Genomic DNA, 57,671 nt, shown 5'->3' with positions numbered 1-57,671 from the left:
GTCGGTCAAGCCCTTGAAAGTCAGCGGGCGTTCCGGGCAATCCGTCACTGTCGAACTGAACGACGGCACGCAGGTGACGGGCACGCATGTGCTGGTCGCGACGGGCAGGGTGCCGCGTACGGCAGGTATAGGACTGGACGTGGCCGAAGTAGCGCTCGATGAACGTGGATTTATCAAAGTCGATGAACGTCTCGCGACGTCCGCAACGAACACATGGGCAATGGGTGAAGTAGCGGGCACGCCGATGTTCACGCATGCATCGTTCGATGACTATCGCGTGCTCAGGTCGCAACTCGCCGGCGGTAATCTGACCACGCGTGATCGCGTCATTCCGTACGCGATGTTCATCGAACCGGAGCTTGCACGTGTTGGTATCAACGAAAGCGATGCGCAACGGCAGGGCATCGCGGTGCGCGTGGCGAAACTGCCGATGGCGTCTATCCCGCGCGCTCGTACGACCGGTGACACGCACGGCTTTATGAAAGCGATTGTGGATACGCAATCGGACCGCATCCTTGGTTTCACGATGCTTGGTTCGAACGCCGGCGAAGTGGTTGCGGTGGTGCAGATGGCGATGCTCGGTAATCTCCCGTACACCGCTGTCCGGGACGCGATCCTCTCGCATCCGACTATCGCGGAAGGGCTGAACATGCTGTTCGCGAAGATCCCTGAGAGAGCGTAATTAGGTTTTCTCAGGGCGTAAATAATGCTTCAACTACGCACCCGTCCCGTCGATGCTCGTTGAACCAGTACGGGCTGGGGTGCGACACGCATGGGTGTTTCGCAGTGGCCGCCGCTTTCGATCAACGCCTCCAGCAGTTCTACAGCCATGGCAGCGGCGGCATCGGTAGGCACCGCAACGGTCGATAACCCCGGCCGTGATTCGCGTGCCAGTTGAATGTCGGTAATCCCGATGACCGACAGGTCGTCGGGAATACGCATGCCGCGGTCCGCTGCTGCGTGCATCGCGCCTAACGCCGGCAAGTCGTTGGTCGCGAAGATCGCGGTCAGGTGCTCGTGTTCCGTCAGCAACTCACACGCGGCTTCGTAGCCGCCTTGGACAGCGTCGCGCGTGAACCGCGCTTCCTGCTCCGGATGCGCGACTCCCGCAGCCTTCATCGTGTGACAAAAGCCGGCGTATCGCGCTGCCTGTACACCATCCGGCTGGCTCCCGATGATCGCGCCAATCCGTGTATGCCCGAGGTCCAGCAGATGCTGTGCGGCCAGGGCGCCGGCAGCAAAAAAGTCGACCGCGATGCAAGGCAATCCCGGCGATACCTCGGGACGTTCCCACATGCACAGCACGACCGGCGTGCCGCGTGCGCGCGTGGTGTGAAGATCATCGAAGTCGATTCGGGAGTTCATCACCAACACACCTTCCGACAACGTCCCCGCAATCTGGTCGAGGTACGCGCGGCTGATCACCGGATCTTCGTTCGTATTACATACGATCAGAAAACGTCCGTTCTTGCGCGCAGCCCGTTCTGCCGCCAGCGCAAACTCCGGATAAAACGGGTTCGCGATACTGGTCACCATCAGGGCGAGAGTAGGCGCGCTCCCTTCGGCCAGCGCCCGCGCTGTCAGGTGCGGCCGATAGCCCAATGCTTCCACTGCATCGAGCACCCGCTGACGCGTTGCGGCGCCCACCTTGCCGCGCTTGCGCAGCACATTGGAGACGGTTGCCGGCGTGACGCCGGCGCGTACAGCGACTTCGGCCAAAGTAGTCATCGAATCTCAAGACAAGGGTTAACGCGAGCACAACATCGGCTAAGTGCGGTGAACTGTCGCCGGTTTGGGCGCTTCGTCCAAATAGCTCTCTCGTCGTCCACATTTTGGGATGGCTTCCCGGCATTTGTATAAATCGGCCGACGCCGCTAAATTCGACACCCAAGGCAGCTAAAAAACATAGACGGAGACAGCCGGTCAAAGCGATCCCAAACACGGATCGTTTTTTCACAGGCAGAAGGTTAAGCGCTTAACCTTTCGTTGTCTCCCCGGTAAAACACGGAGACGTCGGCATGGCGAGCATCTCGTTACGATCGGTTCAAAAAGCGTATGGCGATCACGCACTCGTGATTCGCGATGTCGATCTGGAGATCGGCGAACACGAATTCTGCGTGTTCCTCGGTCCTTCCGGATGCGGCAAATCCACCTTGCTGCGCATGATCGCGGGTCTGGAAGACATCACGGACGGCGACCTGTATATCGACGGAAAACTCGTCAACGAAGTGCCGGCTGCACAGCGTGGCGTCGCGATGGTGTTCCAGAGTTACGCGCTCTTTCCGCACATGACCGTCTACCAGAACATGGCGTTCGGCCTGACGCTCGCGAAGACGCCGAAGGACGTAATCGATCAGAAAGTGAAGGAAGCGGCGCGCGTGCTCCAGCTTGAGGCCTTGCTGGAACGCAGGCCGAAAGAGTTGTCCGGCGGACAACGTCAACGCGTGGCGATCGGCCGGGCAATCGTTCGGAGTCCGAGCGTGTTTCTCTTCGATGAACCGCTCTCCAATCTCGATGCAACATTGCGTGGTCAAACGCGGGTCGAGATCGCGCGCCTGCACAAGCAGTTCAATACGGCGAGCGTTGTCTACGTCACTCATGACCAGATAGAAGCCATGACGCTCGCCGACAAGATCGTCCTGCTGCATGCAGGCGCGGATACGGCGAAGTACGGCAGCATCGCGCAAGTGGGGGCGCCGCTCGAGTTGTATCACCGGCCGAAAAGCCGCTTTGTGGCGGGGTTTATCGGCTCGCCGCGAATGAACTTCCTGCCTGCGCGGGTTGTATTGGGCAGCGCGGAAAGCGTGTCGATTGTCCTTGACGGAACGAACGAACGGCTTGAAGTCCACGCTAATGGCGAGGCCTTGCGGCCCGATCAGGCCGTCACGCTTGGCATTCGTCCTGAGCATCTTGAGCCGGCCGCAAGCGGCGGATCTACTCAACAAATCAGCCGCACAGTGTCGCTGGTCGAACAACTCGGCGAGCACAGCTATCTGCACCTCGATCAACCCGGCGGCGCAGTGCTAATCGCCAAGGCGCCCGGCGACAAGACGCCACGGCAAGGCGAGAGTGTTGTCTTTAATGTGCCGCCAGCTTCCTGTCATCTCTTCACCGAGGACGGCTTCGCCGTCACGTCGGCTGCTGTCCAACAATTTGCGTAGGAGCGCACCGTATGCGTCTTGGAGTCTGTTACTACCCGGAACACTGGCCCGAATCGATGTGGAAAGACGATGCGGCGCGCATGAAAGCGCTGGGCATCGATCGCGTCCGGATTGCAGAATTCGCGTGGAGCCGTATCGAGCCGTCGCCAGGTGAATACAACTGGGCTTGGCTGGACCGCGCTATCGATGTGCTTGGCGATGCGGGCCTAAAGGTCGTCATGTGCACGCCGACCGCGACGCCGCCGAAGTGGCTGATCGATCGTCATCCAGACATCCTGCCCATTGGTGCGGATGGCCGTCCGCGTGCGTTCGGCTCGCGTCGCCACTACGATTTTTCGTCGCCTTCGTACTTCGAGGCGTCGCAGAAGATTTGCACGGCGGTGGCCGAGCGTTACGGCAAGCATCCCGCCGTCGCGTTCTGGCAAACAGATAATGAGTTCGGCTGCCACAACACCGTAGTCAGCTATTCACCAGCCGCGTTGCAGCGTTTCAGAGGATGGCTGAAGCAACGCTACGGGACCATCGATGCGCTCAACACTGCATGGGGCACGGTTTTCTGGAGCATGGAGTTCCGCAGCTTCGACGAAATCGATCTGCCCGTTGGCACTGTGACGGAAGCCCATCCGACGCATCGCCTGGACTACCGGCGATTCGCTTCGGACGAAGTCGTGCGCTACAACCACATGCAGACCGAGATCATTCGCGCGCATTCGCCGCAGCGGCCGGTCGCGCACAACTTCATGCAGCTATTCACCGAGTTCGATCACTACAAGGTGGCTGCCGACCTCGATATCGCGACCTGGGACAGCTATCCGCTCGGCGCGCTGGAGGAGCAGTGGTTCGATCCGTCGATCAAGTCGAAGTGGCTGCGCACGGGGCATCCCGACTTCGCATCGTTCAATCACGATGTGTATCGCGGCATGTCGAAGCTGCCGTTCTGGGTGATGGAGCAGCAGCCGGGTCCGGTGAACTGGGCGCACTGGAATCCCGCGCCGCTGCCGGGCATGGTGCGTCTATGGAGTTGGGAAGCGTTCGCGCATGGCGCGGGGTGTGTATCGTATTTCCGCTGGCGGCAAGCGCCGTTCGCGCAGGAACAGATGCACGCGGGTCTGAACACACCGGATAACCGGCTCGATATGGGCGGCGCGGAAGCGTCGGTGGTGGCGAAGGAAATCGAGCAGGTGCTGGAGGCGGACGGTGAGTCGGCGGTATCCACCAAAGTTGCACTTGTTTGGGATTACGAAGCAAAGTGGTTATTCGAAATTCATCCGCAAGGTGCTGACTTTCACTATCCCCGTTTCGCGTTCGAGTACTACAGTGCGTTGCGCAGCCTTGGGCTTGATGTCGATGTGATCCCGGTGGATGCGCCACTGGACGGATACAAGATGATCGTTGTGCCGCCGCTGCCGGTGGTGCCTGCGGACTTTTCCGACAGGCTCGCGGCAAGCGGAGCGCAGGTTGTGCTCGGACCGCGCACGGGATCAAAGACGGTCAACCTGACCATCCCGAGCGCGTTGCCGCCGGGTGAAGGTCTTAGCAAATTGATGCCCATCCGCGTATGGCGCGTTGAATCGATGCGGCCGAACGTGACCGAAAAAGTGGACCAACGCGGTGAGGCGCGTCACTGGCGCGACTTCATCGAGACGAGCGACGGCGCGCAGATTGAAGCGACGTTCGCCGATGGGCACCCCGCCATTGTACGGTGCGGCTCGGTGCTCTACCTCGCCAGCCTCTTCGATGAAACCCTCACGCAGGACCTCTTTCTGAATGTGGCAAAAGCGGCCGGACTGGATGCCGCACCGCTGCCCGAGGGCATCCGGATCAGCCGGCGTGGTGGCTTGACCTATGTCTTCAATTACAACGCGACGCCGTACAGGATTCCGGCGGCCGCCAGTTTCATAGTGGGGCAGGAAGAGGTAGAACCGCAGGGCGTCGCGATTTATAGAGCATAGCTAGGCACACAACACTCATCGATGAGGAGACACGCATGAAAACCTTGATTCGCCACGGACTGACCGGCGTTGCGCTGGCCGTTGCAATATCCACAGCGAGCATTGCACAGGCAGGGACCTTGACCGCGAACATCGCGTTCAAAGGCGCAAGCCAGCGCGCGGTCTGGCAACAGACATTCGACGCCTTCAAGAAGGCGCATCCGGATATTGACGTAAAGGTGACCTTCGTCGATGAAGAAGCCTACAAGGTGCAATTGCCCGGCTGGCTCACAACGGTCTCGCCTGACATTGTCAACTGGCACAACGGCGAGCGCATGGCGTATTACGCGAAGCGCGGCTTGTTCGAGGATCTGACGCCTGACTGGAACAAGAACGGCTGGAACGGGATGTACGCGTCGACGAAGGAATCGTCCACGTACAACGGCAAGCAATATTCGGCGCCGACCGTGTATTACGCCTGGGGCATGTTCTACCGGAAGGACTTGTTCCAGAAGGTTGGAATCACGGCAGAACCTAAGACGTGGCCCGAATTCCTCGATGCCTGCAAGAAGCTGAAGGCAGCGGGCATTGCACCGGTCGCGGTGGCAGGGCGCGATGCATGGACACTCGCCGGCTGGTTCGATTATCTCGACCTGCGCATCAACGGCAACGCGTTTCATCAGAAGTTGATGGCAGGCGATATTGCCTACACGGACCCGCGCGTGAAGAAGGTCTACACGGCGTGGAAGGACTTGATTGATAACAAGGTGTTCATCGACAACTCGCTGTCCTACGACCTCGATGCGGTGCAGCCGTTCCTGTTCCAGGGCAAGGCCGCCATGATGCTGATGGGCACGTTCATTACCGGCGGATTCCCGGAGAACATCAAGCCGCAGATGGGCTTCTTCCAGTTCCCGATTATCGACAGCAACGTGCCGACCGCTGAAGATGGCCCGGTGGAATCGTTGCATATTCCGTCGAAGGCGAAGAACAAGGCGGACGCACACACGTTCCTGGCATTCGCGGAAACGCCGGACATCAGCGCGCAACTGGCGAAGGGATTGGGGTCGTTGCCGGCAAACAGCAAGGCGCCGGAACCGGACGATCCCATCTCGAAGATCGGCTTCCAGATCCTCTCGCAGACGAAGGGTGGCATCGCGCAATTCTACGACCGCGACATGACCAAGGAGATGGCCGACGAAGGCATGAAGGGCATGCAGCAGTTCGTGTCAGACCCGACGCAGCTTGACGCGATCCTGGCGCAGCTCGAAGCCACGCGCAAGCGTATCTACAAGAAGTAGTGTAAGACGGCGGCCCGCAAATACCGCGAGCCGCCTCGGCGATCAGGAGAGCACGTCATGTCCGAAACCCTCAGCGTTCCGGCGATAAAAACAAAGCGCCGCAGAAAGATGTCGGCCACTGCGCGTCAGCAGCGGCTGGCCGCATTCCTGTTCCTCGCGCCGGCTTGCATCATGGTGGCGATCTACGTGATCTGGCCGATTTTCTCCAGCCTCAGGCTCAGCTTTTATAACTGGGATGGGATGACGGAGAAGACATTTATCGGTTTCGATAACTACGTCGAACTCTTCCATGCGCCTACGTTCTATACCGCGCTCAAGAACAATGTCTTGTGGCTGATCCTGTTCCTGATGGCGCCGCCGATGGGTCTCGCCGTTGCGTTGTACCTGAACCAGGCTGTGCGTGGCATTCGCATGGTGAAGTCGCTGTTCTTCGCGCCGTTCGTGTTGTCCGGCGTGGTGGTCGGCCTGATGTTCAGCTGGTTCTACGATCCGACCTTCGGCTTGCTGAAGCTGATCCTCGGTCATGGCGTGCCGGTACTTGGCGATCCGCATTACGTGACCTTTGGCATCATCTTTGCCGCACTTTGGCCGCAGACTGCTTACTGCATGATCCTGTACCTGACCGGATTGACATCGCTTAATTCCGAGCAGATAGAAGCCGCTCGCATGGAAGGCGCGAAGGGCTGGACCATGTTGTGGCACGTCGTCCTGCCGCAGCTCCGTCCAACGACCTTCATGGCGATCGTGGTCACGATCATTGGCGCCCTGCGCAGCTTCGACCTGATCTCCGTCATGAGCGGCGGCGGCCCGTTCGAAAGCTCGACCGTGCTGGCGTATTACATGTACGACCAGGCGATCAAGTATTACCGCATCGGTTACTCCGCCGCGATCGCCGTGGTGCTCTTCGCGATCATGATGGTGTACATCGTTTATCACTTGCGCAGAATGTTGCGCACCGAGCAATAAGCAGGAGTACGTCATGTTTCCGATGCCCGTCGCCAAGTGGAAGCCCGTGAACCGGGCGCTTTACAAATTCTCGTTACCGGTCGCGCTGGTGATCTGGTTACTGCCGCTCATAGCGGTCATGGTGACGTCCATTCGTTCCTCCGATGAACTCGTCGAAGGCAATTACTGGGGCTGGCCACGGCACTTCTCGCTGATCGCCAACTATAGCGACGCGCTGACGACGTCACCAATGCTCCACTACATGTGGAACAGCGTGCTGATTACGGTACCGGCTGTGGTTGGCTCGATTGTGCTGGCTTCCATGGCGGGTTTTGCATTGGCGATCTATTCGTTCCGGGGTAACACCACGTTGTTCGCGGCCTTTGTCGCGGGGAATTTCGTGCCTATCCAGATACTGATGATCCCTGTGCGGGACCTGTCCTTGCAGTTGGGAATCTTCAATACCGTCGGCGCGCTGATCCTGTTTCACGTCGCGTTTCAGACCGGCTTTTGCGCGCTGTTCCTGCGCAATTTCATCAAGCAATTGCCGTTCGAGTTGGTGGAAGCCGCACGCATTGAAGGAGCGAATGAATGGACGGTGTTCTTTCGCATCGTCCTGCCGTTGATTCGTCCGGCATTGGCCGCGCTGGCAATTTTGGTCTTTACGTTCGTGTGGAACGACTACTTCTGGGCGCTGTGCCTCACTACGGGAGACGAGGCAGCGCCCATTACCGTGGGCGTCGCCGCGCTCAAGGGCCAGTGGGTGACGTCGTGGAACCTGGTCTCGGCGGGATCGATCCTGGCGGCGTTGCCGTCGGTCATGATGTTCTTCGCGATGCAGCGGCACTTCGTTGCAGGGCTGACGTTCGGGGCAACGAAGGGCTAGGGCGATGACTTATTCGTGCAACCACTCGTCGATCTGGATCACAACGTAGTCCGCTATGAGTTGTTGCAGGTGAGTCGCCGGATGATAAGCGTCGGCGAACATGTAGATGGCGTCAGCATGGGGTGAGACATATGTCGAGCGTGAGCAGAACAGCGCGCTGGTGTCATCGGCTTGAAACGCCGGCGGCAGGTTGGCGGGGGCGCATGCTACGTTGGTACCCACACTGCCGTCAAAGCGAAAGCCAAGCTGGCGATAGTTCTCCGACGTTTCATCGATGAACGCGAATGCGTCGATCCGCAACACGGCCGGCGATGAAGGAAGCGCTTCATCCAGCGCCGTGTTGAACACCTGCGACAGCCGCCGCAGCACTTTCGCGGAGCCCGGCAGTTGCTGCTCGGCCAGGTTTGCGATGGGCGCCTTGCTGATGTCCGGCACGTTTTGTACAACGATATGAGTGGCGCCATGTTGTTGCACGTTGTGCACCAACCCCGCAAATTGCTGCGCTGCCTGTCTCAGCGAAGGTAGCACCGCCTGCAACGAGGCGGCCGGATCGCCGCCGGTCGCAACCGATCCCGCCCATGCGCCATAGGCGTCCTGAACGTCATTGGCGCCGCCTTGCATCAGTACGAGCTGCTGTGCGGTGAAGCGTGTATGTGACTGGAGATAGGCGGTCACCTGTGAGGTCAGTGGCGTCTGCAACTCACCGGTGTCGCCGGTTGCATCGCCGGGATTCGGCGCCCCTGCGACCCGGGCACCGCCTTGGGCGTAGCCAAATCCTTCCGGATGAACCACGCTAGGTTGCCCGAAGCCGCCCGTCAACGCAGGCGTCAGGCCCGACCTATAATGTTCCGCGATAAGCTGCACGGAGATAGCGCCCGGATTCGTGGTGTACGTGCCGCCGCCGAATTTCCGGGCATACGCATAGGTGCCAACGTCCGAAAGACTATCCCCGAACGAGACGACCTGCTTGATGCTCCGTTGCGGAACGGCAGATTCGGCAGACTCGGCCAATGCGTTCGATGAAGGCGATAAACCGATGACACTGCATGTCAACGCAAGGAACGCTAAACGACGGACTGTCTGCATGGGGCGCTCCGGGGTGGTGTGGTGTACCGAAGAATAACCTTGTTTAATCGCCTATAACCAGCAAAAATCCCGCTAATTGGGCCGGTTTGCTTTATTCCTCAAAGACCCTCCAGTCCTGTCTCCAGCCCGCCGATATACCTTCGACAGAACGTACACGACGAGTCGGAGACAATCGGATGAAAATATTAAAAACGCCTGCCGTATCCCATTTCTCGGGAAATAACAGCCTCTTTAGCCGCATCAGCTTGCGTACCAGCATCACGCTCGTATTGACGGTTTTTGCCGGGCTGCTGATTGCGGTTAGCGCACTGGCTGGCGTCGCGCTTCAATCGAGCAACGCCGCGATTGAAAAGATGTACACGGAAGACACGCGCTCACTTCTTCAAATAAAAAGCAGCTATGAACGCGTCATGCATGCGCGTCTCGCGCTGGGCAGCTTTGCGGCGCTTTATGGACTAGGCGACGTTCAGCCGGCGTTGCTTGAAGGTGCGCATAACGACCTGCGTCAATCGGACGAGGAAGTGAAGGCATACCTCGCGAGCGCATCGGCTGACGATACAGAAACGGCACTGCGCTCCCGCTTTGTCGCCGCCCGTCAGAAGTACTTGCACGACGGTCTGGAAGCCTCATTCAATGCGCTGGGTAACAGCGATTTCTCGGCCTACAAGTCGCTGCAGGGCGCTGAAACGGAAGCGCTGGCCAATGACTTTGGCGCGCAGGTGGCTGCATTGGAAGGGGTTCTCACCGAGCGTCAGAAGGCACGCTATACCCATGCTCAAGACCGCTTCCACATGATGCTCTGGCTTCTTGCTGCAGCGGCGTGCGCGTCGGTGGTGATCGGTACATTCGCGCGTCATGCATTGCTTAACGCAATCGTCAAACCGGTCGGGCAAGCGATTCGCCAGTTTCAACGGATCGCTGCGGGCGACCTGACGAATCCCGTCGATATCGGCCGCGACAACGAGATGGGCGCGCTATTGCGTGCGCTTGAGCAGATGCAGCAATCGCTGGTTGAGACGGTGACGACCGTGCGCGCCAGTACCGAGTCGATCAACGTCGGGGCGACGGAAATCGCTAGCGGCAACAACGACCTTTCCATTCGGACAGAGCAACAGGCGGCGTCGCTGGAAACCACGGCGAGCAGCATGGAGCAAATCACCGCGACGGCGAAGGCGAGCTTCGAGAGCGCCCGGCAAGCGAGAGAGATGGCGACGACAGCATCGGAAATGGCGGTCAAGGGAGGTGCAGTCGTCGGCAACGTGGTGACCACGATGCAAGGCATTGCCGCCCATTCGAAGAAAATTTCGGAGATCACGAGCGTGATCGACGGCATCGCTTTTCAGACGAACATCCTGGCGCTTAACGCGGCCGTGGAAGCGGCGCGTGCCGGCGAACAGGGGCGAGGTTTTGCGGTCGTGGCCGGCGAGGTGCGCAGTCTCGCGCAGCGCAGCGCATCGGCGGCTCAGGAGATCAAGATGCTCATCCAGGACTCGAGCGCGCATATCGACGCCGGATCGACGCTGGTGGAAAGCGCAGGGACGACCATCGGCAGCGTGGTGAGCGCCGTCGAACGTGTCTGCCAGATCGTGACGGAGATATCCGCTGCGGCGGGCGAACAAAGCAAGGGGATCGAGCAGGTCAATCTGGCGGTTGCGACCATGGACCAGAGCACGCAGCAAAACGCGGCGCTCGTCGAGGAAGCCGCCGCCGCGGCACAGTCCCTCAAGAGTCAGGCAAGAACGTTAAGCGAGGCTGTCGAGGTGTTTCGGCTTTGAGGCGTGTGCGTGGCACGCCTCGATTTTCAGCCGCGTTGTGATTCCATAGCCTGAAGCGTGTGGGCCAGGCCGTCCTCTGAGAAGACGGAATTGACCGCATCGCTCGCTGCGGCTGCGGCCTCTTCTGCGCGCGCAAGCATGGCGACCTTGTAAGCCTGGAGCGCTGCTCTCCAGTCTTCTGTTTGCGTCAAGGCTAGCGCGAGATCGGCGGCGTCCAGCATGGCGAGGTTAGCGCCATTGCCGCCGAAAGGAGACATCAAATGCGCTGCATCGCCCAACAATGTCACGCCCGGCCGATGCTCCCAGCGGTGACCAACGGGTAGCGCCTGGATGGTTCGCGGCGTTATCCTGTCGCCGCTCCGGTAGATGAGCTCGAGCAGATTCTCCGACCACCCCGCGAAGTGAGCCGCGATGCTTGCCCGTTTCGCGTCCGCTGAAGACAGATCCAGCCCACCCTTTTCGATCCAGTCTTCCGGCACGCGCATGGCCGCATAGACCGTGATGTGGGCGTTGGCGTCGCGGTGACCAATGAGCGCCTTGGAGTCTCCCACCGCGAACGTCAAGCCGCGCCCAATGAGGCTTGCCAGTTCGGGAAAACGGGTGTCGACGTCATCAATGCCCAACTCAAGGAACGTCACGCCGCTGTACACGGGTCGTGCTTCCGAAACGAGCGGCCGGACGCACGACCCTGCGCCATCGGCTCCGACGACGAGATCGACTGTCTCAGTTCGACCATGGCGGAACGCAAGTTCGAAGGTTCCATCGTCCTGAGCATGGATGGCGACAGGCGGGTGGTCCCATTGAACGGTATTGGGAGGGAGCGAATCCACCGGGCGATGATTCGACGTTCAGATACGTACGATGAATATGGATTAGATGGGAGATTATTTTCGGCGCGTGACGGCCGATTGTGATTGCTCTATTGCAGGGAAAGCGACCAGTGCTAACCGGGGCTTAGCAGGCACGACGTTGAGCGTCACATGACGTCGCGCGACAGGTGAACGCTATGCACCAAGCCAGCCCCTTTTACGGCGGCTGGCTTGGCGCGACAGGAAATCAGGCCTGTGTTCCGGCACTGTCCGCGTCGTCCGGACTGGCTTCGTCCTCTTTCTTTTCTACCAGCGACTCCAGAGCGCCAGCGCCTTTAAAGCCGGCGACGGCCGCAATCCCTTTCGTCAGAATTGAAGCATCCGGATCGACCTTGTCCGTCGCTTCCACTGCCGCGATTGCACCCGCGACCTTACCTACTTCATCCAGAAAGCCCATATCGATCACCGTATATATAAAACGTGAACGCGCACTATTTCACGTTCACGCATATCAAAGGACGTCGCGGTTGGAATCTTCAGCGGCATCTTCCACCGGCGACACTTTCTTCCTATTTCAGCCTCGTCGACAAATACGCCCATTTGAAGTGCGCGACAACGAGGGGCATGTCTTACATTGATGACGGAAGTCTAACCGGCATCGTCAATGACAATATCACTGAGCGGACCGCGGCACTGTAAATTCTTGTCATGGGCCTTCGCGGTTGTTCTTCAGTTCAGTTCCACTGCATGCGGCAGCCATCCAGATCATCTTGATGGCATCGGCGCGTACGCACCTTTCATATGCCTTCTCATCACCCTCCGCACATCTTTTGGGCGCGCTGTAACCGTTGCCGGTAATTGGGCGAAATACCCTATGAAGCGCCTGTACTCAAGCGTCCTCTGGACTGGCAGGCACGTTTGCAGATCAACGGTCGATAAATGACCTTTTTGGAGAGTAATGATGAAACTGAACAAGTTAATGATGGTCATGACCGTAGCGGCCCTTGGTGTGTCCACGCTGGCGAGCGCGCAATCCGTGCAGCCTGTGGACGGAAACGCAATGGCGGTGACATCGAATCAAGGTCCGAAAACACGCGAGCAAGTGCGTGCTGAACTGGCCCACGCTCGTATGGATGGCACCATCTCACGTTTCGGTAACCCTGATCCGTATGGACCGGGGGGCACGCCGAATTTCTCCCGCCATTAAGCAACGGGCAGGGCAAGGTACCAAGCGCAGCCCGTCAGTTACTGCAAGGCCGGCCGGAACGATCAGAGTACCCGAAGGATGATTGACACCGCCTTCCAACTGTATGGATACACGCCAATTATGTAGTCATCCTTATATTTTTACTTTAACCACGAAACTGGAGATCTGATGAAATCGATTCGAAAAATCATCCTGTGCGCGATGCTTCCGCTGTCGTTGGCAACCGGCCTCGCGCATGCTCAGGGAATTGGGCACGCCGGCATGTACCTGATGCCGCAGGACTATCAAATGATGATGGACAAGTTGACGCCCGAGCAACGGACCCAGGCCATCACCATTCAGCAGAAAATGATGCAAATGGAAATGGACCACAAGGAAGCCATGGCGCAAATGGAGATGAAGCACGAGCACGAAATGATGCAGATGCAGAACCAGCTGCTGGATCTGTTCAAGGGCCACTAGCCCTGGCCGTCGACAATCTACCGAGGCTGCTTCGGTAACCCCAACGCCGGGGCGACGCAGATTGGCCGGTTGCATGTCGGCGATTAATGCGCATTGCATCCGGTATTGCCCCGCAGGAGTAGCAGACATGTCTTTCGATCATCCCTCTATAGCCGGTTCATCGGGATTGACCGCCTTCGTATTTGCGGGCGGTGGCAGCCTCGGCGCGATCGAGGTCGGCATGCTGCGCGAGTTGCTCGACCGGGGCGTGCGTCCGGATTGCGTGATAGGCGCGTCGGCGGGCGCCATCAATGCGGCGTATTTTGCCGGCCGGCCTAACGCCGAGGGCGTCGCCAAGCTCGAATTGCTATGGTGCCGCATCAGGCGGCGAGACATCATGCCGCTCAGCATGTTTGGGCTGTTCGAGATGATGCTGCGTCGCCGTTCCAATCTCGTTGAAGCAACAGCGCTGCGCATCCTGCTGGAAAACAATTTGCCGTACCAGCGACTGGAGCAAGCGACCATACCGCTTCACGTCGTCGCGACCAACATGCTGAGCGGCAACGAGGTCGTCCTATCGTCTGGCCCGGTGGTGGATGCCGTCCTGGCAAGCGCCGCGATTCCCGGCGTGTTTCCGCCGGTGCGCATTAACGGAGTCGATCTGGTCGATGGCGGCGTGGCCAACAATACGCCGATCTCGGTAGCCATCGGGCTCGGCGCGACGCGCATCATCGTGTTGCCGGCCGGCTTTGCCTGTGCGCTGCACAAGCCGCCGGCCAATGCGATCGCGCAGGCCATTCATGCGCTGACGCTGATCATCGCGCGGCAGCTTGTGCGTGATCTGGCGTTCTATTCATCGCGTGCGGAGATCTTTGTCGTTCCGCCCTTGTGTCCGCTCGACGTATCGCCTTACGACTACACCCAGTGCGATCGCCTGATCGAGCGTGCGGCTGTGCAAACACGTGCGTGGTTAAGCGATGGTGGTCTCGAACGCGGGGTTATCCCGGCTCAACTGCACGAGCACGCGCATGCCGAGGCGATTTAGCAAACGGAAAGCCGCGCCATTAAAAAGACGATTGCGCTGCATCTGAACGTGGACGCCTTACGTATCTCGTCTAACGTTATCCAAAGCTTCGGGCATTTGAATTAAATACTGACTTATCGAGGGATCCGCTTGCGAATGCGGATAGGCCGTGCTTTGCCAAGTTTTGCCTGGCTAAGGAGTAAGCGATGCGCAACGACCTCACTGAGTTCGAGCTTAACTGGCTTCTTGAACTAGCAATAAATGGCGATGCTGCGGTGCCCCCGGCTCTTTTGAAGCGCCTTCGCGAACTGGGCTATGCGGAACAAGTATTTTCCCGGATCCAGGCGTCGGATCTCGGTCGTGAACGATTGCTGGCTAGGGCGCGAGGCGCTTTCGTGCCGCACGCGTAAGCTTGACGGCTATCTGATATTAAGTGCCTTGCGTATTTCCGCGTGTAGCACGGGCCATACCGGTGAGTTCACCGACACTTCATCGTAGTGGCTAGCATCGGGAACAACGATGATCAATACGTCATTGCCCGCGCCACGGGCCAGCGCCGCATAGCGCGCTGCAAGATCGGGCGGCGCGACCGTGTCCAGTTCACCGTTGATCAACACGGTGCGTGCTCCTGAGGGCAGCATGGCGGTGGGGGATGTGTCGGCCAGCACGTCTTGCCTGCCGGCTTGCGGCGTACCTGTAAGCGCAATGGGGTTGAGCCCGCACGCGCGTTCGATCGACCGGGTATCGTGTAAATCGGGTAACGTGCCCAGGCCTATGACTGCTGGAATGGGCAACGGTGTTGCTGCGTAGAGCGGACTTGCCGGGCTGATACGCGCCTGTGCGGCGGCCCATTGCGCGAGTTGTGCGCCTGCCGAATGACCGACTGCCACAAGGCGAGTCAAGTCGATATCAAGCGCGGACGACTGATCCCTTAGCGTGTCCAACGCGGCTGCGATGTCCTCATAGGTGCCGGGAAAACCACCGCCGTCTTCATCTACGCCTCTGTATTCAATGCTCCAAACGGCGATCCCTTCGTTCGCTAACGTCCGGCCCATTGCAGCGACCTGGGTCAGACCACCATATTTGTGCGCCCAGCATCCACCGTGAATTAATACGACCACGGGATAGGGACCCGCGCCGGTCGGCCGGAACAACTCGACAAATTGCGACTGTGCCGGGCCATATGCGATACGCGCGTCAGGAGGGGGACCCGCCAAGGCAAGGTAATCCTGAAGTCGCATTGGCACCGCGATCGCCTGTGACGAAAACGAAACCAGCACGGTAAGCAACGCGACTATTAGTCGGCGATCAATTCGCATCATGACGCAGCGCTAGCCGGTTTCGAGGCTGGCTTAAGAAGTTATGCGGTTGTTTTGTGACGCTTGATTTGCGGCCGTGGATGCAACTCCTGAGGATCCGCGCCGGAGGGCGGACCCTGACAGAAACACCTCAGCCCCGCATCCGTTCAACGCTCGGTAGCCACACGCGCAGCAGCGAATAGAGCCGGTCCAGATCGATCGGCTTGGCGAGATAGTCCGTCATGCCCGCTACACGAGTCTGTTCCTGATCGTCTTTCATCGCTTTCGCTGTAATCGCAATGATCGGCAGGCTGGCAAAGCGAGGGTCGGTGCGAATCCGGCGCGTGGCCTCGAGTCCGTCCATGCCGGGCATCATCACGTCCATCAGCACGAGGTCGATGTCCGGTGTTTCGTTTAACTGGGTGATCGCTTCGAAGCCGTTGCGTGCGATCTCCACCGTCATGCCCTTATGCTCGAGCGCGCTGCTCAACGAGAAGATGTTGCGGATATCGTCGTCGACGAGCAGGATGCGCCGGCCCTCGAAGGCACGATCCCGGCTACGCACCGCCTTTAACATGGTTTGTCGTTCGTACGACAGGTCGGCTTCGACCTTGTGCAGGAACAGGGTGACTTCATCCAGCAAGCGTTCGGGCGAGCGCGCGCCCTTGATGATGATCGAGCGCGAATATTTCAACAGCTCGGCTTCTTCCGCATGCGTCAGGTTGCGTCCGGTATAAACGATCACCGGCGGGAAAGAGCACATGCTTTCGCTCGACATCTTCCGCAGCAACTCGCCGCCTTGCATGTCGGGCAACTTCAAGTCGATGATCATGCAGTCGAAGATAGTCGTTCGCAGCAGCGCCAGCGCCTCTTCGCCAAGCTCGACGGCGGTGATGTCGATATCGCCGTCCGCAATGAGTTGCACGATGCTTTCGCGCTGGCGTGCGTCGTCTTCCACCAGCAGTACGCGCTTGACCTTCTGCGTGAATTTTTCCTCCAGCTTGTGGAAGATGTCCTTCAGTTGCTCGCGCGTGGTCGGCTTGATTGCATAGCCGATTGCGCCAAGATGCAAGGCGGCCTCGCTACTATCAACAGCAGACACTACATGCACAGGAATGTGACGCGTGAGCGGCCCGTCTTTCAACTGCTGCAGCAGCGCGAGGCCCGACCGATCCGGTAAGCCGATGTCGAGAAGAATGGCATCAGGCAAGTGCTGCGCGGCGAGTTGCAGTGCTTCAACTGCGGTCTGTGCGACCAGGCAGCCGTACTGCATTTCATGGGCAAGCTCGAACAGAATTCCGGCGAATGACACGTCGTCTTCAATCACAAGCACCGATCGGCGGCCGGGTGTCCAGTTCGCGCGATCGTCGGCATACGCTGCCACGTCTTGCGCCGGGGAGGCTTGTGTCTGAGTCGGCGCGACGACGGCCGGAGTCGGCCGCGGCATAGGTGCCGGTGCCGCTAATGCAGGGGCATGTTTTATCGGCGCGCTGATGTCCGTCCACTGAGTGGGCAGCGTCAGCTCGAACGTGCTGCCTGCGCCGAGTGTGCTGCTTACGCGGATCGCACCGCCAAGCAGCGTTGCAAGATCGCGCGAGATCGACAGGCCCAGGCCCGTGCCGCCATAGCGCCGGCTAGTGGTTCCATCGGCTTGACGGAATGCTTCGAAAATCGCTTGCTGGTGTTCCGGCGCAATGCCGATACCCGTGTCTGTTACGGCAAAGCGCACCCGATTGCCGCTGTCCACACCCAAGGCGAGCAGGATGGTACCCGCGTCGGTGAACTTCACTGCATTCGAGAGAAGGTTCTTGAGAATCTGTTCCAGCCGCCGCGAATCGGTGAATAGGGATGACGGCATGTCCGCCGTTATATCGACGACGAATTTCAATTGCTTTTGGGCGGCAAGCGGCTCGAAGGTCCGCTTCAACGATTCAACCAGGCGGCGCATCGATACATCTTCCGGCGCGAGTTCAAGCTTGCCTGCCTCGACCTTGGAGATGTCGAGGATGTCGTTGATCAGGTTGAGCAGATCGTTGCCGGCTGAATAGATCGTATTGGCGAACTTGACTTGCTCGGCGCTTAAATTTCCGCCCTGGTTTTCCGACAGCAGTTTGGCAAGGATCAGCGAACTATTGAGCGGCGTGCGCAACTCGTGCGACATGTTTGCCAGGAATTCTGACTTGTACTGACTGGCACGCTGCAGGTCGTCGGCGCGCTGTTCCAGTTCTGCTTGAGCATGGCTGAGTTCCTCGTTCTTTTGATCGAGTGCAAGGGCCTGGAAAGTGAGCTGCTCGTTGATCGATTCGAGCTCCGCTTTCTGATTGCCCAGATCCGCTTGCGACTCTTCGAGCGCAGCGGTCTGCTCTTCGAGTTCCTCATTCGCGGTGCGCAATTCTTCCTGTTGAAGCTGCATTTCCTCGTTGAGACGTTGCGTTTCCTCGAGTGTGTCCTGCAGGCGTTGGCGATACAGTGCCGCTTCAACCGACGCGCCCATGTTTCCTGCGATCAGCTTCAGGAATTCGATGTCCCGCGCCGATACCGGCTTCATGAACCCGAGTTCTAACACGCCATTCACCCTGCCGCCGTTCTCGATCGGTGCCATGACGACGCTCTTCGGCGCGCTCGTTCCCAGTCCCGATGTCACCTTGAGATAGTTGTCCGGGATGTTCTCGACTTCGATCAGCCGGCCATCTGTGGCAGCTTGTCCGACCAGCGTCTGCGTGCCGGTAAAGGATTGTGGGCGCTCTTCGTTTTCGCGGCTGAAACCGTAGGCGGCCTCGCGACGTAGCGTGCCGGTTTCATCGCGGACATAAAGCGCCGCGACTACCACGCCGAGGTACTGGGCAAGAAACTCGAGCATCGCTCGGCTGAGTTGCGGCAGCGCCTGTTGTCCGGCGGCGCTTTCCCCCAGCAGGCTCTGCCCGGTACGCAACCACGCTTGTTGTTGCAGGGTTTCAGTGTGTTCGGTCTGCGCCCGCAGTGCGCGATCGTAGGTGGTCGACAGATTCGTCAGCTCGCGCCGGCCAAGCAGGGCGAGCAGCAAGCTAAGCGAAAGGCTGATGCCGAGGAACAGTGCCACGGCGGTGATGGTGACGCGCCTGACCGTTGCTGTACGTTCCCAGCGCAGGTTTAACTCGACATCCATGAAGGTATTGAACTCACGGCGCATTTCATCGAACTCGAGCTTTCCCTTGCCGGTTCGCATGACGCCCAGGTAATCCTGGTTTGCACGACGCAAGGTGATGAGTTGTCCGGCAATCCCGTCCCACTGCGCCTCCAGTGCGCCGATACGTTTCAGACGTTCGATTTGCGGCGGGTTGTCGCTGACGAGATCGGTCAGCGTAGCCAGCTTCGCCGTGAAACTGGCATGACCCAATTCGTAAGGCGCAAGATAGGCGTCGTCGCCGGTGACCAGGAAACCCCGCAAGCCGGACTCGCGATCGACGGCTATCTTGATCAGGTCGTTGCCGTCGGCGACTACGCGCTCAGAGTGGTCGAGCCAGTCCATGGCCGACAGCAGATAGAACAGAAGGGCGACGAATACCGCGGCGGTCGTCAAGCCCGCACCGATCGGCAGCGCGATGTTGCGACGAATTATGCGGCGAAAGCCAAGCTGGTCGACAGCAGTATGCTCGGGCATTTTTATCCCTGTTATTTAATGCGCAAAAAGCGCGGTTCGACCGAATGATTAGCGTAAGCGGAATGTCCCGACACCTTGTTCAGTGGTGTGCATCCCGACGGAAATGCCGCCAATCGCTGGCGGGATAATACAGATTTCGCGGCAAAAGCAAATTACTGCAACCATGTCATGGCCCGGTAAACGCATCTGGCAATAATGCAGTTCTTCGAGCCGGTCTGCTCTCTGCGCCGCCGTGGTGCCTCGCTGGCTTTTCCTCTCAAGGACTAGAACACCAGACATGTCGAACAAGAACATTGACGATCTTCTTCCGGCCGAGCAGGGCGCGACTGTTTCCCGACGCGGTTTTCTCAAGCTTGCCGGTGCTTCCGGACTGGCAACGGCTGCAGGCGGTCTGGCTTCAGCTAGCCGGGCCGCTACGGCTGCCGTGAACCCGGACGGCACGCCTGAGCAGATCCACCTGACCTGGGGCAAGGAGCCGTGGGCTGAGGTGGTGATCTCGTGGGCCTCGCTCGCCCCGGCGGTCAATCCACGTGTGCGCTTCGGCCGTGCCGGTGAGACCCGGGTAACCGTGCATGGCGTACAACGTACTTATACCGATGGACTCAACGGCGAGATTGTCTGCACGTATCACGCGCGTCTCCATGGACTGAAACCCGCGGTCAACTACGAGTATGAAGTCACCGCCGACAACGACAGCAATGCGGCCCACCCCTTCACGGCGAGTTTCCAGACTGCCCCGCACGGCCGGGCTCCGTTTCGCTGGACCAGCTATGGTGACCTTGCCACGCCGAATACCGGCTGGGTGCTCTCGTCGCCGCAGAGCCGCTTCGCCGTGCAGGCAGTGGAGCGGTTCCAGCCGCTGTTTCACTTGCTCAACGGCGATCTCTGCTATGCCAACCTGAACCCGGCCCATCAGCCCGAGGTATGGCGCGACTTCGGCAACAATGCGCAGACCTCGGCGGCCAATCGTCCCTGGATGCCTTGTCCGGGTAATCATGAGCTGGAATTCAATAACGGCGAGCAGGGACTTGACTCGTATCTGGCGCGTTATACGTTGCCGGAGAATGGCACGCGTTTCCCCGGCCGCTGGTATAGCTTCCGTGTGAGTTCGGTGCTGTTCGTGTCGCTCGATGCGGATGACGTGGTCTACCAGGACGCGGCAGCTTTCGTCGCCGGTCCGGATCCTTTGGTGCCGGCGGCGAGTACCGGCAATCCGCCGATTGCCCCGGGCACGTCGCTCTATGTACGCGGCTACAGTCACGGTGAGCAGACGCGCTGGCTAGGCGAGACATTGCGCCGGGCGGCCGAGGACAAGGATATCGACTGGATCGTCGTCCAGATGCACCAGGATGCGCTGACTTCCTCGAAGACTGGCAATGGCTCCGACAAGGGCATCCGGGAGGCGTGGCTGCCCTTGTTCGACCGCCATGGCGTCGATCTCGTACTCTGCGGCCATGATCATGATTACGAGCGCAGCTATCCCGTGCGCGGGTGCAATCATCATGCGGGCACGGATGCCGTGACGGGCGAACCGGTGGATACGCTGCAGCCTCGTCCGGTCATTACGTCGAATCCGGCTGACGGCGCGTTCGATACCAGCCAGGGCACGATCCACCTGATCCTGGGCGGTGGCGGCACGAGTGCGCCGTTGGATGTCTATGGGCTGGATACCGGAACCGGCAATGTGCAGGCAAAGGTGTTCACCAAGCCCAACCGGCCTATACCCGGGACCGCGGCGACCACGTTCGTGCGTCAGCCTGCCGATGCGCTGGAAGATGCGATTTGGTCGGCGCAGCGCGATACGGGTACGGGTTACGGCATTGCCGTGTTCGATCATGATCCGGGGAAGCCGGGCGGCAAGACCACCATTACGATGAACTACTATCACGCGGTCGGGGCAGATCAGACGCCGACTGCGGTTTATGAGCTGTTTGAGACGGTCACGTTTTCGAAGATGCGCAGGAGTAGGCTTAACGGGTGACTAGGGCGCATAAGCCAGCGAACCCGGGCAACAAGTCCGCTGGCTTGCTCTTGTGCACTAAAGCGCTACTCCCGGATGCGGCGCGTCGTCGAACGCACCCCATACCGATTGATCGTAGTTCACCATCGACCCCGTCATCAGACCTGACTCTCCACTCGCCAGAAACGCCACCGCACGCGCCGCTTCCTGCGGGTCGATCAATCGCCCAAATGGCTGCGCAGCACTCGCCTGCGTCAGCCAGTCGTCGGCCGCGCCGTGATATTCCCGCTGAATCCGATCCTCGCCATCGGACGCCATCCAGCCGAGATTCAAGCCATTCACCCGAATCCGGTTACGCAGCAGCGCGTAAGCCGTGTTCTGCGTGAGCGTGGCCAGCGCTCCCTTCGACGCGCAATACGCAGCAATGAACGGTTGCCCTGCCATCGCGGACATCGAGCAGATGTTGACGATCGACCCTTCAATGCGCTCGCGCCGCATGACGCGAATGGCCTCCTGCATCAGGAAGAACGGCGCTCGCACGTTGGTTGAAAAGATGCTGTCGAAGAGCGCGGGATCGGTATCCAGGATCGTGCCGCGATCAGTCACGGCCGCTGCATTGACCAGTACATCGATACGGCCGAACCGCGCGTCCGCCGCCGCGATCACCGCCCGGCAATCGTCGACTTGCGAAAGATCCGCTTGCATATAACGCACGTCTGCGCCGCTTGCCTCGCTCAGTTCACGCGCCTTCGCTTCGCCCTTCTCCTTCGAGCGCCCGCAAATAACCACGCCTCTCGCTCCGCGCTCAACGAACAGCGCCGCGATCGCCGCGCCAAGCCCCTGTGTACCACCGGTGACAACAGCCACCTTGCCGTCGGACTGTCCCATCGATTTATTCTCCACTCTGTAGTCGATTCGATCAAAGCATCTCGGTCACTTCTTCGATAGACGTCTGCGCCACCGGCCGGTCGAGCACGACTTCGCCACGCGCCATCGCGACAATCCGGTCGCACGAGTGAAACACGTGCTGCAGGTTGTGGCTGATGAACACGCCGGTAATGCCCTGCGCCGATAGGCCCCGCACAAACCCGATCACCTTGTCCGTCTCCTTCACGGATAAATGATTCGTCGGTTCATCGAGGATCAGCAGTTTCGACTTGAAATGCATCGCGCGCGCAATCGCTACGCCCTGGCGCTGGCCGCCCGATAGTTCTCCTAGCAGCGCTTCTGCGGAACGCAGATGCAGGTCAACATCTGCTATGGCTTTGACGGCGTCGGTACGCATGCGCGCATGGTCCATGGGACCAATGCCAAACAGCGAAAACAACAGCGGTTCGCGCCCGATAAACAGATTGCGCGCAATCGACAGATTCGGCACGAGTGAGTTGTTCTGATGGATCGTTTCGATACCTAACTGCATCGCCGCTTTCGGCGTGGGGATGCGCACAGGCCGGCCCTGGAACAGGATCTCGCCTTCATCGGGCCGATGCACCCCCGAGAGAATCTTGATGAGCGTCGACTTGCCCGCGCCGTTGTCGCCGAGCAGACCCACGACTTCGCCGCGTTTGAATTCGAGGCTCACGCCTTTGAGCGCATGCACGCCGGAGTACCATTTGTGCAAGTTGCGTACGGCCATCAGCGAAGTCGATGTGCTCAGCGCGTCGGCGGTGGTGTCTTCATGCGAGCGTAGACCGGTAGGGTGAGCAGCGGAGGAGAGTGTGTTCATAGCTGCACCTTCAGATGTCGAGCCGTGCGGCGCATCCATGCGTTGGCGACGACCGCGAAGATGGTCAGGCTGCCAACCGCGAACTTGAACCAGTTGGCATCGACTTGCGTCAGCACCAGGCCGTTATCGATCACGCGAATCAGCAGGGCACCGACCACCGCACCGAGCACATTGCCAATCCCGCCAGACAGCGCGGTCCCGCCGATCACGGCAGCGGCCACTGCTTGCAGCTCAAGACCATCGCCTATTGAAGGAAGCGCCGCGCCTAGCCGTAGCACCTGGATCAAGCCGGCGAAACCGGCAAGCACCGAGCACAGCACGAAGGAGAACAGCTTCACGCGCCGCGCCGGCACACCGCTCGATATGGACGCTTCAAGGAAGCCGCCGGTCGCTTTCATCCAGTTCCCAAGATTGGTCGCGGACAGCAAGAATGCCGCCGCCGCACCAATGGCGATGAACCAAAGAAACGACGCGCGAAACAATCCCTCCGGCCCGATGAAACTCACGAAAAGCTGCGCGGGCATTCGTTCGATCGGCAGATTTGGCGGAAAGCCACCGGATAGCACGACGGTCAGTGATCGCACGATGAACAACATGCCGAGCGTCGTGATGAAGCTCGGTATGTTGAAGACCAGTGTGATCAATCCGTTCGCGAGTCCCACGCACGCGGCTACCACCAGCCCGATAAAAAATGCCGGCCAGAATGGCACGCCGGCATTCATCAACAGTGTGATCGACATCGGTGTGAGCGCAAAAACCGATCCCACCGATAAATCGAACTCACCGCAGATCATCAGCAGCGTCACGCCTATAGCCACCAGTCCTACTTCAGGCAACACGCCAAGCACGCCACGGATATTTTCGGCGCTGAGAAATATCATCTGCGAGCGCACCTGGAACAAGCCGATCAACACCGCGAGCAATACGATGCCCGCCAATTCCGGCTTCTGCAGATAGATCTTGAGCAGCTTTTTCATGCGAATCTCCTAGCGCAAGCCTTGTTGCGAGAGCGCGATGACCGAGTCCGCCTGAGCGGGCATGACGAGCGAATTGCCGGTGTTGATATCGGTGGGTGCAAGGCCGAAAGATTTCGCGAGATACACCTGCATCACGGGCATGAACCCCTGCGCATACGGTTGCTGATCGACCTCGGCCTGAATGTAACCGGCCTTCATCATCTGCAGGACTTGCGGCACGATATCGAAGCCCGCAAGCAGCACCTTGCCCGGCGGCACGTTGCGGTCCTGCAATGTGCGTGCTACTGCTGCATGGAAGAAACCCATGTCGAAGTACGCTGTTGTATCGGGGTGCGCAGTGAGATATGCGCCAACGCGTTCACCTGTCACCGAGAGATCCGTGCCCGAATCGATCCGGTCGATCACAACGGTGCGAGTCGGATTGGCGCGCTTCCATTCATCGAGACCTTCCATCACGCCTTTCGCGCGTTGCTCGGCCCAGTTCTGCCCCGGCGCGCTGACACCGATCAGCACGCGGATCGGTCCGTCTTTCGGAAACTGGCTGGTGAGTTGATGCGCGAGACTGCGCCCGGCCGGGACAAAATTCTGGCCGATAAACGCCTGCCGTTTCGCTGCACCCGCTGCGCCACCGCTTTGATCGACGTTAAAAGCAATCACAATGATGTGCTTCGCGCGGGCGTCGTTGATCATCGGCGTGAGCGCGTTGTCATCCACAATGGTCGTCAGGATTGCATCGGGTTTGCGCGCGACCGCGGCCTGGAAGTTTGCGCTTTGCTGTTCGATCGAACCGTCGGTTTGGGTAAAGACTATCTGGCAATGTGCCTGAACGCGCGTGCAGGCATCGTCGAAACCTTTCTTCACGGCCTGCCAGAATGCGTTGGTCGCCGCGCCATGTGTCAGCATCACAATGTTCAGCGGCTCCGCGCTGCGAGCAACGCTCGCAGCGAAAAGCGTGGACGTGATGCATGCGGCTATCGCGAACTTCGAACGCGTTTGGAATGTACTGAATCTCCGGGCCATCTCCTGTCTCCTGTTATGTCCCGTGCGCGGCTGCATCCGCGGTGCGAATGTCAGGCCGGCGTGCGGGGTACTGCTGTCGCCGTTCGTGGCCGGTGACTTATTGGGGCTTCACTTCATGCACTCGCTTGATCGGTCAGTGCAGTTGATGCGATCATCGGGTCAGTCCCGTGGTTCATTTTCCTAAACCGTGTAAGGCCCATGCCCGACCTGACCCACCGCCGTAAAACGAGCATGGCCGATATCGCCAAGGCCGCCGACGTCAGCGAGGCAACCGTGGACCGCGTGCTCAACGGTCGCGGCGGCGTCTCGCGCGAGAAGGAGCGGCGCGTACTCGAATGGGCGCGCAAGCTCAAGATTGATCGGGCGCTCGACGCGGTGTCCGTCCGCTGGCTGCGTATCGCCATCCTGTTGCAACAACCCGTTGCGCCGTATTACATCTATCTCAAGCAGGGTTTTGAAATTGCCCAGAAGGCGTTCGAGGCGCAGCGCGTGATCTGCGCCGTGACCTACTTCGACAACCTCGAACCGGCGCGCGTAGTCGAGACCATCAGTCGCGCGACGCAGAAGGCCGACGCGCTGATCATCGTCGCGTATGAGCATCCCGACATCACGGCGGCGTTGCGTCAGGTCAGCCGCACGATGCCGGTCGTCACGCTCGCCAGCGATCTGCCGGGAACGGGAAGACTTGCCTATGTGGGGATCGACAATCGCGGGGCTGGACGCGTCGCGGGCGAGCTCATGGGCCGCTTTCTCGGCGATGCGGGAGGCAAGGTGCTCGTGATGACGGGCATGCATGATTTCCTCGGCCATGAAGAACGCGAAAGCGGTTTCCGCTCGGTACTGCGGCGGCGTTTTCCCAACTGCGACATCGTGGAGACGGTCGAGAGCCGCGAGCAATCGGCGGTCACCGAAAGCCTCACTCGCGACGCCTTCCGGCGCTATCCGGACCTGCGCGGCATCTACAACATTTCAGTCGGCGACGAAGGTGTCGGCGCAGCACTCCAGGCGCTCGACCGCGTTCGTTCGACAGTATTCGTGGGCCACGAACTCAACGACATTTCGCGCCGCTTGCTCATTGAAGGAACGCTTGACGCCGTGCTCGACCAGAACCCGGCCGCCGAAGCCATGCGTTCCATCGAAATCATCTTGCGGCACTATCATCGCGATCCCGGCGTGGCGTTGCCGCAGCAGATTCCGGTCACGGTGTTGTTGCGCGAAAACCTTCCGCTCAGCGACTAAGCGCTAAGGGCGCGGGTTTTTCCTTGAGGCTCAGGCCATTCCATAGATCGCGGATCCAGTCGCGCATCAGCAGGGATTCGGTCCAGCGGTCGGTTGTGTCGTTGCCATCGCGGCCGATGATTGCGTAAGGCTTGGGTCCGAGTTCGCACGTGAAGACCAGTGTGTCGTCGGGACCAGCGCGGCGTTGCCACGATGCAAAGCCGTATCGCCACCAGTCGAGAAACAGGTCCACCCATATCCGGTGCGGCTCGAACGAAATCTCTATCTGCACTTGCTCGCGGCTGGCGATGCGGCCATGAAACGCCCACGAGTGGTCGAGGATCCGGTGCATGTCCGCATGGTTTTCATCGGACACAGGCACTGCGAATTCACGCCCGACGAGATAGTGCGAGATATCGCCGAGCAATTTCAAATCAGGCCGGGCATCGAGCAGATCGAGCGTGAAATGCAGGTCGGTCGTCATGCGGTCCCGATGCGTTTCGATATACACCGGAAAGTCCACTTGCTCGGCGAGTCGCGTCCATCCATCGATCAACTTGAGCGCTTCATCCAGTCGACGCGGCCGTACATCCGGTTGCAAGTCGATGTGATGCACACCGAACTCGGTGGCTATTTCAAGGATCGGTTGCAGGTCATCTACCGTGCGCGGAAAACATTGTCCTTCCGCTTGCAGACCGAACTGCTTTAGCAAACCGCTAAACCTGCGCACGTCTTCACGCGATGCATAACCCGCACTGACGCCGTTGAAACCCGCTTGCGCGATCATCGTTACGTTGTCTTCGAGAGAGCGCTCATGACCGTCGGTGTGACGACGCTCCATTGCCCATAGCGACTGATAGATGTCGAGCCGTTGCGTCATAGCGCCTCCACGGCAAGCAGCGGCTTGAGCTTGACGCTTCGATCCGAGAGCAATGAAGGCTCAATACATGCGCGCCGCGCAATCAACTCCTGCGCTACTCGCACGTCACGCGCGATCTCGCTTGCCTGTCCAACTCCGCTCGCGCCGACCAGCACGCCATCGCGATCCAGTGCAAAGAAGACTCGCGATGCGGCGCTCGTTTCGCGTACGACGGAAGTGACGCCGAACGCTGGCATGCCTGCAATCTGGATGGTCATGTCGTATTGATCGGACCAGAACCACGGCACTTCGGAATAGGTCTCGCCGCGGTCCAGCATGTTGCGCGCGACAATCCGCGCATGGTCCTCCGCGTTCTTCCAGCATTCGAGCCGCATGCGCCGCCGGAACAGCCGGTGCGGAAACGAGCAGACATCGCCTGCTGCGAAAATGTGCGGATCATTGGTGCGCAGCGTGTCGTCCACGGCAATACCATCTGCCACGTCGATACCCGCCGCTTCCGCCAATTCCGTGCGCGGCTTCACGCCAATGCCGGCGATCACGCAATCGCACGTGACGGTCGTGCCGTCGGAGAGCTTCACGCCCGCGACGCGTTTCATGTTTGATCCGATGATCCGGTCGACCTGCACGGCGAAGCGCACGTCCACGCCCATCTGCGTGTGCCTTTCCACCAGATACGCCGCAACGATCTCCGGCACGGCGCGCATGAGCGCACGCGCTGCGGCTTCGATCACAATCACTTCACACCCTCTTGCAATAGCGGTCGCTGCAATCTCCAGCCCGATAAACCCCGCACCCACAATCGCGATCTTCCGTCCTGGCAACAACTCGCCGACGACACTCGACGCGTCTGCTGCCGTGCGCAAGACATGTACGCCCTCAAGCGTTGAACCGGGCACGCTCAGACGCCGTGGCGCCGCGCCCGTGGCGATCAGCAGACGTTGATAGGCGACGGTATGCCCGTCCTTCAAAATCACCTTGCGCGCTGCACGGTCGATTTGTTGAACGCTGGCGTTCACACGCAGGTCGATGCGTTGCTCTGAGTAAAACGTCTCGTCATACAGCGCGCATTGTGCGGTGGTTTTCTGACCGAGCAGCACGGCCTTGGAGAGCGGCGGCCTGTCATAAGGCGCGACCCCTTCGTTGCCGAGCAGCGTGATCTCACCATCCCAGCCGTTGTCGCGCAACGCATGGGCGGCGCGCGCTCCGCTTTGCCCGGCGCCGATGATCACCATCGCAGGACGGTTTTTCATGACGCTGCCTTGGCTGGCGGCGGTACACCGAGCAGCACTTCGCCGCCTTCAATGCGCACCGGGTAGGTCTTCAGATGGACGCAGACGGGCGGGCTTTTGGGCTTGCCTGTGGGGATATCGAAACGTCCCTGATGCAGGGGGCATTCAATTTCCCGATTGAGCACGAAGCCATCGGCAAGATGTGCGCGTTCGTGCGTGCACCAGCCATCCGACGCAAAAAAACCTTCAGCTATCCGATACACCGCGTAACTCGCGCCGGCATGATCGAAGCGGATTACGTCTTCCTCGGCAATCTCGCTGGCAGCGCAGGCGACGACCCATTCGATGTCATTCGTTTCAACGGCCACAAAAGCCTCCGGGTTGTTGGAGTTGTTTTCAGATGCCCGACTGGGTCGCGAATGAGCCGTGCGGGGCGCTTTCAGCCGGCACCGTGCGTTCGATCACATGGCCCGGCTCGGAACGCTGTTTCCATAACGCGGGCACCATCTCGCGATACACCGCGTAAAGGCTCGGATAAGCGGGCGGAAGCTGATCCTTGATGACTTCGTGCAAACGCGGCAACGCGTGAAACGGCACCATGGGCAGGAGATGGTGTTCGAGGTGGTAGTTCATGTTCAGGTACAGAAAGCGGTAGACCGGGTTGATATACACGGTGCGTGTGTTCAGCCGATGGTCTTTCACGTTGACCGCGAGGCCCGCATGCTGCGTCAGGCCGAGCAATTGATGCAGCCAGCCGCCGTAAAAACGGGGCGTCCATACGAACATCAACGGCAGGAAGCTGTGGAGCGCGATAGCCAATCCAATCGTGCCGATAACCACGAGCAGATAGATGCGGCATGACCAGATCATCTTTGGTTTTTCGGTGGCGGGGAGAAACGCGTCTGTGGTGGCATCTACGCGGCCGAATGCATGCCGGACGACCTTGCGGATCTCAAGCGAACTACCCAGCAGTCCGAAGAAATCGATAAAGATCGGCAAGACCTGCGTCGGCCGTGCGACCTGGATTTCCGGATCACGCTCCTGAAAGTACGTGTGCGTGTGATGCCGCGCGTGACTCCAGCGCCACCAGTAGCCTTCGCGGATCGTCATGAACGAAGACAGGTGGTAGAAGGCGTCGTTGAGCCAGCGGGTCTTGAACGGTGTGCCATGAGCGAGTTCGTGCCAACGGGCGTCGCTGGACGAATAGATCGTGCCGTAGACCAGGAAGGCCGGCACTGCCCACCACGTACCCCAACACAATGCAGCCACCCAACCCGACGCAACCAGCAACAATAACCATGGCACGAAGTTGCGGAGGCCTTCGGCATCGCTGCGTTTCATCAGCTCTTTCAGAACGGCGCGCGGGATGCGCGGCTGATACCACTGCTGGCCGATACGCTCATCGAGCTTTGGATCGGTGAGGCCGGGCGTGGCCGCATCGCCGCCGCTGACGTCGGGTGTCGAGGACATGGGTTGTCTCCTGCTTAATAGTATTCAAACTAGTATTCAAGCAATGTTTGAGCGCTTCCCGTCAGGTTCAACCGCCGGGCGGCCTTCTTGTTGAGAGAACGATAGATGACTGCCGCCTGCTGCTCACTCAAAAAAATGATGGATTTCCATCAAGTGCGGCTGTGGGCCGCGTCGGCTATGGTTTATCAAAATAGAAATTAAATTCCACTGAATTGGCGCATGAAATTTTCTTTGCATTGCCGCGAGCAGCCTTCTATGCTTGTGTCCATTAGCAGCCGGAGTGCTGCGTTGACTCGTCCAAGGAGACTGCTGTGAACAGTGTGGATGCGGGTGCGGTGACGCCTGAGGGAGTGGTTGAAGCGCTGCTGCGTGGGCCGGGCGCGGTGCGTATTCGCGGCGTGTTCAGCGCGGCGCAAGTGGCGGAAGCGCGCCGCGTGGTGATGGCGCATTCGCAGGACCGCGCGCAGACAGTCACGCATTTCCAGGGGCAGGCGGCCGAAGATCAGCGGCTGCATTTGCAGCGGCGCGTGTGGAATCTGCTTGCCAAAGGCGATGTATTTTCGGAGATGGCCGAGCAGCCCGATATTGTTGCGGCCATGCGGCTCTTTCTCGGCGACGACTTCATCATGGGGTCGATCGCGGCAAACCGGATCTTGCCGGACGGTCCCGGACAAGAGCCGCATATCGATTACCCGTACTGGGATTTCCACTCGCCAACGACATTTCCCCTCGGCATCAACACGAGTTTTCCGCTCAACGCGCAAGTGACGATTCCACTCGATCCGTTCACGGCGCAAACCGGCGCGACGGCTTTTGTGCCGCACACGCAGCATGAATTGCGTTATCCCGGCGAGGGTGATGCCTTCTTCGAGCGCTGCGAGCGCATGGAAGCAGAGCCGGGCGATGCCATTGTTTTTTTCGGCGCGGCCTGGCATTGCGCCATGCCAAACCACAGCACACAGGATCGCAGCGCGGTACTAATTCAGTACCTGCCGAAATTCATCAAGCCGATGGAAGACTTGCGCGCGATGGTCGGCGAAACGTTCGTCAAGAACGCCAGCCCGACAATGCGCCAGTTGCTCGGCCTGAACTTCGCGTACCCGCAGAATCTAGACGCGATCGCCGTTGCGACAAACGCCGAGGGTCGCAAGAACGCCGCGCGGTAACGCCACGCGGTGATTCAACCTTCCGAGAATTTCAGCGCGTGCTGCAAAGTGGCCGGGCTGATCGGCTTGTGCAGGTAACCATCGAACGGTTCAAGGTCCTTGTCCCGAAGATCGGTCCTGCCGGTCACCGCGATCACGCACGCGTCGCGGGACGCGCCTTCATTGCGTACCCGCCGGCATAGCTCCCGGCCATCGGCGTCGGGTAATTCGATATCGAAGAAAACGACATCGAAACTCTGCGCCTGGGTCAACGCCATTGCCGAGCGGCCGTCGTATGCAACTTGAACCTTGTGTCCCAGGCCGGACGCTATTTCGCCAAAGGCGTCGGCTGAATCTTTGTGGTCGTCAATAAACAGGATGTGCACGATTGCCTCGGTATTAAGCGGATGTTTGGGAGCGGTTGAACCGAACGAGATCGCGCGTTCGTTCTGAACACCTTGCAACGAAGATGCCAGCTTTGATCCTCCACCACAGTGTGGGAACGGCGATTGCACTGAGCGGGTGCACGGCGCAGCAGCGCCGGCAATTCGTTCACTAATCGCTTGCCCGTTCCGAGGGGACACCTATGCGACTCCTAACTACTCAAGATGGCTTGCCCCGTATCTCGTGGGGCGCGGTCATAGCCGGCGTGATCCTGTCGCTGATCGTTTACCTGATCATGAGCGTGCTGGGGACCGCGATCGGCGCGTCTCTTCTGGCGCCCATGTCGCAGCCAAATCCCGGGCGCGTGTTTGGATTTGGCTCAGGCGTGTGGGTGATTGTTACAACTGTGCTAGCCGTGTTTGTCGGTTCGTACTTCGCCGGACGCTGCGCGCCGGTGCTTGGATGGCTGCACGGTTTGCTCGCGTGGGCCGTGATGACCCTGCTGCTGCTCTATGGCATGACATCGATCATTGGCGGAGCGGTCAGCGTGGCGGGTAATGTGGCGGTCGCCACGGCGAACGTCGGGGCGGCGGCGAGTAATCAAGGCGGTCAAGGCACCGGATCGCTCGCCGAGTCCGCCAAGCAGCAGGCGCAGGCAGCGCTGGATGGGGGAGCGTCGGCCGTGACCAGCGCCGACGCGCAGCAGGACGCGATGCAAGCGACGCAAACGGCTGCGCGTGGCATTGCTCGCGCGACGTGGTATTCGTTTGCGGCGCTGCTGGTGGGCGCGATCATCGCGGTGGTGTCGGGCAGCGCGGGTTTTCGCCATCAACCGCCGTTTGAAGAAGGCGGGGGATCTGCGCGCGATGACGCTGTAGTGACCGATGCCATGGGACGGCGCAGGGTTTCCTGATTTAACCGCGTGCTGAATGGGGGCCGGTCGATTCGACCGGCCCGTTGTTACCATCGGGCAATCAGGCCGATTTTTCTAAGCGACCGCTGCTGAAAAAGCTTCGCTCGGCCTACCGTTGGGAAGCATGGCTCATGCTCGCAAATCCTGAAGAACATCGATCTTCACGTCATCGCCGCGATCGCTTCGAGCAATGCGAGGTTGAGGCGCTTGAGATCGTCATTGGCCGGTTGCGCTTGAGACGAGAATTTGGCAATCACCGTCTCTCGTAACGGGTCGATGTATAACCACTGGCCATGGATGCCGATCGCGAAGCAGGCTCCGCTCGCATTGCCGACCTGGTACCACTTGTTGCGGTACTTGCCGTTCGGCAACCACGCTGCAAAACTTCCCTGTTGCCACGCTTCGACGCTCCCGCCCGTGAGCGTGTCGTGTACCCAGTCCGCGGGTATCAGCCTCTTTCCGTCAACCGCACCGCCCGCACGTACCAGCTCGCCGATCCTTGCCAGATCGCGTACCGTCATGCTCACGCCGCCGCCCGAGCGCGCAGTGCCGGCGAGATCCACTGTCACGTTACCGTCGTGCCGTAACCCCAGCGGCTGCCATAGACGCGTCGCTGCAAAGTCTGCGTAGCGTGTGCCCGAGGCACGTTCGATCACGAGACCAAGTACGTCAGAGTTGGGAGAACAGTAGTGGAAAGGACCCCCGTGCTCGCCCGTGCCTTTGGGCAGCGACGCAATGAAGCCGATCACCGTCTCCGGTTTTTCGCCGTCTCGCCGCGGGTCCCACAGGCCGGCCCGGCGATAGCGGGCATAAACGCCCGTCGGATCGAGATAGTCTTCGTTGAACGTGAGGCTCGTGCGCATATCCAGCACGTGCCTGACGCGGGCGTCGCCATAGGCCGACTGAGCGAGCTCCGGCACGTAATGCCCGACCGGCGCGTCGGGGTCCAGAAGACCATCGCCGACAAGCATGCCGGCGAGCAAGCCAGCGATTGACTTGCTCGCCGAAAACAGGATGTGGCGACTCTGCAAGGTAAAGTTCGGCGCATGAAAATCCGCGATAAAACGTCCGCCTCGCATCACCGTGATTGCATCGGTGGAAGTCTGCCGCAAAATTGAGGCGACCGTGCGGCGTTCGCCGTCGAGCACGAATTCGTGTTCGGTCAACGCGGTGGCGTCGACCTTGGGTTCCTCAGCGAGACCGGACGTGGCCGGGATTCGCGCCGTTGGAATCAGCTCGTGGACATGGCGAAAGGCCCAGACATTCCACGGGGCTTCACGCCAGTTGCTGTGCCAGACACTGTCCCGGCAAAAGCCGTAGTCGCTTTCGAAATGTGAAGAGATCATCTTGCCTGCAGGCTCCTTTGCGTGCGGTCGTGAAAAAACGAGGGCATCAATTAACGTGCTGCAGAAAGTCGCGAAAGCGTTCTCCCGGCGGCGACGACAGCATTTCGACGGGCTTGCCGTCGTGCACCACGCGGCCGGCCTCCATGAAAAGGAGGCGCGAACCCACGCGTTGCGCAAAGCCCATTTCGTGCGTGACCACGACCATCGTCATGCCCTCGCTGGCGAGTGTCTGCATGACCTTGAGGACTTCCTGGCGCAGTTCCGGATCGAGCGCCGAAGTCGGTTCGTCGAACAGCATCAGCTTTGGCTGGACCGCAAGCGCCCGTGCGATGGCGACGCGTTGCTGCTGACCGCCGGAAAGCTGCGACGGATAGTGATTCATCCGCTCGGACAGGCCGACTTTATGCAGAAGCGCGGTGGCGATCTCGCGCGCTTCCGCCCGCGTTTGGCGTCGTGCCCGGATCGGTCCGAACATGACGTTCTGCATCGCCGTGAGGTTCGGAAAAAGGTTGAATTGCTGGAACACCATCCCGGCTTCGAGCCTGATACGCCTGATGTCGCGCGCGGAGCCGAGCACGCTGAGATCGTCGACACGCAAGTCGCCGCCGCTGATTTTTTCGAGCCCGTTGATGCAGCGGAGCATCGTTGATTTGCCGGACCCGGATGGCCCAACGATCACCGCGACTTCTCCCCGTTCGATCGCGAGGTCGAGCGGATGGAGAACGACGTTGGCGCCGAATTGCTTCGAGGCTTGCTGAAATTCGATCATGCTCATGGCAGACGTACTCTCCGTTCAAGCACTCGCAGACTCAGCGCGAGCACGCTGATCACAAGCAGGTAGATGACCGCCACCGCACTCCAGATTTCCACCGCCCGAAAGTTCGCGGCCATGATTTCCTGGCCGCGCCGGGTCAGTTCGCCGACGCCGATGACGAGAAAGATCGAGGTGTCCTTCACCAGGTTGACGAACTGGTTTCCCATTGCCGGCAACGCGCGACGAAACGCGATAGGCGTGATGACGTGAAGCAGCACCGTTCGAAAAGGCAGCCCCATCGCAAGACCCGCCTCACGGAGTCCGAACGGCACGCCGTCGAGCGCGCCGCGGATGATCTCCGCGTTATAGGCGCCTGAGTTGACGACCAGCGTGATGATGGCGGCGCTCGTCCCGCTGATACGGATATTCATCATGATTGGCAATGCGAAGTAGACGAACATCACCTGAACCACGATCGGCGTACCGCGGATCAATGCCACATAGAGCTGAGCCGGCAAGACGGTGAGCCGGCCGCCGTAGGTCAGCGCCACGCCCGCGAGGATGCCGAGCACGATGCCTCCGGCGAGGCCAGCGAGTGCGATCAGGAGGGTGAGCTGAAGGCCTTGCAGCAGGTCCGGCAGCGCGGCAATGACTGCCGCCCAGTCAAAGGTCATGACGACGCCTCGCCGAACCATTTGCGGCCGAGTGCCTGGAGCCGTCCATCGGCTTTCATCGCGGCGAGTTGAACATTGACCGCGGCGACCAGCGGGCTGCCCTTCTGGAAGCCGATGCCGACATCAAGGCCCTCCAGCGCCGGCTGCACCACCCTGACCTTGTTCTTGCCGGCGTTGTTGGCGTAGTAAAGCATTTGGGGTTTGTCGTAGACGACCGCGTCGGTGCGGCCGGCTTCCAGCGCCAGCAACGCGTTGTTGATGCTGGGCAGCTGCTCGACCGTGGCGTCCTTGATGTGATCCTTGATGTATCCGACCGCGAGCGTGCCCGTTTCGGTGCCGATGTGTTTGCCGGCAAGATCGGCGGGGGAGTGAATCGTGGTGTTGTCGGCGCGGGTCAGTGCGATCAGGCCGCTTTTATAGTAGGGATCGGAAAAATCGATCACCTGCTGGCGCTCCGGCTTGATGAAGAGTTGCGACACGATCACGTCGATATTGCGGGTCTGAAGTGCCGGGATCAGCGCGCCGAACTCCATGGGTTGCAGCCGCCATTTGCGGTTCATGCCCTTCGCTATCTCGTTCCAGACTTCGACGTCGAAGCCGCTATAGCTGTCGCCCTGCTTGAATACGAAAGGTGGCGCGCCCACGTTGGAGCCGACGATCAGTTCAGAGTCGGCAGCCTGGACGACACGGGACAGCAGGATGGCGGGTGCGGCTGCCAGGCTGAGTTGCAGCAGTTGACGGCGATTCATGGTGTTGCCTCCACGGTAAGGGAATCGAGCCGGGCCTGCCGTTTCCAGGACGGTCCGGTGTTTGTTATGGCTGGTGTTTTATTGCCGGGTGTCGATGTGTCCTCGCGGACGGTCGTGAGGCACGGGTGGAACCACAGTGCTCAACGCGAGCGTGAGTTCGATTTCGAGCAAGCCGTTGCCCGGCAGGCTTGCAACGCCGAGCGCCGATCTCGCGTGCCGGCCGCTTTCACCGAAGATGTCGTGGAGGAGGGCCGAGGCTTCATCCATGACCTGGCTGTGGTTCACGAAGCCGGGCACGGCATTGACGATACCGCGCAGGAACAGGATGCGTTCGACCGCCGCCGCGGCCGGCAGCGTTGCAACGAGCACGCTCAGGGCGCGCAGCACGCAGGTCCGTGCCGCGTGCCGGATGACGTCGGGCGGCGTATCGTGATCGACGGGTCCGGTGATGATCTCGTCGCCTACACGGCTGACCTGGCCGCTGATATAAGCGATGCCATCGTGGATCACCGCACCGACGTAGACGCCTCGCGGCGAGGGCGCAACGGGCAGCGTCAGACCCAGTTGCGCCAGCCGGCCGGCGATATCGATCGTCATGATGGTGCTCCGGCGTGCGCTTCGAAAGAAACCGGGCCGCCGAGCCAGCAGCCGTCGGGCTGGCTACGCTCAAGGCCCGCGTCGAAACTGAAGCGCACCGAGATCTGCGACGGGCGTTTCATCGCGCGTCCCTGGCGGATCGTGATGGTCCGCTCGGAGGCTTCAACCAGGCCATTGGTCAGGAGGCCAAAAGATAGTGCCGAGGCCGCGATTCCGGTGGCGGCATCTTCCGGATAACCCGAGGCGCGCGGAAACTGCCGGGCGTCGAAGATTTGCCGGTCCGCGTCGAAGGCGGCGTAGGGATAAAGGCCGGTAGAGCCTATTCGCTCGCACAGCGCCTCGATTTTATCGAAGCGCGGCTGAAGGCTATCAAGGTCAGCAGTGCTCGCGAGCGGAATCAACGTTTTGACGCGGCTTGTGCAAGCATTTTGGACCGGAAGCGGCGCGAGCTGCGAGGCGCTGATGCCGAGCACATCGAGGATCTCGTCCCGGCTGAGTTGCGCCTCCGACAATGCATCGATACGGCCTGCGGGTTGAGAAATTTCGACCGCGGCGCCTTCGGCCGTCTGCCCGGTAATACGAGCGCCGACCTTACCGCTGCGGGTCTGGATGGTCAGCCGGTTGTGCTGCAATTGCCCGCGTTGATGGAGCAGCCAGACCGCGCCGACCGTGGCGTGTCCGCACATCGGCATCTCGTGGTTGGGGACCCAGAAGCGAAACTCGTAATCGCAGTCAGAGCCGGGCGGGGCCGGCAGGACGAAGCCGCTTTCGTGGCCGTAGCGCCGTGCTATTTCCTGCATGTGCGCGTCCGACATGCCGGCAGCATCGACCACGATAGGCGCCGGGTTGCCGCCGCCGGGACCGGCGGCAAACACGCTGACAAGTTCGACTGCGTGGCGGAGTGCGCGTGGGGCTGTGTCGCGTTGAGGCATGACGGGATGAACCCCGCTGACCGGGGAGTGTGTTTCCATCCGGTCAGATTACGGGGATCAAAAAGGCGCCGCGCGCTCGAACGGGCCTTACATTTTGACCGAACGGGCCATGCCGGTACGCAAGTCCGAGGGCGAATGGTCGCCAATCCGGCGCATAGCGCGCGCGAGGGCCGCGCCGCTTTCAAAACCTACGCGGAATGCGATCTCGCCGACCGGCAGGTCAGTCTCGGCGAGCAGCCGGCAGGCATTCTCGTAACGCGTGCGCTGCTGGAATTCACCGATCGAGAGGCCGGTGCCTTCGCGGAACAGGCGCGTAATGTGACGGCGGGAGATGCCGAAGCGTTGTTCCAGGTCATCAAGCGGGATGTCCTGATCGGCATGGCGGGTAATGAAGGCTTCGAGTTCGGCAACCAGCGCCATGCCGTGCTCTCGGGGTGAAGCCCCCGGGACCGTCTCGCCAGCGAGGACCTCGCCAATGCACTGCATCAGCAAGGCCGACGACAAAGCTTGGCGGATCGACGGGCCGCCATAGGTCCCCATGTCGTTGCGCAGCGAGATTTCCTGTAGTGCACGAATTGCGGGGGTTCGATGCACGAGGAGGGGGACGCGCGTGCGCCGGCGGAATTCGCCGAGTGAGCCGATTCCGGTATCGAGTTTTTGCAGCGCGTCGTCGGTCACGTACACGGCGACATGCGTGTGCGTGGCGAACCCTGCGCGGGTTTGATGCGCCCGTCCCGAAGGCACGACCGCGAAACGATCCTGCGACAGCCAGGTGCCCGCGCGCTGGTCTTCGTGCCGAAGCTCGACGGCGCCGTGGCTCGGCAGGATGAACATCAGGCAATCGTGCCAGTGCCACGGCATGGCGTAGGTGCCGCCGCCGGTGAGCGTCGCGTGGCCGTGGTCGGCGGCGACCAGCAGGCCCTTGTCGGCCGGCTGACAGAGTTGGTCGAACGATCGCAGCATGGCGAACCTCCCATGCAAATTAAATGGGCGTCATACCGGTGGCCGGCTTTGCAATGGATCCGCATTGCACACGTGGTCGGGACAGCGTCGGCCCGGCATAAACGGGATTTGGCAAGGATAACAGCGCAAAATACGGCGGGATATTCAGGTCGTCATCAATGCTGGCCGAATGCACCGCTATTTGCAAACCAGCCCTCGGTTCTGTAGCACTGTCGCACGCTTTTCTGATCGCCCACAGGCGGGTCAGAGAGCTAAGCCGTCAGGTCTTTGGCGCGCGCCAACGCATCGCTGATCGCCTGGGTGACCTGCTCACGTCCTCCCGCGTCATCCCGGCGCAGTGCAAACGACGGATGATAGGTTGGGATCACCCGTACGCCATTCAGTTCGAACGAATCGCCGAGATACCCTTGCAAACTGACTTTTTCGCCAAGCAATGCGCCCAGCGCCGTCGCACCTAGCGTGACAATGACAGCGGGTCGAACGCGTTGCAACTCACGTTCGAGCCAAACAGCGCAAGCCTGCACTTCGCGCTGCGCCGGCGTTTTGTGCAGCCGCCGTTTGCCCCGTGGTGTCCACTTGAAGTGTTTGACCGCGTTCGTCAGATAGAGATCGCTACGACGCAACCCCGCACGCTGAATGGCCTCGTCAAGCAGTTGCCCCGCTGGTCCTACAAATGGTTTGCCGCTCAGGTCCTCCTGGTCCCCGGGCTGTTCGCCCAGCAATACGATGCGCGCATCCGCCGGACCTTCGCCCTCCACGGCCTGCGTTGCGTGCTGCCACAGCTCGCAGCGGCGGCACGCATCGAGCGAACCAGGCGCGGTTCGCGACGGCTGCGCCGCTTCGGCATCGACAGAAATGGCTTTTCCATCCATTGCACCGATGCCGCTCGCTTGCGCAAGCCGTCGAGCACCCGTCTTCGCTTCGCTGATCATTGATGGAATCAGCATGCCTTCGGGCAGTCCCTTCCAGTAACGAACCGGCATGTGCTGATGCAGGGCCGTCTCATTCAGCCGCGCCGGATTGAAGGTGCTGCGGTAATACGCGAGCCAGAGCGCTTCGGCGGCGTCAGGCGCAATCGCGCTGCGCTCTGCTCGACCGTATTTCAGGTGCAATGTGACGCCGTCCCACGACGCAGCGCCCGACGGCGCGGCGATCAGCCAGGTCGAGCGGCCCATACGCTGGGCGAATTGCTCGGCGCCCCACGCGAGGATGTCGTGCGCCGGTTCATACCAAGCGACGTACTCCGGCTCGCCCGCGGCATGTTGCGCGCACTGGCGAAAGCGCACGTACGCGATCATGTCGTGTTTGTCACGTCGAACCGCTTTTGCCATTTGCTGCAGACGTGCACCGTCGACGTCGGCGGGCGATGCCACGGCGCGATCGCCCTGGTGCCATCGCCAAATGACCTTATACAGAAACGCCCAGCGAAGCGGATCCCGATATAGCGCGGCATCGTTGAGTTGGGCCGCGAGCGTTTTCGAAATGCCCACTGCCAGTGACGGCCCGGCAGAGTCGACAGGACGCGGCGCGGACACCGCTTCGTCGTCGCCCGTCTGATTCGCGTTGAAATCGAACGAACCGCTGGTTGGCTCCAAATGACCGTTCGAAGCACCATGCGCAAAGTCTTTGACCCGCCAGTCGATGGCTTCCGGGGACACGTTTGCCGCGAGCATCCGCAGCGCGGCGGCACGCCACGCGCGATACGTATTCTCTATGGCGATGGTTTGCATTGAATGTCCGCTCGGAAGCATGCGCGCTCACAGCAGTGCAAGCTGCACAGGTGGCGGCGTCAGCACTCGCCGCAGCTGTTCCGACGACACCTCCTTCAATGGCGCCCGATAATCCTGTGTGACGATAAACGGCTTGATCTTTGCCATTGAGCAGCGCAACTGCACCAGATCCTGGTAACGCACAGCGCGCGAGCGACGCAGCTCCACCAGCCGTTGGGCATTGCGCATGCCGATTCCTGGCACGCGCGCAATCATGCGAAGCGGCGCACGATTGAGATCGACGGGAAACTGATGCCGGTGAGACAGCGCCCACGCAAGCTTCGGGTCGATATCAAGTGACAACGAACCGGTGTCACCGAACAGTTCGGCCACGTTGAAGCCGTAACCGCGCATCAGGAAGTCAGCCTGATAAAGCCGGTGCTCGCGCAACAGCGGCGGCGCCTGCGAGGGCAGGGCGGAAGGACTGTCCGGGATCGGGCTGAACGCCGAGTAGTAAACCCGCTTCAATTTATACGACCCGTACAGCGTCTCGGCTGTACGCAAGATGGTCCGGTCGTCCGTAGCGTCTGCACCGACGATCATCTGCGTACTTTGACCAGCGGGTGCGAATTTAGGCGCTTTTTTGTCGCTGAGCGCTTCGTCCTGTCCGAGCCGGATTGAACTCATAGCCAACTTGATCGTGCGGGCACTCTTCTCGGGCGCGAGCCTTTCGAGGCTGACCTCGGTCGGCAGTTCGATATTGACACTTAGCCGGTCAGCATATTTTCCGGCCTGTGCGATCAGTCCCGGATCCGCGTCGGGAATGGTCTTGAGGTGCAAGTAGCCGCGGAACTGGTGGTCCTCACGCAATGACTGCGCGACGCGAACGAGTTGCTCCATGGTGTAGTTCGACGACTGGATGATGCCGGAGCTTAAAAACAGGCCGTCGATATAGTTGCGCCGGTAAAAATCCAGCGTCAGGTCCACCACTTCTTCAGGTGTGAAGCGCGCACGCGGTACGTTGCTGGACCGGCGGTTCACGCAGTACTGACAGTCGTACAGGCAGAAATTGGTCAGGAGGATTTTCAGTAGCGACACGCAGCGGCCATCCGGCGTGAAGCTGTGACAGATACCGGCGCCCGTGCTCGACCCTAGCCCCGGCCCACCTCGCGAACTGCGTTTCGGCGCGCTGCTGCTGGCGCAAGACGCGTCATATTTCGCCGCGTCTGCCAGCACTTCGAGCTTCTTGAGCAGTTCCATTTCGTCAGCGCTTAACTGTATATATATACAGTATTGTACGGGGATGTCTGATCGGCGCAAGCGGTTTTTGCGCTTGCGTTCCTGCGGCCGAAGTCCCGTCGATCTCCGCTTGCTGCCACCCGCCTTATGCGTGAAATCCCTTACGGACGTTCCACAATGATAGCGTTACCATTCGCCCATTCAAGAGCGTGTTGATATTGCTATCAAGGAGAAAAAAGCTTGTCTTCGAATCCCACGCCTCCCCGCAAGACCCCTGAACAATTACGGAGCTACCGCTGGTATGGCGTGAACGACCTGCGCTCCTTCGGACACCGTTCGCGCACGGCGCAGATGGGCTATCACCCGTCCGATTACATGGGCAAGCCGGTCATCGCCATCGTCAATACGTGGAGCGAGCTGAACTCGTGCCACACGCACTTCAAGCAACGCGTGGAGGAGGTCAAGCGCGGCGTCTGGCAGGCCGGCGGGTTCCCGGTCGAAATGCCCGTGATGACCCTCGCCGAGCCGTTCCAGAAACCGACGACCATGCTGTATCGAAACTTCCTCGCGATGGAAACCGAGGAATTGCTGAAGTCGTATCAGTTCGACGGCTGCGTGCTGATGGGCGGCTGTGACAAGACCACGCCCGGCCTGTTGATGGGCGCGATCAGCATGAACCTGCCGAGTATCTATTTACCCGCCGGGCCGATGCTGCGCGGCAACTGGAACGGCCGCACGCTCGGAAGCGGCTCGGACACTTGGAAATACTGGGCGGAACTGCGCGCGGGCAAGATCACGGAAGAGGAGTGGAAGGGCATCGAAAGCGGCATTGCGCGCTCGCCAGGACACTGCATGACCATGGGCACGGCATCGACCATGACCACGGCCACCGAATCACTCGGCCTGACGCTACCCGGCTTTTCGTCGATCCCCGCGGTCGATTCGCGCCATGCTCAGTTCGCATCGCTGACCGGCCAGCGGATTGTGGAGATGGTCTGGATCGACCAGAAACCGTCGGACATCCTGACCGCGAAATCCTTCGATAACGCCGTCACCACCGTGCTTTCCATGTCCGGTTCCACGAACGCGATCGTGCATCTGGTGGCGGTCGCGCGCCGGGCGGGTATCGACCTGACGACCGCGCGCTTCGATGAACTCGCGCGCATCACGCCCGTGCTCGCGAACCTGCGCCCGGCCGGCAAATACCTCATGGAAGATTTCTTCTACGCAGGTGGTTTGCGCGCGTTGCTCGTGGAACTGGGGGGCCTGATCGACGGCACGCAGATGACGGTGAGCGGGTCGACGCTCGCCGAAAACATCGCGGGCGCGGAGATCTTCGACGAAGACGTGATTCGCAAGCGCGCTAACCCGCTGGTGGAACGCGACGGCCTCGCCGTGCTGACCGGCAACCTCGCGCCGGATGGCGCCGTCATCAAGCCGGCCGCCATGGAGCAGCATCTGCTGAAGGCGCGCGGACCGGCCGTCGTATTCAAGGATTACGCCGACATGGCGGCACGCATCGACAGCGAAGAACTTGACATCACCGCGGAGTCGGTGGTCGTGCTGCAACACGCGGGTCCGGTGGGTGCACCCGGCATGCCCGAGTGGGGCCAGTTGCCGATCCCGCAGAAGCTGTTGAAGCAGGGCGTACGCGACATGGTGCGAATCTCGGACGCCCGCATGAGCGGCACGAGCTACGGCGCGTGCGTGCTGCATGTAGCGCCGGAATCGTTTGTGGGTGGTCCGCTCGCGCTGGTGAAAGACGGCGACATGATCGAGCTCGATGTGCCCGGCCGACGTCTTCATCTCGATGTCAGCGACGAAGAACTCGCCACTCGCCGGGAAGCGTGGAAGGCGCCGAAACGTCCGTTCGAGCGCGGCTTTGGCGTGATGCATCAGCTTCACGTCACGCAGGCGAACAAGGGCTGTGACTTCGATTTCCTGGAAGAACCGGTGGCCGTGTCGTCGTCTGGAACCGTTGCACCGGCAGCGAGCGCGAACCGCGACGAACCCGAGATTCACTAACCTTATTCAGAGAAGAGCACTCCTTATGAATCCATCCGATACCCCCGTCAGCAGCGCCGCGCTTGAACTATTGCGCCACGTCAGCACGGCGACGCTCACCACGCAACTGTTCAAGCGCGGCTTGCGCAACGTCTTCCTGCAAGGTGTCGCGCCGCTCGTCAAACCCGCACCGGGCGCACCGAACCTGGTTGGACCCGCATTCACGCTGCGCAATATTCCCGCGCGTGAAGACCTCGATCACGTGGGTGTGTTCCAGGACCCCGACCATCCGCAGCGCAAGGCGGTGGAAAGCGCGCCGCCGGGTAGCGTGCTGGTTCAGGATTGTCGCGGTGACCGGTCGGTGGCATCGGTGGGATCGATTCTCGCCCTACGGCTGGCGAAGCGCGGCGTGGCAGGCATGGTTTCCGATGGCGCAGTGCGTGACAGCGGCACGATTTCCGGCCTCGGCCTGCCGCTGTGGTGCGCGGGCGCGAGCGCGCCGTTGAACCTCGCCAAACATCACGCGGTGGATATGAACGTGCCCATAGCATGCGGCGGCGTGGCAGTGTACCCCGGCGATATTGTTGTCGCCGATGTGGACGGCGTCGTGATCGTACCGCGCGAAATGGCGGAAGACGTTGCGCGCGATGCGACCGAGCAGGAGCAACTGGAGATCTTCATCTCGCAGCGTATTGATGAAGGCAGGCCGTTGCGTGGGACCTATCCGCCGAATGAAGAAACGTTGGCGGCGTATGCGCAATGGCGCGCGCAAAAATAACAACGTATCGACCTTTGAACGTTAACGCCCGCCGGTATGCAGCGGGGCGCAGGAGATACGGTGAATACTGTTCCGCAAGCGATAGACGAAATACCGCTCATCAACCGGCTCGCATTCAGGCTGATGCCGCTGCTTGGCCTGCTCTATCTGATTGCGTATATCGACCGTTCGAATATCAGCTTCGCCAAGCTGCAGATGCTGAGCAGTCTCGGTTTGAGCGAATTGGCGTATGGGCTTGGCGCGTCGTTGTTTTTCATCGGCTATCTGATCTTCGAGGTGCCGAGCAACGTGCTGCTGCACAAGTACGGCGCGCCGCGCTGGATCGCACGCATCATGCTGACGTGGGGCATTGTCACCGTGCTGCTCGCGTTCACGAAAAACGCCACCACGTTCTACGTGCTGCGCTTCCTGCTCGGTGCTTCCGAAGCCGGGCTTTACCCCGGCGTGATTTATTACCTGACGTTGTGGTTTCCATCGCGGCATCGGGTGCGGATGCTCGGGTATTTCACGGTGGGCAGCAGTCTGGGCAACATGGTCGGCGCGCCTATTTGCGGCTGGCTGCTGGACAAGGGTGGACTCTTTGGCCTGCAAGGCTGGCAGCTCGTGTTCATTGTCACGGGCGTACCGTCCATCCTACTGACGGCTGTCGTGCTGTTGTATTTGCCTGCGTCTCCGCTAAAAGCAACATTCATGTCGGATGCCGAAAAGAAATGGCTAGCCGATACCCTCGATAACGAACGCGCCCTCGCAGCGCAAACCGAAGCGGGCAAGACAACGTTTCTGAGCGTGTTGACGGAACCGCGCGTGATTGGCATGGCGTTGTACTACATGATGCTGTCCATGTCGGTGTATGGCGTGAGCTACTGGCTGCCGACGCTGGTCAAGGGGTTCGGTGTCAGCAATACCGTCAACGGCCTGATCAACATCGTGCCGTGGCTGCTCGCGACTATCGTGCTTGCGTGGTTGCCGTCGAAATTGCGCGCCGCCGACCGCACAATGACCGCGATGCTCTGCGCGTCGGTACTCGGTGTGATGTTCTTTCTCGGCAGCGTGTTCCTGCCGACCAACACGTTGCGTTTCATTGCCTTGAGTCTTGGCGCGCCGTGCATGTATTTGCTCCTGCCGTGTTTCTGGACGCTGCCGTCGAAGTTCCTGACGGGTGCGCGTGCGGCCGCTGGAATCGCGGCGATCAATTCACTGGGTAATGTGGGTGGTTTTATCGCGCAGAATCTGGTGCCATGGGTCCGGCAGGTGAGCGGCAGCACGAAGGCGCCTATGTTGATTCCCGCCGCGTGTCTCTTTACGTTCGGCGTCGTCACGCTGATTTTGAGTCGTCGCAATCGTCATGACGGTACGCCGGAGGCGAGCGCTCGAAGGAGGGTGGAAGCGACGTAGAGCTGTTCCTGCGACGAGGCCCGGTCGGCGTTGACTACAATACCGGCGTCAAGCCCTCCTGCAAGCAAGCGAACCATGCCGAACGACAAGCCGACCGCCTATCCTATCGATGCTCCGGACGAAGCCCCGCCCACGCCCGTCAAGCGCTCGCGCGGCGGTCCGAAAGGGCTTCGCATCACCGACGTAGCGGCCGCCGCGGGCGTGTCGCCGATCACGGTGTCGCGTGTCTTCAACAATCCGGAATCCGTCGCGCCGGAAACGCTTGAGCGCGTGCGTCAGGTCGTCCAGAAGCTTGGGTATGTACCCAACCGGCTGGCGGGCGGGTTGTCCTCGTCGAAGTCGCGGCTGATCGCGGCTATTGTCCCGACCATCGCGCACTCGTTGTTCTCCGAAACCATTCAGGTGTTCAGCGAGACGATGTCGAAGGCCGGTTATCAGGTGCTGCTCGCGTTGAGCGGCTACAGCGATTCCAGTGAGGAAACGCTGCTCGATGCGGTCTTGAGCCGACGTCCTGAAGGGGTGTTGTTGACGGGCGTGGCGCATACGGATTCGTTGCGCGAGCGGTTGCGTAATGTCGGCATTCCGATTGTGGAAACGTGGGACATGACGGAGACGCCGATCGATATGCTCGTGGGTTTCTCGCATTATCAAGTGGGCGTTGCGGTTGCGGAGCGCTTCCTCGCGCGAGGGGTTTTGTATCCGGGCCTGGTGTCGGCCAACGATGATCGCGCCGTCGCACGTATCACCGGCTTTCGCGAACGGCTGGCGCGCGCAGGGATCCATGATGTCGCAGACGTGATCGTTGCGCCGCCTAGTTCGGTGTCCATCGGCAAGGTCGCGTTGCCTAAGTTGCTGGAGCAGATGCCATCACTCGATGCGGTTTTCTGCGGTTCGGATCTGTTGGCTATCGGCGTGCTGGGCGAGGCAAAACGCCGGGGTATCGACGTGCCGTCGCAACTGGCCATCTGCGGTTTCGGCGATTTGGAGTTCGCCTCGGAGACGAGCCCGCAGTTGACGACCGTGGGCGTGGACGGCACGCGTATTGGCATCAGCGCAGCGCGCTGTTTGTTAGAGCGCTTGAAAGGCGTGACGGAAACGAACGTGGTCGATGTCGGCTTTCATATTGTCGAGCGGCAGACGGTTTGAGGCGGCTTAAGTCACCCTAAGCCCCCACCTTATCCGCCAATTCATTGAAGTCACGCGCGACCACGTCCCGGTCCGCCTCGGCCTTTAAGTCCGTGGTCTGCTCCGGCCCATGTTCCGTCGGGCGTGCCACAAACGCCGTCTTGTATCCGCATTGCCTTGCTGCCGCGAGATCGCTGTTGTGCGCGGCGACCAGGCACAATTGCTCCGGCCGAAGACCTAAGACATCGGCCGTTCGCAAATACGCCTCGGGCATCGGCTTGTAAGCCTGCACGACTTCCGCGCCCAGAATTGCGTCCCACGGAATGCCGGCGCGTTTCGCCATGTCCAGCATCAGAGCGACGTTGCCATTCGAAAGCGGTGCAATGATGTGACTGGCCTTGAGTCGCGTGAGGCCGCTGAGCGAGTCGGGCCACGGATCCAGCCGATGCCACGCAAGATTCAGTTCATCGACTTCCTCCGCCGGAAGGCTTGCGGCATCAATTCCATAGTCCGCCAGCACCGCCAGCAAATTCTCGCGGTGCAACACGTCCAGCCGGACAAATGCTCGCCGGCCGCTGCGCACTTCCTCCATGGCAGGGCCATACCGGCGACGCCAGGCGTCGGCGAATTGCATCGGGTCAATGCCGTTGATCGGATGCCGGCGCAGAAACAGCGCTGCGTCGCGTGCCACGCCGCTGCGCCAATCCACGACAGTGCCGAATACGTCGAATACGAATGCCTTAACGCCGGTCAATGCCATTGCGTGCCTCCGTTCTAGTTCTACCCGTGACGAAACGCCACCGTCTTGATTCACGGCCCGAATCCCTAGTTTGCACAACAAAGCCACCGCGCGTCATGCTCAAACATTGCGCCGCTGCGCTGTTCCGTTTCAACACGATTGCCCACGCAAGTGTTCCGAAACGGAACGCATGGTCGTGCTTGTGCGCAAGCGAATAACGCCCACTGCCTTTGCCCATCGGAAAGACGCCCATTGGCACGCATCTCGCAAGCATGTTCCCACCGGTTGCGGCAATCATAGTCGCGGCGGTCATTCTCACCGACATGCGAGGAGCACGCACATGAATCACGCCGAGATGCAATTTTTGAACACAGACTTCCCATATAAAAAGCAGTATGGCAACTTCATCGGTGGTCAATGGGTCAAGCCGGTAGGCGGTGAGTATTTCGACAATATTTCGCCCATCACAGGCGAAGCGTTCACCTCCATCCCGCGCTCGCGCGAAGCCGATATTGAACTCGCGCTTGATGCAGCGCACAAAGCCAAGACGGCCTGGGGCAAGACCTCGCCTGCCGAGCGAGCCAACATCCTGAACAAGATCGCGGACCGGATGGAAACGAATCTGGTGCGTATCGCGGTGGCGGAAACCATCGATAACGGCAAGCCCCTACGTGAAACCATGGCCGCCGATATCCCGCTGGCGATCGATCATTTCCGCTATTTCGCCGGTTGCGTGCGCGCTCAGGAAGGCTCGATTTCGCAGATCGACGAAGACACGGTCGCATATCACTTCCACGAGCCGCTAGGCGTTGTGGGACAGATCATTCCGTGGAATTTCCCGATCCTGATGGCGGTGTGGAAACTCGCGCCTGCGCTGGCGGCCGGCAATTGCGTGGTGCTGAAACCCGCCGAGCAAACACCCGCTTCCATACTTGTGCTGCTCGAGTTGATCGAAGATCTGTTGCCCGCCGGCGTGCTGAACGTGGTCAATGGTTTTGGGCTGGAGGCGGGCAAACCGCTGGCATCGAATAAGCGCATTGCCAAGATCGCGTTCACGGGCGAAACCACGACCGGCCGCCTGATCATGCAGTACGCCAGCCAGAACCTCATTCCGGTGACGCTTGAACTGGGCGGCAAGAGCCCGAACATTTTCTTCGCCGATGTCATGAACGCCGACGACAGCTACTTCGACAAGGCGCTTGAAGGGTTCGCCATGTTCGCGCTGAACCAGGGCGAAGTGTGTACGTGTCCGTCGCGCGCGTTGGTCGAAGAGAGCATCTACGATCGCTTTATGGAACGCGCCCTCAAGCGCGTGGCGGCGATCAGCCAGGGGCATCCGCTCGACTCCAAGACGATGATTGGTGCTCAAGCCTCGCAGGAGCAGCTTGAGAAGATTCTCTCGTATATCGATCTCGGCAAGCAGGAAGGCGCTGAATGCCTGATCGGCGGCGAACGCAATGCGCTCGACGGCGAGTTGAAGAACGGCTACTACATCAAGCCGACGGTCTTCCGCGGTCACAACAAGATGCGCATCTTCCAGGAGGAAATTTTCGGGCCGGTGTTGTCGGTGACGACGTTCAAGAATGAGGCCGAGGCACTGGAGATCGCCAACGACACGCTTTATGGCCTCGGTGCGGGCGTGTGGACGCGCGATGGTACGCGGGCTTATCGTTTCGGCCGCGACATCCAGGCTGGACGTGTGTGGACCAACTGCTATCACGCGTATCCGGCACATGCTGCGTTCGGTGGTTACAAGCAATCGGGCATTGGCCGGGAAAATCACAAGATGATGCTCGATCACTATCAGCAGACGAAAAACCTGTTGGTCAGTTATAGCCAGAAGCCGCTTGGTTTCTTCTGATCGGCGTAGTTGTTTGATCTGAATAGCGGGCCGCTTTTGCGGCTCGCCATGTTGCGCGTTAAGTGGAAACCCTTATGACCGAACAAGAAGTTTCGCGCGTGGTGGTAACTCCGGCAGCAATCGAGTTGATCGAGAAGCTGAAGGCCGAGCACGGGCTAGTGTTATTCCATCAGTCCGGCGGTTGTTGCGACGGCAGCGCGCCCATGTGTTTCCCGGTCGCTGAATTCATGGTCGGCTCATCGGACGTCAAACTCGGCGAGATCGCCGGCGTGCCGTTCTACATGAGCGAATCGCAATTTGAATACTGGCAGCACACCCAGTTGATCATCGATTGCGTGCCGGGCAATGGCGGCATGTTTTCGCTGGAACGCCCCAGCGGGTTGCGTTTTCTGACGCGATCACGTCTTTTCGACGATACCGAATCTGCCTGGCTCGAGCGCCATCCGGTCGAGCACGTGACGGGCTAAACCCGGGGTTGAACGCTGTAGCAGTGGTACATTGTCTCGATCGACCACGCGACGGGCGGAGCTGACGACCGACTCCTTCCGCGAATGCTGGCGGAGGAGACAATGGTTATGAACCCGGTTTCTATCGAACGTTCAAGCGGATCAAGCCGATCCGCGCTGCTGGCCAGCGATCACGCTGGTCGTATGGAGGGCCAGGACATCATTAGGCAATCGCACGAACGTTCCCGGAGCTTTGGGCTGTCGGACACCATGCGCCCCGACTACCGCGTGCTCGCCGAACCCGATCTCCTGCTCAAGCGCGAACAGAACCGCGCGCTCTGCTCGCACGCGCTGCCCGTCATAGAAACGCTCTACGGGCAGATCGCCAATACGCATAGCATGGTTGTGCTGACCGACTCTGAAGGGCTGATCCTGCATTCGCTCGGCGACGACGATTTCCTCGCTCGTGCCGACCGCGTCGCGCTGCGTCCGGGCGCGCTATGGAGCGAACAGCAACAGGGCACCAACGCCATTGGCACGGCCATTGCCGCACGCGACGCCACCATGGTGTTCGGCGACCAGCACTACCTGCGTGCGAACCGGTTCCTTGCGTGTTCGAGCGTGCCCATTCTCGATCCGTTCGGTGAGCTGTTAGGCGTTCTCGATGTAACCGGCGATTGCCGTGGCCATAGCCGTCACACCATGGCGCTTGCCAAGATGTCCGCGCAGATGATCGAAAATCATTTGTTCACCAGCGCCTTCCCTGAAGCACTGCGCATTCATTTTCACGGGCGTCCCGAGTTTATTGGCACGCTGATGGAAGGCATTGTCGCGTTCAGGTCCGATGGCCGGTTTCTATCGGCGAATCGCAGCGCACAATTTCAATTTGGAATGCCGCTAGCCTCGTTGCGCGCGCATACCTTGTCATCGTTATTCAACGTCTCGTGTGGCGAGCTGTTCGACCGTGTACGCAGCAGCGTGGGCACGCCCGTCGAGCGCACGATTTCGCTCTGCCTGCACAGTGGCGTCAACGTATTTGCCAGCGCTGATCTGAGACGTTCGACCGCCGTTGCACTCTCGACCGATACCCACGATGTCACCGATGTCGTCGTTCGCAAACGCATCTCCGAACCGCAGCCGAAACTCTCCGGCCTGCGTTACCTGATGACCGGCGATGCCCAAGTTGCGGCGCTCGTTGAACGGGTACGCAAGGTAATCGGTAAAAATATTCCAATCCTGATTGGCGGCGAGACGGGTACCGGCAAGGATGTCCTGGCGAGCGCGGTGCATCGTGACTCGCCGCGTCGCGACGGGCCGTTCGTGGCGGTGAATTGTGCGTCGATCCCGGACACGCTGATAGAAGCGGAGTTGTTCGGTTATGAGGAAGGGGCGTTCACGGGTGCGTCCAAACGCGGCGCTTGCGGCAAGATCCTGCAAGCCGATGGCGGCACATTGTTCCTTGATGAAATTGGCGATATGCCGTTCTCATTGCAAAGCCGTTTGCTGCGCGTGCTTCAAGAGCGCACGGTGACGCCGCTGGGCAGCACGCGCGCTGTGCCGGTTGATTTCGCCCTGATCTGCGCGACCAACCGCAATCTGCGCGAGCGCGTCACCGCGGGCGAATTCCGCGAGGATCTTTACTACCGGATCAACGGTCTGCTGGTGACGCTGCCGCCGTTGCGCCAGCGTACGGACCTGGCGGTGACCGTCGAAAAGATCCTGCGTGCCGAGCGCGCGACCGGCGAGTCCATCAGGGTGTCGCCTGAGGTGCTGGCGGCGTTCACACGGCATCCGTGGCCAGGAAACTTCCGGCAACTCGCGAACGTGCTGAGGACCGCATGCGCGATGCTCGATGATCATGAAACGTGCATTGACCTTGATCATCTGCCGCAAGATTTCTTCGATGACGAACGCCACGCGGAGAGCGTGCAAGCGGCTTCGCAGCCGTCTGCCAGGGACAGTAGCGCTCGGCTTGACGATCTCGCGTTGTCCGCCGTTGCGGCAGCGCTCGATACACACGCCGGCAACGTCTCGGCGGCGGCGCGAATGCTTGGCGTATCGCGTAACACGCTCTACCGGAAGATGGCTGCGATCGAGGAAACGCGGCGTCGATAACGTCGCCGTTGGTTGAGACAAATGACTGAGACAAATGTCTCATCAACTTCGATGGTGCACTGCGGTGTGATCTCCCGGAACACGCATGCTAAAACGTCACCATGCGTTTAAGTTTTCGGGTTGCAGCGTGTCGTGAATGACGCGAGCGCACCGAATCCGCCGGAGACTCTTCATGCCGTATGTTTCGCAGACCAGACACATCGATCGCGTGCGCAACGTGATAGAAGGCCGCATGAGCAGCCCGGGTGCCGATGGGTCGCGGCTGGCGTCATCGTATAAGCGGTCGCTGGAGCAATATCATCTCGACCCGGGCGCGACTATTGGCCCGCGCATCCTGACCGTTCCCGAATTACGCGATGTCCAGCAGCGCGAAGAAACCGTGCTGCGTGCATCGGGCGAATGCCTTTCGCGACTGCATGAAACTGTACGCGAAGCCGACTACTGCGTGATGTTGACCGATGCACAGGGCGTGACCATCGACTACCGCGTGGATCGCGATCGCCGGCACGAATTCAAGCGTGCGGGTTTGTATCCCGGGTCGTGCTGGTCCGAACGCGAAGAGGGGACATGCGGCGTTGCGTCGGTATTGCTCGACGCCGAGGCGATCACCGTTCACAAGACCGATCATTTCCGCGCGGCGTTTACTACGCTGACGTGTAGCGCATCGCCTATCTTCGGTGTGCAAGGCGAGTTGATCGGCGTACTGGATGCCTCAGCGGTGCGCTCGCCCGAGGAGCGCGATAGTCAGCGGCTGGTCAACCATATCGTGCGGCAAAGCGCGTTGCTGATTGAGGACGGTTTCTTTCTCAACGCGACTACGCACTGCTGGGTTTTGCTCGCGCATCGCAGCCGGCATTACGTTGAGGCGCAGCCGGAAATACTCATCGCTTTCGATGCACGCGGTTACGCGATCGCGGCTAACCGGCGCGCGAAGGAATGTGTGCCGGGGCTGGATCGGTTGCCGCGCCACGTCTCTGAACTCTTCGATATCCGCGCGGAACGTCTGCTCGATGCACGCCCCGGACGCGATCTCATCTCGTTCAGGTTGATCGAGTCCGGGTCGCCGCTGCATGCGCGTGTCAGGCTGCCTGTCCTGCGCGCTTCCAGAAGCTCGTCGCCGACATCGCGCGAAGCCGCCCAACCTGTCACGCCCGCGTTGTCCGAAAGCGAAACACTGGAACGTGCCCGCATACTTGCTGCGATGACCGATGCTAAATGGCGGCCCGTCATAGCGGCGCAAGCGCTGGGTTTATCTCGGGCAACGTTGTACCGGCGCATAACGAAGTTTGGAATAGTGGCGCCGCACAGGCGCTAGCAGTAAGCAGGGATTTTTATTCTAGCGGGCAGAGAACCCGTCTTTTTAAACCGATACTAAATCGATACTTAGTGATCCGTATCTCATGGAGGAGCAACTATGTCTGAACAGAATCCGAACCAAACCATCACGAACATCCTGGAGACATTCGAGGCCGCGCTAAAAAGCGGCGACACAGAGGCGGCCGTTGCGCTATTCCAGCCCGATGGTTACTGGCGCGACCTTGTCGCGTTCACCTGGAACATCAAGACGATGGAAGGCCGCGAGCAGATTGCCGCGATGCTGAATTCGCAGTTGAACACGGTCAAGCCGTCGAAACTGAAGATTGCCGATAACGAAACGGCGACCGAAGCGGATGGCGTGACGCAAGCGTGGATCACGTTCGAGACGGGCGTTGCGCGCGGCACGGGTTTTATCCGCGTGAAGGACGGGCAGATCTGGACGTTGCTCACGACCATGACCGAACTCAAGGGCCACGAAGAACCGAAGGGCGCCAAGCGGCCGATGGGCGCCGAACACGGCGCGCGTACGGACCGCACTAGCTGGAAAGAGAATCGCGAGGCCGAACAGGAGACGCTGGGTTATGAGAAGCAGCCGTATTGCCTGATCGTCGGCGGCGGGCAGGGCGGCATTGCGTTAGGCGCGCGGCTGCGGCAACTGGGTGTGCCTGCCATCATTATCGATAAGAACGAGCGGCCTGGCGACGCCTGGCGTGCACGTTATAAAACACTGTGCCTGCATGATCCGGTCTGGTACGACCACATGCCGTATTTGCCGTTCCCGGACAACTGGCCGGTGTTTTCGCCGAAGGACAAGATTGGCGACTGGCTTGAAATGTACACAAAGGTGATGGAGTTGAACTACTGGGGGGCGACCACGTGCACGTCCGCTCGATACGACGAGGCCGCGGGCGAATGGATCGTGGAAGTCGAGCGGGGCGGAGAAAAACTGACGCTTCGGCCGAAGCAACTCGTGCTTGCCACCGGCATGTCGGGCAAACCGAATCTGCCGAAGTTCAAGGGCATGGATGTGTTCAAAGGCGAGCAGCATCATTCGTCGAAACATCCGGGACCGGATGCTTACAAGGGCAAGAAGGTCGTGGTGATCGGCGCGAATAACTCTTCGCACGATATCTGCGGGGCGCTGTGGGAAGCGGGCGTGGATGTGACCATGGTGCAGCGTTCATCCACGCACATAGTCAAGTCGGACTCGCTGATGGACCTGGCGCTGGGTGATCTTTACTCCGAGCGCGCGGTGGCGGCGGGCATGACCACGATGAAGGCTGACCTGACGTTCGCATCGGTTCCGTACAAGATCCTGCACGAGTTTCAGATCCCGGTGTACAAGGCGATCAGGGAGCGTGACGCGGAGTTTTATGACCGGCTGGAGAAAAGAGGTTTCATGCTTGATTTCGGCGATGACGACTCGGGTCTCTTCATGAAATATCTGCGGCGCGGATCGGGCTATTATATTGACGTGGGCGCAGGGGACCTCGTCGCGGATGGCAAGATCAAGCTGAAGAGCGGCGTGGGTGTCGTGGAGCTGAAAGAGCACTCGGTCGTGCTTAGCGATGGCAGCGAACTTGAAGCGGATCTGGTTGTGTACGCGACCGGTTATGGGTCGATGAACGGCTGGGCCGCGGATCTTATATCGCGCGAGGTGGCGGACAAGGTGGGCAAGGTGTGGGGATTGGGATCGAATACGACCAAGGACCCGGGGCCGTGGGAAGGCGAGCAGCGCAACATGTGGAAACCCACGCAGCAGCAGGCGTTGTGGTTCCATGGCGGGAACCTGCATCAATCGCGGCATTACTCGCAGTATTTATCGCTGCAACTCAAGGCGCGGATGGAGGGGATTCCAACGCCGGTGTTCGGCTTGCAAGAGGTGCATCATTTGTCGTAGTGGCAGGCTGTAACTGACGCTTTGCAACGGAGTGTCAGCCGTGCCCGGCAGAGGTCGATTCTTCAATCGATTGCTGCCGGGCACGTATGTTTCATGCGTCGGCCCGCCCCCACGGCCGCCCGCATCAGAGTGACCTCGCCCGCGTTGCAAAAAACCGTCATACGGTTCAAGTTGCTTTCAAGTTTTCGGGCATCGGGTCGTTATAAGTAATGCGTGAACCGTTGCCGTGAGCACGGCTATCGCGACTTGCGCACACCGGGCTGACTCTCCTTGCCGCTTTTTCTTCGTGCCTCAGGCACCTGTTTCACGTGGGAGGCTAACGCTCGACAATCACTTGATGCTCACGCTGTCGTGCGCGGACGCGGCGAGAGAGATCCACGCAGTTCGGATCAACACCTATGGAATACCCCATGCTTGCTGGCAGCTACAATAGTTTGCTCGTCTTGTTCTCGCTGCTTGTCGCGATTCTGGCCTCGTATACGGGCCTGGACATGGCGGGCCGCATTTCTACCTCACAGGGACGGGCATCCTTTGGATGGCTGATAGGCGGCGCGTGCGCCATGGGCACGGGCATCTGGTCGATGCACTTTGTCGGCATGCTGGCCTTCAGCTTGCCGATCTCGCTCGGCTATGACCCGGCCATCACGGTACTTTCGCTTCTGATCGCCATCGCGTCGTCGGCGTTCGCGCTGTGGCTTGTGGGCCAGAACGAGCTGCCCGTGTCGCGATTGATCGGTGGCGCCGTATTGATGGGTGCCGGCGTCGCGGGTATGCACTATACGGGCATGGCTGCGTTGCGCATGACGCCCGGAATCAGCTACATCCCGTCGCTTTTTATCCTTTCCGTCGTCATCGCGATTCTCGCGTCGGGCGCGGCGTTGTGGATTGCATTCCACCTGCGTCGCCTTTTACCCATGGTTCGGCCGATGCGTGCAGGCGCCGCGGTGGTGATGGGCCTTGCGATTGTCACGATGCACTACACCGGCATGGCCGCCGCGCAGTTTCCGCTTGGGAGCGTGTGTGGTGCCGTGCATGAGGGCGTGAGCGCAGGATGGCTCGCGCTGGTGATCATTGTTTCCACGCTGGCGGTACTCGCCATTGCACTGATTATTTCAATTTTTGACCTTCGGCTGGAGTCACGTACCGCCATATTGGCGGTCTCGCTCGCTGAGGCGAACCAGGAATTGACCTACCTGGCGTTGCACGATGCCCTCACCAAGCTTCCCAACCGGGTGCTGCTGGAAGATCGGCTCGATCGCGCGATCCAGCGCGCTGTTCGCGAGCATGGCCGCTTCGCGCTGATGTTCATGGACCTGGACGGGTTCAAGGCAGTCAACGACGCCTACGGCCATCACGTTGGCGACTTGTTGCTGGTCGAAGTCGCGCAACGCATTGGGGTGAATGTTCGGTCCCAGGACACGGTCGCGCGCGTGGGCGGTGACGAGTTCGTGCTGCTCGCGGAGGTATTCGAACCGGCCGATGCAGCAACACTCGCCGATAAAATATTGGCCATCATACGAGAGCCCTTTCAGCTTGCCGGCCGCGACTTGCGTGTGTCGACCAGCATTGGTATCGCGATGTATCCCGGCAACGGTTTTGATCGGGAGGAATTGCTGATCAACGCGGATGCCGCGATGTATCACGCGAAGGCGCTGGGACGAAATACCTACTGCTTCTTCGAAGCCTCGATGAACGCGAATGTGCATGAGCAATTGCAGCTCGTGCAAGATCTCCGCGCGGCGGTTGATCGGAGCCAGTTGATCTTGCAATATCAACCGAAGTTCACGGCACCCAACGGGCCCGTAGTCGGCGTGGAAGCGCTGGTGCGTTGGCGGCATCCCACTCGCGGGTTGATTCCGCCGGACCAGTTCATCCCGTTGGCGGAGAAAACCGGCTTGATCGTGCCAATTGGCGAATGGGTATTCGACGAGGCTTGCCGGCAGATTGCGGTGTTGCGCAACGCGGGCCACCGGGACCTGACCATGGCGGTCAACCTGTCGGCTGTGCAGTTCAGGCATGCGGGTCTTATTCGAACCGTCCGGGAGACCCTGGCGCGCCATCTGCTGGAACCGAGCTGCCTGATGCTCGAGATCACCGAGTCCACGGCCATGCATGATGTCGATGCAAGCTTGCAAATCCTGGAGCAATTGCACGATATGGGCGTGCAAATTTCCATCGACGACTTTGGCACGGGCTATTCAAGTCTTCTCTATCTGAAACGGCTGCCGGCAAGCGAGCTGAAAATCGACCGTGGGTTTATCCGCGACCTGGCCCGCGACACAGAGGATGCAGCGATTGTGTCGGCAATCGTGGCGCTGGGTCAGACGCTCAATCTGAACATCGTAGCCGAGGGTGTGGAGACGCGGGCGCAGCAAGAATTCCTGACCCGCCTTGGTTGCAATTCCCTGCAAGGTTTCCTGCTCGGTCATCCGATGTCGGCAGATGACTTGATCGACGTGCTATCGCCGGATAGCGTCCTGCATGAGGACACGCAATGCCACTCCGCAAGCGAGGACGATGCACTGGCGCCCGTAGGAGAAGCGGATTGATTCGGCGGTGCTCAGGCGGCTCCGGCGGCCGTGCTGAGCGTAGCAACCAAACA

Annotated in this window: 50 protein-coding genes (1 of these 50 cut by a window edge); 25 read left to right on the top strand and 25 right to left on the bottom strand. The window is 60.2% G+C overall.

All coding sequences use genetic code 11. The features are described 5' to 3' along the window. A protein-coding gene (locus GSQ93_RS22935) for an NAD(P)/FAD-dependent oxidoreductase (protein ID WP_158937931.1) crosses the window boundary here: on the top strand, positions 1-682 show its 3' end. Its footprint begins 704 nt before the window's first position; only the last 682 of its 1,386 coding nucleotides appear in the window; the start codon falls outside the window, past its left edge; it ends in the stop codon at positions 680-682. A gap of 29 nt (positions 683-711) precedes the next feature. Here the strand turns inward: GSQ93_RS22935 and GSQ93_RS22930 are convergent, their stop codons facing one another. Next, positions 712-1,728, bottom strand: coding sequence for a LacI family DNA-binding transcriptional regulator (locus GSQ93_RS22930; protein ID WP_158937930.1), 1,017 nt, complete (start codon positions 1,726-1,728; stop codon positions 712-714). Between the two features lie 290 nt (positions 1,729-2,018). Here GSQ93_RS22930 and GSQ93_RS22925 point away from each other — a divergent pair, with 290 nt between their 5' ends. From GSQ93_RS22925 to GSQ93_RS22905, 5 genes are read left to right on the top strand one after another with little or no spacing between them, the layout of a single operon-like run. Further along, on the top strand, positions 2,019-3,161 hold the full coding sequence (locus GSQ93_RS22925; protein ID WP_158937929.1) for an ABC transporter ATP-binding protein: 1,143 nt from the start codon (positions 2,019-2,021) through the stop codon (positions 3,159-3,161). An 11-nt stretch (positions 3,162-3,172) separates the two neighbouring features. Then, on the top strand, positions 3,173-5,113 hold the full coding sequence (locus GSQ93_RS22920; RefSeq protein WP_158937928.1) for a beta-galactosidase: 1,941 nt from the start codon (positions 3,173-3,175) through the stop codon (positions 5,111-5,113). 35 nt (positions 5,114-5,148) lie between these two features. Next, a complete protein-coding gene (locus GSQ93_RS22915) occupies positions 5,149-6,393 on the top strand; it encodes an ABC transporter substrate-binding protein (RefSeq protein ID WP_158937927.1) in 1,245 nt (414 codons plus the stop codon). Positions 6,394-6,450: 57 nt separating this feature from the next. After that, on the top strand, positions 6,451-7,359 hold the full coding sequence (locus GSQ93_RS22910; RefSeq protein ID WP_158937926.1) for a carbohydrate ABC transporter permease: 909 nt from the start codon (positions 6,451-6,453) through the stop codon (positions 7,357-7,359). Between the two features lie 13 nt (positions 7,360-7,372). Next, positions 7,373-8,224, top strand: a complete 852-nt coding sequence (locus tag GSQ93_RS22905; RefSeq protein ID WP_158937925.1) for a carbohydrate ABC transporter permease — start codon at positions 7,373-7,375, stop codon at positions 8,222-8,224. 9 nt (positions 8,225-8,233) lie between these two features. On the opposite strand, the gene GSQ93_RS22900 is transcribed toward GSQ93_RS22905, so the two are convergent. Continuing rightward, positions 8,234-9,310, bottom strand: coding sequence for an SGNH/GDSL hydrolase family protein (locus GSQ93_RS22900; RefSeq protein WP_158937924.1), 1,077 nt, complete (start codon positions 9,308-9,310; stop codon positions 8,234-8,236). A gap of 176 nt (positions 9,311-9,486) precedes the next feature. Here GSQ93_RS22900 and GSQ93_RS38545 point away from each other — a divergent pair, with 176 nt between their 5' ends. Next, the gene (locus GSQ93_RS38545; protein WP_158937923.1) at positions 9,487-11,085 is read left to right on the top strand and encodes a methyl-accepting chemotaxis protein; all 1,599 of its coding nucleotides are present in this window, start codon (positions 9,487-9,489) and stop codon (positions 11,083-11,085) included. Positions 11,086-11,111: 26 nt separating this feature from the next. On the opposite strand, the gene GSQ93_RS22890 is transcribed toward GSQ93_RS38545, so the two are convergent. Together GSQ93_RS22890 and GSQ93_RS22885 are read right to left on the bottom strand one after the other, a co-directional pair. Beyond that, positions 11,112-11,915, bottom strand: coding sequence for an NAD(P)/FAD-dependent oxidoreductase (locus GSQ93_RS22890; RefSeq protein ID WP_158937922.1), 804 nt, complete (start codon positions 11,913-11,915; stop codon positions 11,112-11,114). 226 nt (positions 11,916-12,141) lie between these two features. Then, positions 12,142-12,351 (bottom strand): hypothetical protein, encoded by a 210-nt coding sequence (locus GSQ93_RS22885; RefSeq protein ID WP_158937921.1) that lies wholly within the window; start codon positions 12,349-12,351, stop codon positions 12,142-12,144. Between the two features lie 501 nt (positions 12,352-12,852). Between GSQ93_RS22885 and GSQ93_RS22880 the strand changes: the two genes are divergently transcribed. The 4 genes from GSQ93_RS22880 to GSQ93_RS22865 all read left to right on the top strand — a co-directional run bounded on the left by GSQ93_RS22880 (position 12,853) and on the right by GSQ93_RS22865 (position 14,976). Next, a complete protein-coding gene (locus GSQ93_RS22880) occupies positions 12,853-13,101 on the top strand; it encodes a DUF4148 domain-containing protein (protein ID WP_158937920.1) in 249 nt (82 codons plus the stop codon). Between the two features lie 168 nt (positions 13,102-13,269). After that, positions 13,270-13,563, top strand: a complete 294-nt coding sequence (locus tag GSQ93_RS22875) for a hypothetical protein (RefSeq protein WP_158937919.1) — start codon at positions 13,270-13,272, stop codon at positions 13,561-13,563. Positions 13,564-13,690: 127 nt separating this feature from the next. After that, the gene (locus tag GSQ93_RS22870) at positions 13,691-14,587 is read left to right on the top strand and encodes a patatin-like phospholipase family protein (protein WP_158937918.1); all 897 of its coding nucleotides are present in this window, start codon (positions 13,691-13,693) and stop codon (positions 14,585-14,587) included. A 185-nt stretch (positions 14,588-14,772) separates the two neighbouring features. Continuing rightward, positions 14,773-14,976, top strand: coding sequence for a hypothetical protein (locus tag GSQ93_RS22865; RefSeq protein WP_158937917.1), 204 nt, complete (start codon positions 14,773-14,775; stop codon positions 14,974-14,976). Positions 14,977-14,985: 9 nt separating this feature from the next. Here GSQ93_RS22865 and GSQ93_RS22860 read toward each other — a convergent pair whose 3' ends face one another. Both GSQ93_RS22860 and GSQ93_RS22855 read right to left on the bottom strand, forming a co-directional pair. After that, a complete protein-coding gene (locus GSQ93_RS22860; protein ID WP_254073996.1) occupies positions 14,986-15,888 on the bottom strand; it encodes a S9 family peptidase in 903 nt (300 codons plus the stop codon). A gap of 127 nt (positions 15,889-16,015) precedes the next feature. After that, positions 16,016-19,504 (bottom strand): response regulator, encoded by a 3,489-nt coding sequence (locus GSQ93_RS22855; RefSeq protein WP_158937916.1) that lies wholly within the window; start codon positions 19,502-19,504, stop codon positions 16,016-16,018. A 277-nt stretch (positions 19,505-19,781) separates the two neighbouring features. Here GSQ93_RS22855 and GSQ93_RS22850 point away from each other — a divergent pair, with 277 nt between their 5' ends. Beyond that, on the top strand, positions 19,782-21,485 hold the full coding sequence (locus GSQ93_RS22850) for a fibronectin type III domain-containing protein (RefSeq protein ID WP_158937915.1): 1,704 nt from the start codon (positions 19,782-19,784) through the stop codon (positions 21,483-21,485). A gap of 57 nt (positions 21,486-21,542) precedes the next feature. On the opposite strand, the gene GSQ93_RS22845 is transcribed toward GSQ93_RS22850, so the two are convergent. From GSQ93_RS22845 to GSQ93_RS22830, 4 genes are read right to left on the bottom strand one after another with little or no spacing between them, the layout of a single operon-like run. Beyond that, on the bottom strand, positions 21,543-22,352 hold the full coding sequence (locus tag GSQ93_RS22845) for an SDR family oxidoreductase (RefSeq protein ID WP_158937914.1): 810 nt from the start codon (positions 22,350-22,352) through the stop codon (positions 21,543-21,545). Positions 22,353-22,383: 31 nt separating this feature from the next. Then, positions 22,384-23,190, bottom strand: a complete 807-nt coding sequence (locus GSQ93_RS22840; protein ID WP_158937913.1) for an ATP-binding cassette domain-containing protein — start codon at positions 23,188-23,190, stop codon at positions 22,384-22,386. Next, positions 23,187-24,167, bottom strand: coding sequence for an ABC transporter permease (locus GSQ93_RS22835; protein ID WP_158937912.1), 981 nt, complete (start codon positions 24,165-24,167; stop codon positions 23,187-23,189). Before GSQ93_RS22835 ends, GSQ93_RS22840 begins: the two co-directional genes overlap by 4 nt. 9 nt (positions 24,168-24,176) lie before the next feature. Next, positions 24,177-25,187, bottom strand: a complete 1,011-nt coding sequence (locus GSQ93_RS22830) for a sugar ABC transporter substrate-binding protein (protein ID WP_158937911.1) — start codon at positions 25,185-25,187, stop codon at positions 24,177-24,179. Between the two features lie 198 nt (positions 25,188-25,385). On the opposite strand from GSQ93_RS22830, the gene GSQ93_RS22825 reads away from it, so the two are divergent. Further along, positions 25,386-26,426, top strand: a complete 1,041-nt coding sequence (locus tag GSQ93_RS22825; RefSeq protein ID WP_158937910.1) for a LacI family DNA-binding transcriptional regulator — start codon at positions 25,386-25,388, stop codon at positions 26,424-26,426. On the opposite strand, the gene GSQ93_RS22820 is transcribed toward GSQ93_RS22825, so the two are convergent. The 4 genes from GSQ93_RS22820 to GSQ93_RS22805 are packed head-to-tail and all read right to left on the bottom strand — an operon-like array spanning position 26,416 to position 29,984. After that, positions 26,416-27,285 carry a sugar phosphate isomerase/epimerase gene (locus GSQ93_RS22820; RefSeq protein WP_158937909.1) on the bottom strand — a complete coding sequence of 290 codons (870 nt, stop codon included), beginning with the start codon at positions 27,283-27,285 and terminating at the stop codon, positions 26,416-26,418. The genes GSQ93_RS22825 and GSQ93_RS22820 overlap by 11 nt on opposite strands. After that, complete coding sequence (locus GSQ93_RS22815) at positions 27,282-28,535, bottom strand: NAD(P)/FAD-dependent oxidoreductase (RefSeq protein ID WP_158937908.1); 1,254 nt, start codon at positions 28,533-28,535, stop codon at positions 27,282-27,284. Before GSQ93_RS22815 ends, GSQ93_RS22820 begins: the two co-directional genes overlap by 4 nt. Beyond that, positions 28,532-28,882: a non-heme iron oxygenase ferredoxin subunit gene (locus GSQ93_RS22810; RefSeq protein ID WP_158937907.1), complete on the bottom strand. Its 351-nt coding sequence runs from the start codon at positions 28,880-28,882 to the stop codon at positions 28,532-28,534. The genes GSQ93_RS22815 and GSQ93_RS22810 overlap by 4 nt, the downstream gene beginning before the upstream one ends. A 28-nt stretch (positions 28,883-28,910) precedes the next feature. Next, a complete protein-coding gene (locus GSQ93_RS22805) occupies positions 28,911-29,984 on the bottom strand; it encodes a fatty acid desaturase (RefSeq protein ID WP_158937906.1) in 1,074 nt (357 codons plus the stop codon). 311 nt (positions 29,985-30,295) lie between these two features. On the opposite strand from GSQ93_RS22805, the gene GSQ93_RS22800 reads away from it, so the two are divergent. Further along, positions 30,296-31,150: a phytanoyl-CoA dioxygenase family protein gene (locus GSQ93_RS22800; RefSeq protein WP_158937905.1), complete on the top strand. Its 855-nt coding sequence runs from the start codon at positions 30,296-30,298 to the stop codon at positions 31,148-31,150. A 14-nt stretch (positions 31,151-31,164) separates the two neighbouring features. Here GSQ93_RS22800 and GSQ93_RS22795 read toward each other — a convergent pair whose 3' ends face one another. Continuing rightward, on the bottom strand, positions 31,165-31,593 hold the full coding sequence (locus GSQ93_RS22795; protein WP_254073995.1) for a response regulator: 429 nt from the start codon (positions 31,591-31,593) through the stop codon (positions 31,165-31,167). Between the two features lie 122 nt (positions 31,594-31,715). Between GSQ93_RS22795 and GSQ93_RS22790 the strand changes: the two genes are divergently transcribed. Further along, entirely contained in the window at positions 31,716-32,426 is a 711-nt protein-coding gene (locus tag GSQ93_RS22790) for a YrzE family protein (RefSeq protein ID WP_158937904.1), read from the top strand. A 161-nt stretch (positions 32,427-32,587) separates the two neighbouring features. Here the strand turns inward: GSQ93_RS22790 and GSQ93_RS22785 are convergent, their stop codons facing one another. The 9 genes from GSQ93_RS22785 to GSQ93_RS22745 all read right to left on the bottom strand — a co-directional run bounded on the left by GSQ93_RS22785 (position 32,588) and on the right by GSQ93_RS22745 (position 41,410). Then, on the bottom strand, positions 32,588-33,772 hold the full coding sequence (locus GSQ93_RS22785; protein ID WP_158937903.1) for a serine hydrolase: 1,185 nt from the start codon (positions 33,770-33,772) through the stop codon (positions 32,588-32,590). A gap of 46 nt (positions 33,773-33,818) precedes the next feature. Then, positions 33,819-34,547, bottom strand: a complete 729-nt coding sequence (glnQ, locus tag GSQ93_RS22780) for a glutamine ABC transporter ATP-binding protein GlnQ (RefSeq protein ID WP_301952079.1) — start codon at positions 34,545-34,547, stop codon at positions 33,819-33,821. Next, on the bottom strand, positions 34,544-35,200 hold the full coding sequence (gene glnP, locus GSQ93_RS22775) for a glutamine ABC transporter permease GlnP (RefSeq protein WP_158937902.1): 657 nt from the start codon (positions 35,198-35,200) through the stop codon (positions 34,544-34,546). Before glnP ends, glnQ begins: the two co-directional genes overlap by 4 nt. Further along, complete coding sequence (locus tag GSQ93_RS22770; RefSeq protein WP_158937901.1) at positions 35,197-35,949, bottom strand: transporter substrate-binding domain-containing protein; 753 nt, start codon at positions 35,947-35,949, stop codon at positions 35,197-35,199. Before GSQ93_RS22770 ends, glnP begins: the two co-directional genes overlap by 4 nt. 78 nt (positions 35,950-36,027) lie before the next feature. Beyond that, entirely contained in the window at positions 36,028-36,546 is a 519-nt protein-coding gene (locus GSQ93_RS22765) for a RidA family protein (RefSeq protein ID WP_158937900.1), read from the bottom strand. After that, positions 36,543-37,478 (bottom strand): PhzF family phenazine biosynthesis protein, encoded by a 936-nt coding sequence (locus GSQ93_RS22760; RefSeq protein ID WP_158937987.1) that lies wholly within the window; start codon positions 37,476-37,478, stop codon positions 36,543-36,545. The genes GSQ93_RS22765 and GSQ93_RS22760 overlap by 4 nt, the downstream gene beginning before the upstream one ends. A gap of 87 nt (positions 37,479-37,565) precedes the next feature. Further along, entirely contained in the window at positions 37,566-38,441 is an 876-nt protein-coding gene (locus GSQ93_RS22755) for an AraC family transcriptional regulator (protein ID WP_158937899.1), read from the bottom strand. A 251-nt stretch (positions 38,442-38,692) separates the two neighbouring features. Beyond that, complete coding sequence (locus GSQ93_RS22750; RefSeq protein WP_158937898.1) at positions 38,693-40,171, bottom strand: UdgX family uracil-DNA binding protein; 1,479 nt, start codon at positions 40,169-40,171, stop codon at positions 38,693-38,695. A gap of 27 nt (positions 40,172-40,198) precedes the next feature. Next, positions 40,199-41,410, bottom strand: a complete 1,212-nt coding sequence (locus tag GSQ93_RS22745) for a putative DNA modification/repair radical SAM protein (RefSeq protein ID WP_158937897.1) — start codon at positions 41,408-41,410, stop codon at positions 40,199-40,201. 219 nt (positions 41,411-41,629) lie between these two features. Between GSQ93_RS22745 and araD the strand changes: the two genes are divergently transcribed. The 4 genes from araD to GSQ93_RS22725 all read left to right on the top strand — a co-directional run bounded on the left by araD (position 41,630) and on the right by GSQ93_RS22725 (position 46,712). Continuing rightward, positions 41,630-43,414 carry an L-arabinonate dehydratase gene (gene araD / locus GSQ93_RS22740; RefSeq protein WP_158937896.1) on the top strand — a complete coding sequence of 595 codons (1,785 nt, stop codon included), beginning with the start codon at positions 41,630-41,632 and terminating at the stop codon, positions 43,412-43,414. 25 nt (positions 43,415-43,439) lie between these two features. Next, on the top strand, positions 43,440-44,171 hold the full coding sequence (locus GSQ93_RS22735) for a ribonuclease activity regulator RraA (RefSeq protein WP_158937895.1): 732 nt from the start codon (positions 43,440-43,442) through the stop codon (positions 44,169-44,171). Between the two features lie 60 nt (positions 44,172-44,231). Beyond that, positions 44,232-45,566 carry an MFS transporter gene (locus GSQ93_RS22730; RefSeq protein WP_158937894.1) on the top strand — a complete coding sequence of 445 codons (1,335 nt, stop codon included), beginning with the start codon at positions 44,232-44,234 and terminating at the stop codon, positions 45,564-45,566. A 75-nt stretch (positions 45,567-45,641) separates the two neighbouring features. Continuing rightward, positions 45,642-46,712: a LacI family DNA-binding transcriptional regulator gene (locus tag GSQ93_RS22725; protein WP_158937893.1), complete on the top strand. Its 1,071-nt coding sequence runs from the start codon at positions 45,642-45,644 to the stop codon at positions 46,710-46,712. Positions 46,713-46,728: 16 nt separating this feature from the next. On the opposite strand, the gene GSQ93_RS22720 is transcribed toward GSQ93_RS22725, so the two are convergent. After that, positions 46,729-47,451, bottom strand: a complete 723-nt coding sequence (locus GSQ93_RS22720) for a haloacid dehalogenase type II (protein WP_158937892.1) — start codon at positions 47,449-47,451, stop codon at positions 46,729-46,731. A 319-nt stretch (positions 47,452-47,770) separates the two neighbouring features. Here GSQ93_RS22720 and adh point away from each other — a divergent pair, with 319 nt between their 5' ends. From adh to GSQ93_RS22690, 6 genes are all read left to right on the top strand, one after another. Further along, positions 47,771-49,291, top strand: a complete 1,521-nt coding sequence (adh, locus tag GSQ93_RS22715; RefSeq protein ID WP_158937891.1) for an aldehyde dehydrogenase — start codon at positions 47,771-47,773, stop codon at positions 49,289-49,291. A gap of 74 nt (positions 49,292-49,365) precedes the next feature. Beyond that, on the top strand, positions 49,366-49,758 hold the full coding sequence (locus tag GSQ93_RS22710) for a DUF779 domain-containing protein (RefSeq protein ID WP_158937890.1): 393 nt from the start codon (positions 49,366-49,368) through the stop codon (positions 49,756-49,758). Between the two features lie 183 nt (positions 49,759-49,941). Further along, entirely contained in the window at positions 49,942-51,852 is a 1,911-nt protein-coding gene (locus GSQ93_RS22705; RefSeq protein ID WP_254074003.1) for a sigma-54-dependent Fis family transcriptional regulator, read from the top strand. 172 nt (positions 51,853-52,024) lie between these two features. Then, positions 52,025-53,167: a sigma-54-dependent Fis family transcriptional regulator gene (locus tag GSQ93_RS22700; protein ID WP_158937888.1), complete on the top strand. Its 1,143-nt coding sequence runs from the start codon at positions 52,025-52,027 to the stop codon at positions 53,165-53,167. A 99-nt stretch (positions 53,168-53,266) separates the two neighbouring features. After that, positions 53,267-55,069 carry an NAD(P)/FAD-dependent oxidoreductase gene (locus tag GSQ93_RS22695; protein WP_158937887.1) on the top strand — a complete coding sequence of 601 codons (1,803 nt, stop codon included), beginning with the start codon at positions 53,267-53,269 and terminating at the stop codon, positions 55,067-55,069. 410 nt (positions 55,070-55,479) lie between these two features. Beyond that, positions 55,480-57,618 carry a bifunctional diguanylate cyclase/phosphodiesterase gene (locus GSQ93_RS22690; protein ID WP_158937886.1) on the top strand — a complete coding sequence of 713 codons (2,139 nt, stop codon included), beginning with the start codon at positions 55,480-55,482 and terminating at the stop codon, positions 57,616-57,618. Positions 57,619-57,671 lie beyond the last annotated feature (53 nt).

Source organism: Burkholderia sp. S171, from assembly GCF_009766085.1.
Lineage (GTDB): Bacteria > Pseudomonadota > Gammaproteobacteria > Burkholderiales > Burkholderiaceae > Caballeronia.
The sequence above is the reverse complement of the archived record's forward strand: the minus strand, read 5'-3'. Positions and strand labels throughout refer to the sequence as shown.

Bases quoted from the DNA above. Each gene is read 5' to 3' on its own strand.
- GSQ93_RS22930 (WP_158937930.1), bottom strand. From the start codon at position 1,728: ATGACTACTTTGGCCGAAGTCGCTGTACGCGCCGGCGTCACGCCGGCA.
- GSQ93_RS22925 (WP_158937929.1), top strand. From the start codon at position 2,019: ATGGCGAGCATCTCGTTACGATCGGTTCAAAAAGCGTATGGCGATCAC.
- GSQ93_RS22920 (WP_158937928.1), top strand. From the start codon at position 3,173: ATGCGTCTTGGAGTCTGTTACTACCCGGAACACTGGCCCGAATCGATG.
- GSQ93_RS22915 (WP_158937927.1), top strand. From the start codon at position 5,149: ATGAAAACCTTGATTCGCCACGGACTGACCGGCGTTGCGCTGGCCGTT.
- GSQ93_RS22910 (WP_158937926.1), top strand. From the start codon at position 6,451: ATGTCCGAAACCCTCAGCGTTCCGGCGATAAAAACAAAGCGCCGCAGA.
- GSQ93_RS22905 (WP_158937925.1), top strand. From the start codon at position 7,373: ATGTTTCCGATGCCCGTCGCCAAGTGGAAGCCCGTGAACCGGGCGCTT.
- GSQ93_RS22900 (WP_158937924.1), bottom strand. From the start codon at position 9,310: ATGCAGACAGTCCGTCGTTTAGCGTTCCTTGCGTTGACATGCAGTGTC.
- GSQ93_RS38545 (WP_158937923.1), top strand. From the start codon at position 9,487: ATGAAAATATTAAAAACGCCTGCCGTATCCCATTTCTCGGGAAATAAC.
- GSQ93_RS22885 (WP_158937921.1), bottom strand. From the start codon at position 12,351: ATGGGCTTTCTGGATGAAGTAGGTAAGGTCGCGGGTGCAATCGCGGCA.
- GSQ93_RS22880 (WP_158937920.1), top strand. From the start codon at position 12,853: ATGATGAAACTGAACAAGTTAATGATGGTCATGACCGTAGCGGCCCTT.
- GSQ93_RS22875 (WP_158937919.1), top strand. From the start codon at position 13,270: ATGAAATCGATTCGAAAAATCATCCTGTGCGCGATGCTTCCGCTGTCG.
- GSQ93_RS22870 (WP_158937918.1), top strand. From the start codon at position 13,691: ATGTCTTTCGATCATCCCTCTATAGCCGGTTCATCGGGATTGACCGCC.
- GSQ93_RS22865 (WP_158937917.1), top strand. From the start codon at position 14,773: ATGCGCAACGACCTCACTGAGTTCGAGCTTAACTGGCTTCTTGAACTA.
- GSQ93_RS22860 (WP_254073996.1), bottom strand. From the start codon at position 15,888: ATGATGCGAATTGATCGCCGACTAATAGTCGCGTTGCTTACCGTGCTG.
- GSQ93_RS22855 (WP_158937916.1), bottom strand. From the start codon at position 19,504: ATGCCCGAGCATACTGCTGTCGACCAGCTTGGCTTTCGCCGCATAATT.
- GSQ93_RS22850 (WP_158937915.1), top strand. From the start codon at position 19,782: ATGTCGAACAAGAACATTGACGATCTTCTTCCGGCCGAGCAGGGCGCG.
- GSQ93_RS22845 (WP_158937914.1), bottom strand. From the start codon at position 22,352: ATGGGACAGTCCGACGGCAAGGTGGCTGTTGTCACCGGTGGTACACAG.
- GSQ93_RS22840 (WP_158937913.1), bottom strand. From the start codon at position 23,190: ATGAACACACTCTCCTCCGCTGCTCACCCTACCGGTCTACGCTCGCAT.
- GSQ93_RS22835 (WP_158937912.1), bottom strand. From the start codon at position 24,167: ATGAAAAAGCTGCTCAAGATCTATCTGCAGAAGCCGGAATTGGCGGGC.
- GSQ93_RS22830 (WP_158937911.1), bottom strand. From the start codon at position 25,187: ATGGCCCGGAGATTCAGTACATTCCAAACGCGTTCGAAGTTCGCGATA.
- GSQ93_RS22825 (WP_158937910.1), top strand. From the start codon at position 25,386: ATGCCCGACCTGACCCACCGCCGTAAAACGAGCATGGCCGATATCGCC.
- GSQ93_RS22820 (WP_158937909.1), bottom strand. From the start codon at position 27,285: ATGACGCAACGGCTCGACATCTATCAGTCGCTATGGGCAATGGAGCGT.
- GSQ93_RS22815 (WP_158937908.1), bottom strand. From the start codon at position 28,535: ATGAAAAACCGTCCTGCGATGGTGATCATCGGCGCCGGGCAAAGCGGA.
- GSQ93_RS22805 (WP_158937906.1), bottom strand. From the start codon at position 29,984: ATGTCCTCGACACCCGACGTCAGCGGCGGCGATGCGGCCACGCCCGGC.
- GSQ93_RS22790 (WP_158937904.1), top strand. From the start codon at position 31,716: ATGCGACTCCTAACTACTCAAGATGGCTTGCCCCGTATCTCGTGGGGC.
- GSQ93_RS22785 (WP_158937903.1), bottom strand. From the start codon at position 33,772: ATGATCTCTTCACATTTCGAAAGCGACTACGGCTTTTGCCGGGACAGT.
- glnQ (WP_301952079.1), bottom strand. From the start codon at position 34,547: ATGAGCATGATCGAATTTCAGCAAGCCTCGAAGCAATTCGGCGCCAAC.
- glnP (WP_158937902.1), bottom strand. From the start codon at position 35,200: ATGACCTTTGACTGGGCGGCAGTCATTGCCGCGCTGCCGGACCTGCTG.
- GSQ93_RS22770 (WP_158937901.1), bottom strand. From the start codon at position 35,949: ATGAATCGCCGTCAACTGCTGCAACTCAGCCTGGCAGCCGCACCCGCC.
- GSQ93_RS22765 (WP_158937900.1), bottom strand. From the start codon at position 36,546: ATGACGATCGATATCGCCGGCCGGCTGGCGCAACTGGGTCTGACGCTG.
- GSQ93_RS22760 (WP_158937987.1), bottom strand. From the start codon at position 37,478: ATGCCTCAACGCGACACAGCCCCACGCGCACTCCGCCACGCAGTCGAA.
- GSQ93_RS22755 (WP_158937899.1), bottom strand. From the start codon at position 38,441: ATGCTGCGATCGTTCGACCAACTCTGTCAGCCGGCCGACAAGGGCCTG.
- GSQ93_RS22750 (WP_158937898.1), bottom strand. From the start codon at position 40,171: ATGCAAACCATCGCCATAGAGAATACGTATCGCGCGTGGCGTGCCGCC.
- GSQ93_RS22745 (WP_158937897.1), bottom strand. From the start codon at position 41,410: ATGGAACTGCTCAAGAAGCTCGAAGTGCTGGCAGACGCGGCGAAATAT.
- GSQ93_RS22735 (WP_158937895.1), top strand. From the start codon at position 43,440: ATGAATCCATCCGATACCCCCGTCAGCAGCGCCGCGCTTGAACTATTG.
- GSQ93_RS22725 (WP_158937893.1), top strand. From the start codon at position 45,642: ATGCCGAACGACAAGCCGACCGCCTATCCTATCGATGCTCCGGACGAA.
- GSQ93_RS22720 (WP_158937892.1), bottom strand. From the start codon at position 47,451: ATGGCATTGACCGGCGTTAAGGCATTCGTATTCGACGTATTCGGCACT.
- adh (WP_158937891.1), top strand. From the start codon at position 47,771: ATGAATCACGCCGAGATGCAATTTTTGAACACAGACTTCCCATATAAA.
- GSQ93_RS22710 (WP_158937890.1), top strand. From the start codon at position 49,366: ATGACCGAACAAGAAGTTTCGCGCGTGGTGGTAACTCCGGCAGCAATC.
- GSQ93_RS22705 (WP_254074003.1), top strand. From the start codon at position 49,942: ATGGAGGGCCAGGACATCATTAGGCAATCGCACGAACGTTCCCGGAGC.
- GSQ93_RS22700 (WP_158937888.1), top strand. From the start codon at position 52,025: ATGCCGTATGTTTCGCAGACCAGACACATCGATCGCGTGCGCAACGTG.
- GSQ93_RS22695 (WP_158937887.1), top strand. From the start codon at position 53,267: ATGTCTGAACAGAATCCGAACCAAACCATCACGAACATCCTGGAGACA.
- GSQ93_RS22690 (WP_158937886.1), top strand. From the start codon at position 55,480: ATGCTTGCTGGCAGCTACAATAGTTTGCTCGTCTTGTTCTCGCTGCTT.